The 52,972-nt window shown below is 71.4% G+C and carries 34 protein-coding genes and 1 pseudogene; 25 read left to right on the top strand and 10 right to left on the bottom strand.

Annotation, left to right across the window (positions count from 1 at the left end; genetic code table 11):
* From ACWGJO_RS23100 to ACWGJO_RS23075, 6 genes are all read right to left on the bottom strand, one after another.
* Positions 1-1,059, bottom strand: a 1,059-nt coding sequence (locus ACWGJO_RS23100; protein ID WP_452186401.1) for a beta-ketoacyl [acyl carrier protein] synthase domain-containing protein, incomplete at its 3' end; no start/stop codon positions are given.
* Positions 1,056-5,672, bottom strand: a complete 4,617-nt coding sequence (locus ACWGJO_RS23095) for an SDR family NAD(P)-dependent oxidoreductase (protein ID WP_452186399.1) — start codon at positions 5,670-5,672, stop codon at positions 1,056-1,058. The genes ACWGJO_RS23095 and ACWGJO_RS23100, both read right to left, overlap by 4 nt.
* Positions 5,665-8,205 carry a non-ribosomal peptide synthetase gene (locus ACWGJO_RS23090; protein WP_452186397.1) on the bottom strand — a complete coding sequence of 847 codons (2,541 nt, stop codon included), beginning with the start codon at positions 8,203-8,205 and terminating at the stop codon, positions 5,665-5,667. Before ACWGJO_RS23090 ends, ACWGJO_RS23095 begins: the two co-directional genes overlap by 8 nt.
* Positions 8,206-8,270: 65 nt before the next feature.
* A complete protein-coding gene (locus ACWGJO_RS23085) occupies positions 8,271-8,834 on the bottom strand; it encodes a class I SAM-dependent methyltransferase (protein ID WP_452186395.1) in 564 nt (187 codons plus the stop codon).
* Positions 8,835-9,142: 308 nt separating this feature from the next.
* Positions 9,143-11,134 carry a carbamoyltransferase C-terminal domain-containing protein gene (locus ACWGJO_RS23080; RefSeq protein ID WP_452186393.1) on the bottom strand — a complete coding sequence of 664 codons (1,992 nt, stop codon included), beginning with the start codon at positions 11,132-11,134 and terminating at the stop codon, positions 9,143-9,145.
* Positions 11,135-11,516: 382 nt separating this feature from the next.
* Positions 11,517-11,756, bottom strand: a complete 240-nt coding sequence (locus tag ACWGJO_RS23075; protein ID WP_452186391.1) for an acyl carrier protein — start codon at positions 11,754-11,756, stop codon at positions 11,517-11,519.
* Between the two features lie 290 nt (positions 11,757-12,046).
* On the opposite strand from ACWGJO_RS23075, the gene ACWGJO_RS23070 reads away from it, so the two are divergent.
* The 19 genes and pseudogenes from ACWGJO_RS23070 to ACWGJO_RS22980 all read left to right on the top strand — a co-directional run.
* Positions 12,047-12,970: a TauD/TfdA dioxygenase family protein gene (locus ACWGJO_RS23070; protein WP_452186405.1), complete on the top strand. Its 924-nt coding sequence runs from the start codon at positions 12,047-12,049 to the stop codon at positions 12,968-12,970.
* A gap of 274 nt (positions 12,971-13,244) precedes the next feature.
* Positions 13,245-14,321 (top strand): threonine synthase, encoded by a 1,077-nt coding sequence (locus ACWGJO_RS23065; protein ID WP_452186389.1) that lies wholly within the window; start codon positions 13,245-13,247, stop codon positions 14,319-14,321.
* Between the two features lie 75 nt (positions 14,322-14,396).
* On the top strand, positions 14,397-15,539 hold the full coding sequence (locus ACWGJO_RS23060) for an acyl-CoA dehydrogenase family protein (protein WP_452186387.1): 1,143 nt from the start codon (positions 14,397-14,399) through the stop codon (positions 15,537-15,539).
* Positions 15,540-15,559: 20 nt separating this feature from the next.
* Positions 15,560-16,825: a condensation domain-containing protein gene (locus ACWGJO_RS23055; RefSeq protein WP_452186385.1), complete on the top strand. Its 1,266-nt coding sequence runs from the start codon at positions 15,560-15,562 to the stop codon at positions 16,823-16,825.
* 210 nt (positions 16,826-17,035) lie between these two features.
* Positions 17,036-18,772: an ABC transporter transmembrane domain-containing protein gene (locus ACWGJO_RS23050; protein WP_452186383.1), complete on the top strand. Its 1,737-nt coding sequence runs from the start codon at positions 17,036-17,038 to the stop codon at positions 18,770-18,772.
* Positions 18,769-20,526, top strand: a complete 1,758-nt coding sequence (locus ACWGJO_RS23045; RefSeq protein WP_452186381.1) for an ABC transporter ATP-binding protein — start codon at positions 18,769-18,771, stop codon at positions 20,524-20,526. Before ACWGJO_RS23050 ends, ACWGJO_RS23045 begins: the two co-directional genes overlap by 4 nt.
* A 49-nt stretch (positions 20,527-20,575) precedes the next feature.
* Positions 20,576-21,349, top strand: coding sequence for a thioesterase II family protein (locus ACWGJO_RS23040; protein ID WP_452186379.1), 774 nt, complete (start codon positions 20,576-20,578; stop codon positions 21,347-21,349).
* Between the two features lie 32 nt (positions 21,350-21,381).
* Positions 21,382-23,049 carry a non-ribosomal peptide synthetase gene (locus ACWGJO_RS23035; protein WP_452186377.1) on the top strand — a complete coding sequence of 556 codons (1,668 nt, stop codon included), beginning with the start codon at positions 21,382-21,384 and terminating at the stop codon, positions 23,047-23,049.
* Entirely contained in the window at positions 23,046-23,741 is a 696-nt protein-coding gene (locus ACWGJO_RS23030; protein ID WP_452186375.1) for a thioesterase II family protein, read from the top strand. The genes ACWGJO_RS23035 and ACWGJO_RS23030 overlap by 4 nt, the downstream gene beginning before the upstream one ends.
* Before the next feature lie 88 nt (positions 23,742-23,829).
* Positions 23,830-25,020 (top strand): cytochrome P450, encoded by a 1,191-nt coding sequence (locus tag ACWGJO_RS23025; RefSeq protein WP_452186373.1) that lies wholly within the window; start codon positions 23,830-23,832, stop codon positions 25,018-25,020.
* A gap of 34 nt (positions 25,021-25,054) precedes the next feature.
* Positions 25,055-25,237 carry a hypothetical protein gene (locus tag ACWGJO_RS23020; protein ID WP_452186371.1) on the top strand — a complete coding sequence of 61 codons (183 nt, stop codon included), beginning with the start codon at positions 25,055-25,057 and terminating at the stop codon, positions 25,235-25,237.
* Positions 25,237-26,943 carry a non-ribosomal peptide synthetase gene (locus ACWGJO_RS23015; protein ID WP_452186369.1) on the top strand — a complete coding sequence of 569 codons (1,707 nt, stop codon included), beginning with the start codon at positions 25,237-25,239 and terminating at the stop codon, positions 26,941-26,943. The genes ACWGJO_RS23020 and ACWGJO_RS23015 overlap by 1 nt, the downstream gene beginning before the upstream one ends.
* The gene (locus ACWGJO_RS23010; RefSeq protein ID WP_452186367.1) at positions 26,943-27,671 is read left to right on the top strand and encodes a hypothetical protein; all 729 of its coding nucleotides are present in this window, start codon (positions 26,943-26,945) and stop codon (positions 27,669-27,671) included. Before ACWGJO_RS23015 ends, ACWGJO_RS23010 begins: the two co-directional genes overlap by 1 nt.
* A gap of 76 nt (positions 27,672-27,747) precedes the next feature.
* Positions 27,748-28,413, top strand: coding sequence for a 4'-phosphopantetheinyl transferase family protein (locus ACWGJO_RS23005; RefSeq protein WP_452186365.1), 666 nt, complete (start codon positions 27,748-27,750; stop codon positions 28,411-28,413).
* 58 nt (positions 28,414-28,471) lie between these two features.
* The gene (locus tag ACWGJO_RS23000) at positions 28,472-29,860 is read left to right on the top strand and encodes a condensation domain-containing protein (protein WP_452186363.1); all 1,389 of its coding nucleotides are present in this window, start codon (positions 28,472-28,474) and stop codon (positions 29,858-29,860) included.
* Between the two features lie 36 nt (positions 29,861-29,896).
* Complete coding sequence (locus ACWGJO_RS22995) at positions 29,897-30,112, top strand: MbtH family protein (RefSeq protein ID WP_053690741.1); 216 nt, start codon at positions 29,897-29,899, stop codon at positions 30,110-30,112.
* Complete coding sequence (locus ACWGJO_RS22990; RefSeq protein WP_452186361.1) at positions 30,109-30,861, top strand: thioesterase II family protein; 753 nt, start codon at positions 30,109-30,111, stop codon at positions 30,859-30,861. The genes ACWGJO_RS22995 and ACWGJO_RS22990 overlap by 4 nt, the downstream gene beginning before the upstream one ends.
* A gap of 57 nt (positions 30,862-30,918) precedes the next feature.
* Positions 30,919-34,356: a non-ribosomal peptide synthetase gene (locus ACWGJO_RS22985; RefSeq protein ID WP_452186359.1), complete on the top strand. Its 3,438-nt coding sequence runs from the start codon at positions 30,919-30,921 to the stop codon at positions 34,354-34,356.
* A 177-nt stretch (positions 34,357-34,533) separates the two neighbouring features.
* Positions 34,534-37,194: pseudogene (locus ACWGJO_RS22980) on the top strand (amino acid adenylation domain-containing protein); the annotation flags it as partial.
* A gap of 270 nt (positions 37,195-37,464) precedes the next feature.
* Here ACWGJO_RS22980 and ACWGJO_RS22975 read toward each other — a convergent pair.
* A complete protein-coding gene (locus tag ACWGJO_RS22975; RefSeq protein WP_452186357.1) occupies positions 37,465-38,781 on the bottom strand; it encodes a condensation domain-containing protein in 1,317 nt (438 codons plus the stop codon).
* Positions 38,778-39,983 carry a MalY/PatB family protein gene (locus ACWGJO_RS22970; RefSeq protein ID WP_452186355.1) on the bottom strand — a complete coding sequence of 402 codons (1,206 nt, stop codon included), beginning with the start codon at positions 39,981-39,983 and terminating at the stop codon, positions 38,778-38,780. Before ACWGJO_RS22970 ends, ACWGJO_RS22975 begins: the two co-directional genes overlap by 4 nt.
* 582 nt (positions 39,984-40,565) lie before the next feature.
* Between ACWGJO_RS22970 and ACWGJO_RS22965 the strand changes: the two genes are divergently transcribed.
* From ACWGJO_RS22965 to ACWGJO_RS22955, 3 genes are all read left to right on the top strand, one after another.
* Positions 40,566-42,905 (top strand): non-ribosomal peptide synthetase, encoded by a 2,340-nt coding sequence (locus tag ACWGJO_RS22965; RefSeq protein ID WP_452186353.1) that lies wholly within the window; start codon positions 40,566-40,568, stop codon positions 42,903-42,905.
* A gap of 644 nt (positions 42,906-43,549) precedes the next feature.
* Entirely contained in the window at positions 43,550-45,502 is a 1,953-nt protein-coding gene (locus ACWGJO_RS22960) for a B12-binding domain-containing radical SAM protein (RefSeq protein WP_452186351.1), read from the top strand.
* Positions 45,503-45,852: 350 nt separating this feature from the next.
* Positions 45,853-46,776 (top strand): GNAT family N-acetyltransferase, encoded by a 924-nt coding sequence (locus ACWGJO_RS22955; RefSeq protein WP_452186349.1) that lies wholly within the window; start codon positions 45,853-45,855, stop codon positions 46,774-46,776.
* Positions 46,777-47,312: 536 nt separating this feature from the next.
* Here ACWGJO_RS22955 and ACWGJO_RS22950 read toward each other — a convergent pair.
* Complete coding sequence (locus ACWGJO_RS22950; protein WP_452186403.1) at positions 47,313-47,585, bottom strand: hypothetical protein; 273 nt, start codon at positions 47,583-47,585, stop codon at positions 47,313-47,315.
* An 814-nt stretch (positions 47,586-48,399) separates the two neighbouring features.
* Here ACWGJO_RS22950 and ACWGJO_RS22945 point away from each other — a divergent pair.
* The 3 genes from ACWGJO_RS22945 (at position 48,400) to ACWGJO_RS22935 (ending at position 51,075) form a co-directional block, all read left to right on the top strand.
* Positions 48,400-49,167 (top strand): hypothetical protein, encoded by a 768-nt coding sequence (locus ACWGJO_RS22945; protein ID WP_452186347.1) that lies wholly within the window; start codon positions 48,400-48,402, stop codon positions 49,165-49,167.
* Between the two features lie 202 nt (positions 49,168-49,369).
* On the top strand, positions 49,370-49,498 hold the full coding sequence (locus ACWGJO_RS22940) for a hypothetical protein (protein WP_452186345.1): 129 nt from the start codon (positions 49,370-49,372) through the stop codon (positions 49,496-49,498).
* Positions 49,499-50,235: 737 nt separating this feature from the next.
* Positions 50,236-51,075 (top strand): hypothetical protein, encoded by an 840-nt coding sequence (locus tag ACWGJO_RS22935; RefSeq protein ID WP_452186343.1) that lies wholly within the window; start codon positions 50,236-50,238, stop codon positions 51,073-51,075.
* Positions 51,076-51,357: 282 nt separating this feature from the next.
* Here the strand turns inward: ACWGJO_RS22935 and ACWGJO_RS22930 are convergent, their stop codons facing one another.
* On the bottom strand, positions 51,358-52,419 hold the full coding sequence (locus ACWGJO_RS22930; RefSeq protein ID WP_452186341.1) for a DUF2776 family protein: 1,062 nt from the start codon (positions 52,417-52,419) through the stop codon (positions 51,358-51,360).
* Between the last annotated feature and the right edge of the window lie 553 nt (positions 52,420-52,972).

Below are 52,972 nucleotides of genomic sequence, written 5' to 3'. Positions count from 1 at the left end.
GGCGGCGTCGAGGTGGCCGATGTTGCCCTTGACCGAGCCGAGGGCCCAGGACCCGGTGTCGCCGAACGCCCGTGACAACGCCTGCACCTCGATCGGGTCGCCCAGCGAGGTGCCCGTGCCGTGCGCCTCGACGTAGTCGATGTCCGTGGGTGCGAGGCCCGCGCCGGCGAGCGCGGCGGAGATGACCGCGGCCTGGCCGGTGACGCTCGGGGCGGTGAAACCGACCTTCACCGCGCCGTCGTTGTTGATCGCCGAGCCCCTGATCACGGCGTGGACGGTGTCGCCGTCGGCCAGCGCGTCCTCCAACCGCTTCAGCGCCACCAGACCGACACCCGTCCCGAAGACCGTGCCCCGGGCGTCCGCGTCGAACGGGCGGACGTGCCCGTCGGGGGACACGAAGGACCCGTCCTGGTGCAGGTAGCCGGTGCCCGGGTTCGGGTCGACGTGGACGCCACCCGCCAGGGCGAGGTCGCACTCCCCGGCGAGCAGGCTCCGGCAGGCGGTGTGGGCGGCGACCAGCGCGGTCGAGCAGGCGGCGCGCAGCGAGACCGCGGGGCCCTTCAGGTCCAGCTTGTACGACACCCGGGAGGCCAGGAAGGCGAGTTCGTTGGCCACCAGGATCTGGGTCCGGCCCAGGGTGTCCACGATCTGCTGGTGCGAGTAGACGTGCTGGACGTAGCGGTTGGCCCCCGCGCCGCCGAAGACACCGGTTCTGCCCTCGTACCGGGCGGCGTCGTAGCCGGCATGCTCCAGCGCCTCCCAGGCCGTCTCCAGGAAGAGCCGGTGCTGCGGGTCCATCACCTCGGCCTCGCGGGCGGTGTACCCGAAGAACTCCGCGTCGAACAGGTCGCTGCCGGCGAAGGCGGGCGCGGCCTTGACGTAGTTCGGCTGTCCGAAGACTTCGGGCGGCACCCCGGCCGCCGTCAGCTCCTCGTCGGTCAGGGCGACGATCGACTCGACGCCGTCGCGCAGGTTCGACCAGTACTCGGTCAGGTCCTTCGCGCCGGGGAAGCGTCCCGCCATCCCGATGATCGCGACACCACCGCGCGCCGCCGTCACCGCGTCGCCCGGAGGTTGTCGACGAGCGCGCCGAGGGTGCGCACGGTGGGGCCCTCGTAGACGATGGTCAGCGGTACGGCCACCGCCAGCTCCTGACGCAGTCGATGGACAACCTGCAGGCCGAGCAGTGAACTGCCGCCCAGTTCGAAGAAGTTGTCCTGCACGCCGACACTCTCCAGGCCGAGCAGCTCCTGCCAGATCTCCGCCACCCGGTGTTCGGTCTCGCCGTTCGGGGCGACGAACGGGTTGCGCAGGTTGGGGCGCTCGTGCCGGGCGGCCGGGGCCGGCGCCTCGGCCACCGGGTCGGCCCACAGCTCGTGACGCAACGTCAGATCACCGGTGGAAGTGATGATCTGCGCCTGGGGCACCGCGTCGAGCAGGGCGTCGAACACCTGTCGGCCCTCGGCCGGGGCGAGTGCCAACTCGCGTACTGCCGCGCCGAGTTCGGAATTCGCCCGGTCCTCCTCGGAGAAGTGCCAGGCCTCCCAGTTGACGCTGGTCCAGGGCAGGGCCGCGCTGTGGTGCCGCTGGGCGAAGGCGTCGAGCGCGGCGTTCGCGGCGGCGTACGCACCGAAGCCGAGTCCGCCGAGCAGCGAGGCGATCGAGGAGCAGATGACGGCGAAGTCCACCTGCTGGTCGGCCAGCACCTCGTGCAGCACCTGCGTGCCGTAGAGCTTGGGGCCGAAGTGCCAGGAGGCCTCCTCCGCACCCAGGACCGCGACCTCCCGGTGGGCCGCCGTGCCGGTCGTGCCGGCGCAGTGCAGCACGCCGTCGATCGGGCCGAACTCCCGCAGGACGCGCTCCTTCAGGGAGAGCATGGCCGTGCGGTCGGAGACGTCCGTGGCGGTCACCAGTACCTCGGAGCCGAGCGCCTCGATCTCCTGGACGGCACGGATCGCGGACCGGACCGCTTCCGGGTGCTGCGGATCGGCCCAGCTCTCCCGGGGCGGCAGACCCGTCCGTCCGAGCAGCACCAGGCGCACCTTGGCCCGGTCGGCGAGGGCGCGGGCCATCAGCAGGCCGATCTTCCCGAGGCCGCCGGTGACCAGGTACACCCCGCCGGGGCGGACCGGGGACCCATCCCGCGGGCGCGGCGCGCCGGTCACGTACGTCGGCGCCCAGCGGTGCCGACCGCGCAGCGCGATGGTGCGCTCGGCGGGCGGGGCGGTGAGGTCGGCCAGCAGCTGGTCGACCAGCCGGGGTACGGCCTGCGGGCCTTCGGGGCGGAGGTCGAAGTGGACGCAGCTGAGCGAGGGGTACTCCTGCGGCAGCACCCGGCACAGGCCCTGGACGGTGGCCTTCGGCGGGCAGAGCGGCTCGTCCCCGAGGACGGCGTGCACCTCGGAGGACAGCACGTCCCAGCGCTGCCGCTGCGTCATCAGCTCGGCCTCGGTGGCCTGGACCCAGTGGACCAGGCTGTCGAAGGAGCGGTGCAGCAGGGCCCGGACGTCCTCGGGCGCCGTGGCCCGGTCGGCGTCGTCGCCGACGCTCCAGCAGTGCACCACCCGACCGGGCAGCGGCCCCTCGGCGCGCAGTGCCTCGGCGAGCCGGTCGAAGTGCTCCGGCCGGGCGGGGTCGAGGACGTACTCGCGCTCGCTCTTGCGGTGCCACTCGGCTCCCCGGGAGACCGTGCGCACGGTGGCGCCGAGACCTTCGAGGCGGTCGGCGAGGTGGTGGCCGACACCGGTCCCGTCCGCGAAGACGAGCCAGCGCTCGTCGGCCGGGCCGACCTCGGCGGGCCGCGGTGCGCCGGCCAGCCGCTGCCAGGACGGCGTGTAGAACCACTGGGGCAGGTCGCCGCGCCGCTGCTGGGCCGAGCCGCTGCCGGGCCGGGCGGTGCCGGGTTCGAGCCAGTAGGTGCGCCGCTCGAAGGGGTAGGTGGGGAGCGGGACCCGCCGGGCGCCGGCCGTGGCCGGGAAGGGGCGCTCCCGGCCGGCGAGCCAGAGGCGTCCGGCGGCCCGCAGGAGTGCGGTGCGGTCGCTCTGCCCGAGGAAGGCGCCGGGAAGGGACGGGAGGACGACCCGGTCGGTGCCGGCGGCGGCGGGGTGCTGGATGGCCCCGGGGGTCAGGGCCGGCGCGGGGCCGATCTCGACGATCGCGATGTCCGGGACGGACCACAGGGTGGCCAGGCCGTCCGCGAACCGCACGCTCTCCCGTACGTGCCGGGCCCAGTACTCGGGGCTGGTGGCCTCGTCGTCGGTGATCCAGGTGCCGGTCAGGTTGGAGACGAACGGCACGGCCGGGGCGTTCAGCCGGACCGAGCGGACCAGTTCGGCGTAGCGCTCGACGACCGGGTCCATCATCGGGGAGTGGAAGGCGAAGCGGGTGGTCAGCCGGCGGGTGGCGATGCCGGCGGCCAGCAGTTCGCCGGCCACCCGCTCGATGCCCTCGACGGTGCCGGAGAGCACGCAGGTCTGCGGGCCGTTGATCGCGGCGAGGCAGACCTCCGCGTCGGTGTACCGTGCGACGGCCTCCTCGGAGAGCGGCACGGCGAGCATCGCGCCCTCGCCCTGCTCCTCGATCAGCCGGGCGCGCTCCGCGACCAGGCGCAGGGCGTCGGGCAGCGAGAAGACCCCGGCCGCACAGGCCGCGACGTACTCGCCCAGGCTGTGACCGATCATCACCTCGGGCTCGACCCCCCGGGCGGCCCAGAGCTTGACCAGGGCGTACTCGAGGGCGAACACCGCGGGGTAGCCGAGGCGCGGCTGGTCCAGCGGGTGCTCGCTGCGCTCCGGCTGGAGCAGCAGCCTGCTGAAGTCGAAGGGCTGCCCGGGGGCGGCGTCCGCGGACTCGTCGACGGTGAACACGAGTTCGCGGATGTCCGTGCCGAGCAGCGGCTCCAGCAGTCCGGCGCACTCGTCCATCGCTGCCCTGAACTCCGGTTCCTGAGCGTAGAGTTCGCGCGCCATGCCGGGGAACTGGGAGCCGAAGCCGGTGAACATGAAGGCCACCGGCCGGTGCGGGGCCTCGGGCGCGGTCGCGGTGAGCAGCCGACCGTCGTCGCGGGCGTCGAGCGCCGCCAGGGCCTCCTCGGTGCCGCCGGCCACCAGCATCCGTCGGTACGGGAACGCCCGGCGGCCCTGCTGGAGGGTGAACGCGACATCGGCCAGCGGGAGTTCGGGGTGCGCCCGGAGGTGGTCGTGCAGCTGGTCGGTGGCCGCCTCCAGGGCCTCCGGGCTCTTCGCGGAGAGCACCAGCAGCTGCTCGGCGCCGTCGGCCTGCCGGGATTCGCGCGGCAGCTCCGGGGCCTGTTCGAGGATGACGTGGGCGTTGGTGCCGCCGAGGCCGAAGGAGCTGACCCCGGCGCGGCGCGGGCCGTCGCCCTCGGGCCAGGGCAGCAGCTCGGTGTTGACGTAGAAAGGGCTGCCGGCCAGGTCGATCCGCGGGTTGGGCCGCTCGAAGTGCAGGGTGGGCGGCAGCTGCCCGTGCTCCACCGCCAGCACGGTCTTGATCAGGCCGGCGACCCCGGCGGCCGAGTCGAGGTGGCCGATGTTGGTCTTGGCGGAGCCGAGGGCGCACCTGCGCTCCCCGACCCCGGAGTAGGCCGAGGCGAGTGCGGAGAACTCGATCGGGTCGCCCAGGACGGTGGCCGTCCCGTGCAGCTCGATGTAGCCGATGCTCTCGGCCGGCACGTCCGCGTTCGCCAGCGCGGCGGAGATGACGGCGGACTGGGTGGCGGCGCCGGGCGCGCTGAAGCCGGCCCGGCGGGAGCCGTCGTTGTTCAGCGCGGAGCCCTTGATGACCGCGTGGATGTGGTCGTCGTCGGTGATCGCGTCCTTGAGGCGCTTGAGCACCACCATGCCGACGCCGTCGCCGCCCACCGTCCCCTGGGCGCGGGCGTCGAAGGTGCGGCAGTAGCCGTCCGGCGAGAAGATGCCGTCCGGGCGGTAGACGTAGCCCTTGCTCCTGGTCCCGTCGACGGCGACGCCGCCGGCCAGCGCGGTGTCGCACTGGTAGGCCAGCAGCGCCTGGCACGCCTCGACCACGGCGACCAGTGACGTGGAGCAGGCGGACTGGATGTTGAGGGCGGGGCCCTCCAGGCCGAGCTTGTAGGAGACCCGGCTGGCGAGGAAGTCCGGCCGGTTGCCGATCACCGTCTGCTTGTCGCCGAGGATCTGCGCGGCGCCGGGCTGGGAGGCGATGTTGAAGAGCAGGTAGGTGTTGTTGCCCGCGCCCGCGTAGACGCCGACCGGGCCGTCCTGCCGATCGGTGTCGTATCCGGAGCTCTCCAGGGCGGCCCAGGCGCATTCGAGCAGGACCCGGTGCTGCGGGTCCATGAGTTCGGCCTCGCGCGGGGAGTAGCCGAAGAAGGCGGCGTCGAACTTCTCGCTGTCCGCCAGCGGGTAGCCCGCGCCGACGAAGTTCGGGTCGGCCAGGGTGGCGGCGTCCACGCCCCGGGCGGCGAGCTCCTCGTCCTCGAAGCGGGTGACGGAGCAGACGCCCGCCTTGAGGTTGCTCCAGTACTCCTCGACCGTCCGGGCGCCGGGGAAGCGGCCGGCCATGCCGACGACGGCGATGTCCAGACTGTCGTCGAACTCGGAGAAGCCGTCGGCCTGTTCGGAGTCCAGCTCGGCGTCCACGGTGGGGTCGAGCTCGGGGGAGTACTCACTCATGGTGACCTCGCTTCGCTTGCAGCTGCTGCCGGCGGCGCTTCAGCAGGGCGTTCTGCTGGGCGCTCCTGCCGCGGGTGGCGGCCGGTGCCACCCCCTGCCTCTGCTGCGAGAGCAGCTCGGCCTGGGCCCGGACGGTGGTGTGCTGGAACAGGTCGAGCAGGTCGACCTCCCGGCCGGTCGTCGCCCGGAGCCGGTGGTGCAGCCCGACCATGAGCAGGGAGTGCCCGCCGATGTCGAAGAAGTTCTGGTCGGTGCCGACCGCCTCGGTGTGGAGGACCTCCTGCCACACCTGCGCCACCAGTCGCTCCAGTTCGTTCCGCGGGGGCAGCGGCGCGGTGGCGGGCTCGGCGGGCCGGGGCAGCCTGCCGCGGTCGACCTTGCCGTGCCCGGAGAGCGGCAGCCGGTCCAGCGTCACCATCGCCTGCGGCACCATGTGCGGGGAGAGCCGGTCCCGCAGGTGGCGCTCCAGCCCGGCGGTGCTGAACCCGGGGCCGTGCGGCTCGATGTAGGCGACCACCCGCCGGTCGCCGGGGACGTCCTCGCGGACGACGGCGATGGCGTGGCGCACCTCGGGGTGGCTCTTCAGGCCGGCCTCGATCTCGCCCAGGGCGACCCGGAAGCCGCGGACCTTGATCTGGTCGTCGCGCCGGCCGAGGAAGGCGATCGTCCCGTCGGCCAGGCGGCGGACGATGTCGCCGGTGCGGTAGAGGCGGGAGCCCGGCCCGCCGCCGAGGGTGTCCGGGACGAAGGCCGCCGCGGTGAGGTCCTCCCGGCGGTGGTAGCCGCGGGCGAGGTTGCCGCCGCCGATCAGCAGCTCTCCGACGACGCCGACGGGCGTGGGCCGGCCCGCCGCGTCCACCACGTGGGCCCGGGTGCCCGGGAGCGGAACGCCGATCGGCGCGGTCTCCCACTCCGCCTCCGGGTGGTCGGCCACGGCGAGGGTCAGCACACCGACGGTGGTCTCGGTCGGACCGTAGTGGTTGAAGACCCGGCAGTGCGGGACGAGGCGCTGGAGGGCGCGCAGCCAGCGCCAGTCGGAGGCCTCGCCGCCGATGACCAGCAGGCGGCGCGGCAGGAGCTCGGCGAAGCGCGGCGAGGTCTGGAGGGCCCGGAGGTGGGAGGGTGCGATCTTCAGGCAGTCGACCCCCCGGGTCTGCACCCAGTCGGCCAGCCTCTCCGCGTCCAGCGCGACGTCACGGGAGATCAGCTGGACCTCGCCGCCCGTGCACAGCGGCGGGGCGAAGGCCGTGACACTGGAGTCCACCGTCAGCGGCTGCACCATCGCGTAGCTGAGCGGCCCGTCGATGCCGAGCCGCCGGACGACGGCGCGGGTGTAGCCGACGAGCTGGCGGTGCTCGATCACCACGCCCTTGGGCTTGCCGGTGGAGCCGGAGGTGTAGAGCAGGTACGCGGCGTCCCCCGGGGCCGAGTGCCCGGCCGGCGGGTCCTCGTCCGGCCGGCCGGCCAGCACGGTCAGCCCGGCGTCGAGCTCGACCACCCGGTGTCCGGTGTCGAGCGGGGCCGTCGCCACCACGATCCGCACGGCCGCGTCGGCGAGGATGCCGTTGCGCCGCTCGGCCGGGTCGTTCAGGTCCACCGGTACGTACGCGCCACCGGCCTTGAGGATGCCGAGCACGGCCACCATCAGCCGTACGTCGCGATCGGCGCAGAGGCCCACCGTCACCTCGGGGCCGACACCGCTCTCCCGCAGCAGGTGGGCCAGCTGGTTGGCCCGGGAGTTGAGTTCCCGGTAGCTGAGGGCGGCGCCCTCGGAACGGACGGCGATCGCCCCGGGGGTGCGGGCGGCCTGCTCCTCGAAGAGCCGGTGGAAGCACCGGTCCGCCGGCTCGCCCGGGACGCCGTTCAGCGCCTCGATGACGCGCTCCTCCCCGGCGGTGAGCAGGGGCAGCTCGGCCACCGACCGGTCCGGATCGGCCGTCGCGCCTTCGAGCAGGCGCAGCAGGTGGTCCACCGCGCGGCGGGCGGTGGCCGGGTCGAGGACGTCGGTGGCGAACACCAGCTGACCGGTCAGTTCGCCGTCGACGTAGCAGAGTTGGAGATCCAGGTCGCAGGAGGTGGTCTCGGGCACGGGACGCGGTTCCGGCCGGAAGGAGAAACCCGGCCAGAGGTGGACGGCCGCGCCGGTGCGGACCTCTTCGGCCGCCGCCAGCGCGGCGCCCGCCCGCCGGACCAGGTCCCGGAAGCTCCCGCCGGCCTCGACGCGGACCGGCGTGGTCACCCCGGCGCCGTTGGTCACCCCGACCGCGAGCTCGGTCTGTCCGCCGTACCGGTGCAGCAGGGCCAGGTGGAGGGCGAAGGCCGCCGCCGGGAGCCCTCCTCCGCAGGCCTCACCCAGCTGCCGCAGGGCGGCGGTCGCCCCGGCGGGGACGACGAGGGGGACCGAGCCGGCCCGGTGGTCGCGCCGGGCCGGAGGCGTCCGGTCCAACGGGAGCTCCGGGGCGGCGGGCAGCTCGGCGGGGCGCCCTTCGGCATCGGGGCCGGGCACGGGAGGTGCGGGGTGGCGCAGTGTCATGAGGGTTGCCTCGAGGAGTCTGGGGGCAGGACGTACGTCACCCGTCTCGCCGGAACGGGCCACGGCTACGCGGATCGCTTGGTGCAGAGATAGACCTGGTTGCGGCGGTGGTCGGCGGGGACGTCGATGATCTCGACCGTCTCCGAGAGCGAGTGCAGCAGCGCCTCGAACGGGCCGGCGGCGTAGCGGTTGAGCCAGATGTAGCCGTCGGCCGTATCGCGCCGCAGCAGCACCTCGGTCTCCCGCGGCACCTGGAACATGCAGATCACCACGGTGCGGCGGGAGACCCGGAACAGTTCGCGGACGGCGGTCTCGTAGTACGGCAGGCTCTCCAGCACGTGCCGGCAGTTCACCACGTCGAACGAGCCTTCGGGGAAGGTGAGGTCGGTGACGCTCATCCGCTCCCACCGTGCCTCGGGGTGGAGCGCGCGGCAGTCGTCGATGGCGGCCTCGTTGATGTCGATGCCGGTGTAGTCGACCTCCAGGCCCGCCGTCAGCAGGTGGCGGTAGGTGACCCCGGAGATGACACCGCAGTCGAGCAGTTCGAACGGTTCCTCGCCGTGCAGTGCCGCGATCCGCTCGGTCACGACCGCGTGCGAGGGGTGTCCGGCCCGGGACTCCTCGCTCATGTGAGCCATGTCAGAGGTGTGCGCCCAGAGCGATCTCGTGTTCACTGCGTTGATCCTCCGTACTGCTGGAGCGGAGCCGGTCATGACGGCACGGCCGTCCGGACGGTGGCTGTCGGGAAAGTGCCGGGCGGGCGCGGGACGCCGCCGGACCAGGGCCGTCGGGCGGTGGACGGTCCGGAGGGCCGTTCCAGGGCTTCCGCGGGCGCGGCACCCGGTTCCCCGTCACCCTCCGGACCGGGAGAACCCTGGGAGCCGGCGGTGCGCGCGTGACATCCGTCCCGTCCCGGCGCACGGGAACTGATGTCACATCAGAAAGCCGCACCTTCCTGGGACTCGGTGTCGAAGACGGCGTCCGGGCCGAACATCCGGGCGTGCTTCGCCGCGGCGAGGGCCAGCGTGCCGCTCGCGTCGCGGGCGCTCGCGACCTCGGCCAGTTGGTTGACCACGGCGGGCTTCGCCAACGTCTGATCGCGCAGCTCGGGGGAGCGGGACATCAGGACCATGGCCGCGGTGGTGTAGCCCGACTCGGCCCAGGACTCCCAGATCGCGTCGCGGTCCTGCTCCTGGCCCGCGAAGAGCTCCTCGCGACGATCGTGCCGACGCGTGGGAACCGGGCTCCGGCCGGCGGCCTCCGTGCGCAACCGGACGCGGCGGCCCGCGATGTAGGCGACGGCAGCGCCCTTGCGGATGGCGAAGTTCAGGGCCTGGGCCGCCGTGTCCACCACCGGCTCACCCTTGTCGTTCAGGGAGGTGTTGCACACCATCGGCACCCCCGTGGCTTGCCGGAACGCTTCGATCGCCCGGTGGAGCAGGGGGTTGGTCTCGGCGGACAGGGTCTGACGCCGGGCCGAATCGTCGAGATGGAGGACGGCCGGGACCAGGCGGCGCTTGGACTCGGTCACGTACGCCGTCTCGAGCATGTAGGGCGAGGGCCAGGGGTCCTCGAACCACTCGCCGCTGTACTCCTCCAGGACGATCGGGGCCACGGGGCGCCACCACTGTCGGCTCTTCCAGTCGTTCAGCAGCTCCTTCGACCGGGGTGAGCGGGGATCGGCGAGGATGCTCCGGTGGCCCAGTGCGCGCGGACCGATCTCGGCCGCTCCGTCCGCCCACACCAGCGGTCCGGTGGAGAGATCCTCGACGAACCGGGCCTCGGTGAATTCCTCGACGTCCTCGATGAAGTCGTCGAAGTGCTGCAGCGCGCTCTCGACGTCGGTGAGCTCGGAGCCGTGGTAGGCGGACGTGAGCCGGAAACCACCGCCCGGGAGCAGTCCCTCGCCGAGCAGGCCGAGGAGGCCGATCCCGAGGGACTGGCCGGAGTCGTTCGCGCTCGGCGGAGTGAGCAGGCCCTTGAATCCGTAGCGGCGCAGGAGGAAGGAGTTGGTCGGACAGTTGAGGGCGAAGCCCCCGCTCAGGGAGAGGTACGCCTGGCGCGGGTCCACCCCTGCCGACTCGAGCAGCCGGTCGACGTTGCGCACCATGACGAGCTCGCAGGCCGTCTGGACGATCTTCATGACCGCGGACTGCAGGTGCTCCTGGTGGGTGAAGCGGCTGTCCGGCTCCATGGACGGCAACTGGGACTCGGCCGCACGAATCACGGCCTGGACGAAGGGAAGTGTGTCGACCAGCGGTACTCGTCGGCCTCCGAACAGCTCCAGCTCCCGCACCGCGGCCTCGGTGTCGAAGGCGATTTCGGTGGGGCAGGCCGACGCCAGGGCCATCAGGGTGCCCGGCTCCCTGCCGAACTCCGATGACGCGGCGTCATAAATCGGGGCCGGGGATTCGACCGGAGCGAAGTCGACGTCGCCCTTGGCCGACACGCAGCCGGTGTACCAGTACTTCTTGCCCGTCCGGTCGAGGCCGAAGTCGGGCCGGCCGTCCAGGGCCAGTCCGATGATGGTCTCGCTGCGGAACACCTCGGAGTCGAGGAGCAGTCCGCTGTAGAGGTGGGCGAGGCTGTGGACCGGGAAGTCCTCGGTGCCCGCCGGCAGCTTGATGTCGGCGTGGTGCGGCAGGCCGGGCGTGCCCCAGGACAGGCTCACGTCCTCCGGGGAGAGCCCCTCGGCCGCGAGCAGTTCGGACAGCACCTTGTTGTAGCGGTCGACGGTGAAGAGCGGCCAGAAGTGGTGCTTCTGTCCGCTGACGCGCTCGAGCTCCCAGACTCTGACGAGTTCGACCCGCGAGTCGTGACTGCGCCAGAGCGCGATGTTCTGGTCATGGCGCGGTGCGATGACGGACAAGCCGCCGGGCGGGGAGATGTAGCTCGACAGGAAGTACTTCGCGGCTGGGTACGCGGTCACGATGTCTCTTTCGACGGTCGGACAGTGGCTGCTGGCTCTTCGGGCCGGACGGTCCTGGAAACGGCCCGCGTAGGCGGTCGCGAGGCTGCCAGGGCCGGCTCGGCCGGGCGTCGGTGTCCACCGGCGACGTCAGGTGCGACAGGCCGTCCCGGTCGGGTGCGATCGGGCCTCGAGCCGGAGCTCCGGCGGCGGCCTGCACGGGGACTTCGACCTTCGGCGAGGCCTCGAGCCGGAGCTCCGGCGGCGGCCTGCACGGGGACTTCGACCTTCGGCGAGGCCTCGGGACGGGGACGGCGGGGACAGGCTCCGACCCCGCGTCCTCATGTGTGTGCGCCGGCCCCGGGGCGAGCGACGGGATCGCTCGGGTCCGTCCGTGGCGGGACTACTTCGAAGCGGGGACCCGCTCCTCGACGAGCTGGACCAGTTCACCGACGTTGGCCACGGTGAACATGTCGACGACGTCCAGATCGACGTCGAACGTGCTCTGGATCGAGACCATCAGGCGGAGCAGCGACACGGAGGTGGCTCCGAGGTCGTCGAAAGTGCTGTCCAGCGCGACTTCAAGGGGGGCGAATACTTCGGAAATCACCGACATCAAGTCGTCGGACTGTGCGTTCGACATTTTGTGTTCCCAGATCTCTTGCATTCGAGGCCTATCCAGGTATTTGACCCTATGGTGTTGCTGAGACATCGTCAAGTCTCTTTTTTTGCTTGGGAGATGGTTGATGTCCAGATTGTGCAGCGTTGGGTCAGGTGGGCGAGATTGGTGTGAAACGGGCGTAGTGAAGCAACAGCTTGTCGAGTCGGCGCGCTTTCCCTGGTCGAAGGCTCGACAGGACGTGGGTGCCCTGGGGTAGGGTGGCCGACGTTTGATCGCACAGGCACACACCGCTGGGGGATCTGGTGTCAGAAATGACTTTTCGGCCTCTCACGCCTATCACTGGCGCGGAGGTGGAAGGCGTCGATCTCGCGGCGGAGCTGTCGCCGGCCGTAGTGGCCCGCCTTCGCGAGGCCCTGGTGCGTCACAAAGTTCTCGTTTTCCGGAATCAGCCGATGAGTGACGCGCAACAGGTTGAACTCACCAATGCTCTGGGTGGTGCCACTGCGGCACATCCCATCGTGAACGGTCTGAGAGAAGCCCCCGCCGTGTTGCGGACCGCACTGTCGGAGGAGCGACGGGCGCTGGTCGAGGCCGAGGCCGGCCTCAGTCATCCGCTGAAGGGAACGACACCGCGGCGCCTGCGGACCGAGTGGCATGTCGACAGCACCTTCGTGGTCAATCCGAACGCCATCACCATTCTGCGCGGTGTCGAGATTCCACCGGTCGGCGGCGACACTCTCTTCGCCGATCTGGAAGCGCTCTACGAAGGGTTGTCGTCTTCCCTCCGCGGGTACGTCGACACCTTGCAGGCGATCCACTCCCGACACGTCCCGACGGCGGCGCCCCGCTTCGACGGCAAGCCGGCCGGCCCCTTCGCGGCCGTGCACCCGCTGGTGCGGGTGCACCCCGAGACCGGTGCGCGCAGCCTGCTCGTCAGCGCCGTCTTCCTCCAGGCCATCCGCGGTCTCAAGCCCCGCGAGAGCGCGGCCCTGCTGGACTTCCTTCTCGACGAGCTCGCCGGGCGGGACGAGATCCACGCCCGGGTCCGCTGGGAGCGGGACACCCTCGTCATGTGGGACAACCGCGCCGTGGCCCATGCCGGTCCGGTGGACGGCCTGATGTTCCAGGAGGAGCGGATCGTGCACCGCACCACCGTCGTCGGCGACGTGCCCCGCGGGCCCGACGGCTTCGTGTCGCGCGCCCTCATGGGAGGCCGGTGCGAAGCGCTGGCCTGAGAGGCCGCGCCGTGACGCCACGGCGATCAGGTGGTCCATGCAGGTCAACTCGGTCATATGTAGATGTACTGGCATCGTGGCTCCGGCACAGATTCGGGCCAGTCGGTCCATTCTCCGGTAACTTCTGTGGGGGAAAAGCAAAATGCCGGTCGTCGACCACTGTGCAATAGCCGAAGCGCCACCCAGGTACCGCCTGTTATGCGTCGACTGCGGCTGGGAATCCGATCCGGAGTTCCGGCTCCGATGTCCCCGGTGTTCGGGTGCGCTCGATCCCATGATGAACCTGGAGAACGTCACCGAGCGCGACGGCGACCGGCCTGAGCTGACCTACCTGGACTTCCTTCCGGTCGAATCCGAGCACTTACTCGACGCCGGCATCAGTGTGCGGACCCCCTGCCGTCCGGCCTCACGTCTCGGAGCGGTCATCGGTCTGCCCCGCCTCTGGGTGAAGGACGAGTCCCAGCAGCCGACCGGGACCACCAAGGACCGGCTGGCCTCCGTGGTCCTGGCCGTGTTCCGGCAGTTCGGGATCAAGGAGTTCGTCGCCTCCAGCACCGGGAACAGCTCCACCGCCCTGGCCCGCGCCGTGCGGAGGGACCACTCGATGCGGGCACACTTCTTCTGCGGCCGTGACTTCACCGGCGACCACGACATCGAGACCGGCGACCGGGTGTCCCTCACCGTGGTGGACGGCAACTACGCACAAGCCACCCGGGCGGCCCAGGAGTTCGCAGCTCGCAAGGGGCTGGTCTGGGAGGGCGGGTTCTTCAACTGGGCCCGTCGCGAGGGCCTGAAGCTCACCTACCTGGAAGCTTTCGACGCCATGGACGACAAGCCCGACGTCGTCGTCCAGGCCATCAGCAGCGGCATGGGGATGATGGCCGCACGCAAGGGCGTGGCAGAGTACCTCGCCTGCGGCCGGCTCACCTCCTCGCCCCGCTTCGTGATGGTCCAGCAGGACACCTGCGCGCCGATGGCCGTGGCCTGGCGGGAGGGACGGGCCGAGCTCACCGAGGACGACGTCATCGAGCACCCGACAGGTCTGGCCCGGGCCATCCTGCTCGGCGACGGCCGGGCCACCTATCCCTACATGCGGGACATCGCCACCGAGAGCGGTGGCTCCATCGTCTCGGTGAGCCAGGACGAACTGGTCCAAGCCCGTACGATGCTCCGCGAGCTGGAGGGGCTGGACGTCTGCCACTCCTCGGCCGCGACCATCGCCGCGCTGCGCAACGAGGCCGCGGCCCGGCGGATCACCCCGGACCAGGTCGTCCTGGTCAACCTGACCGGCCGTGAGCGGTACACCGCCGCCGACGCCGGACCGGCCCTCGCCGCCGCCACGGCCGGCTGAGCCTCCCCTCTCCGAGCCGGATGCCACCGCTCCCACCGGAGTGATGTGCCCGCCCTCACGTTCGCAAGGAATTCGTTGATACTCAGTCACCTCACCCCGCAGCAGGCCGAGCGCCACGCCGAGTTCCGTGCCTTCGCCGACCGTGTCCTGGTCCCGCGGGCGGACCGCTGCGACCGCGAGCAAGCGGTCTCCCGGGAGACCGTCGCCGACCTGGCCGCGCAGGGCTACCTCGGCGCGCCCGTCCCGAAGGAGTTCGGCGGCCTCGGCATGGACTGGGTCGAATACGGACTGCTCACCGAGGAACTGGGCCGAGGCTGCCAGTCGGTCCGCAACCTCGTGGCCGTGGAGGACATGGTCGCCCACTCGATCCACAAGTGGGGAACGCAGGAGCAGAAGCAGCGGTGGCTTCCCCGGATCACCTCGGGCCGAACGCTGGCGGCCTTCGCCCTGACCGAGCCGGACGTCGGCAGTGACGCCGCCGCCGTCGGGACCACGGCGACGGCCGACGGCGCCGATGTCGTCCTGCGCGGCACCAAGAAGTGGATCAGCTTCGCGCAGATCGCGGACCTCTTCCTGGTCTTCGCCGCGTTCGACGGGCAGCACACCGCCTTCCTGGTGGAGCGGGACACTCCCGGCCTGTCGGTGGAACCGATCGATGGCCTGCTCGGCCTGCGCGGCTCGATGCTCGGCCGGATCACCTTCGACGACTGCCGGATCCCGGCCGCCAACCTGGTCGGGCGTCCCGGCCTCGGCCTCACCTTCGTCGCCTCCAGCGCCCTCGACCTCGGCCGCTACAGCACCGCCTGGGGCTCGGTCGGTCTGGCTCAGGCCTGCCTGGAGGCCTCGACGGAGTACGCCGGCCGCCGCACCCAGTACGGCACCGAGATCCGCAACCACCAGCTGGTCCAGCAGCTGCTGGCCGACATGCTCACCGACACCGTCACGGCCCGGCTGCTCTGCTACCACGCCGGGGTGAGCAAGGAGCGCGGGGAGACGGAGTCCGTCAACCACACCCTGCTGGCGAAGTACCGGACCTCGACGATCGCCGTCAAGGCGGCCGCCGACGCGGTGCAGATCCACGGTGCCCAGGGCATCGGGGCGGAGGCTTCCGTTCAGCGTCACTACCGGGACGCCAAGGTGATGGAGATCATCGAGGGCACGACGCAGATCCAGCAGACCATGCTCGGTCAGTTCGCCGTCCGGGCGGCCCGGCTGTGAGCGAGCTCCGGACGGGGGCGGTGACATACGGTCAGCTGTCGGTCCTGCGTTCGCTGGAGACGCACGGCCCCGACCATCGGGCGGTCGCCAATCTGGTCAGTGCCTGGGAGGTGCCGTTCGGTCTCGGCGCGGCCCAAGTCATGGATGCTTGGCTCCAGTTGGTGGAGAAACACGATTCGCTGCGGACCACCTACGACCTGAGCGGCCCGACGCCGGCCCAGACGGTCCACCCGTACCGCCCGTCCCGGGTGGCTGCGCTGGAGCTGGCCGAGGACAGCTTCGCGGCGGCCCTGCGGCTGGGTGCCGAGGCGGCCGTCGAGCCGATCGACATCGAGACCGAGTTGCCGTGGCGCGCGTTCGTCACCACTCACCGGGGGGATGCGCTCCACCTGGTCACCGTGATCCACCACGTGGCGGCCGACAACGGTGCGCTGCGGGTGCTGGAGGAGCAATTCGGTGTCCTCCTGGAGGGCGGGGCGCTCGGGCCGGTGGTGCAGCCGCTGGAAATGGCGCGGGAGCAGCAGGAGGAACCGGGCACCCGCAGCGTCCGGCACTGGACCGAGGCCTGGAGCCGGCTCGTCCCGACGGACCGGGATCCGGAGGACGCCACCGAGCGACGCCGGGCGTCGCTCTACAGCCTGGAGGGACTGACCGCCGCGCGGGAGCTCTCCGACCGGCTGAAGATCTCGGTCCAGTCGGTGGTGCTCGGCGTCGGCGCGCTCGCGCTGTCCCGGCTCAAGCGCACCGAGCGGATGACCTTCGCGCTGATGGCCGCCAACCGGCTCACCACCCGGTGGGTGCCGCTGGTCGGCTCGCTCAACCAGTTCGCCCCGGTGACCGTCACGGTCGACGAGGAGGCCCACCCGCTGGAGTATCTGCGGGCCTGCTACGTCCAGTCCATGGCGGCGTACATGAACGGCTGCTACGACGTCGACGCACTGAAGGAGAGTCTCCGGGAGGCCGGCCTGCCGGAGACGGACCCCACCGCCTTCGCCAAGCACTACAACTTCCTCGGCGATGTGGGCGCCGAGCCGGCCGCCGGGTCCTCCCTGCGCACCGGGATCGAGTGGCGTCCGTCCACCCAGCGGTCAGGGCCGAACTTCCACCTGGCAGTGGCCACGGGGAAGGGAGTCCTCATCGGAGTGGGCGCGAGCCGCGATTATCTCGAAGGAAATCTCCCAGCCGTTCTCGCGGCGTCGATCGAGGCTGGTCTGATCAATATGTCCAAGGGGTTCGAGAACTCCCTGGCGGAAGTTTCACTGGATAATACTTGGCGAATTTTCTGAAGGCAGAGGAATGCGGGGAGAAACGCTTCTTCTCCCCGCACTTCGGCATCCCTGGGCCTGGTCGAGCCAGTTCTAGAAGCCTGCGCAGATTCCCCGAAGCTGCTTCTTCATCATGACCACCTCCCGTCCGTGGTGACTATAGCCACAGGCGGTCGGGAGGTGGAAGGAATATCTGGATACGGCCCAGGAAAGATGGTTAGGATTTCACTCATGACGGATTCGTACGCCGATCCGGGAACCCCGGATCACCGAAGTGCCGCGCGTTACCTGTGGTGGCTGACCATGAGTCAGCGCCGGCGGGTGACGGGCGGTGCGGTGATCGGCACCCTCTGGATGGTCGGCCTCCTGCTGCCGCCGTACCTCATGCAGCGTGCGATCGACGACGGGCTCCAGCAGGGGAAGACCGGCGTCCTGGTCGGCTGGGTGGCCGCACTGGTCGGCGCCGCGCTGCTCAACGCATGGCTCGGCATCATGCGCCACCGCATCATGACGCGGGTCCGGATGGACGCCACCTTCCGGACCATCAAGGTCGTGGTCGCGCACTCCACCCGGCTGGGTGCCGAACTGCCCCGCAAGGTGACGGCCGGCGAGGTGGCCAGCATCGGCGTGGGCGACGTCGCGCAGATGAGCCAGACGCTGACGATCACCGGCCCGGGCGTCGGCGCCGTCGTGGCGTACATCGTGGCGGCCGCGCTGCTGCTGTCGGTCTCCGTCACGCTCGCCCTCGTGGTCCTGCTGGGGGTGCCGTTGCTCGCGGTCGTGGTCGGACCGCTGCTGGAACGCCTCCAGGGCGCGGAGTCCAAGTACCGCGCGCAGCAGGGGGCGCTGACCGCCCGGCTCGGGGACATCGTAGGCGGCATGCGCGTACTCAACGGCATCGGCGGCAAGGAGATGCTGGCCGGCCGCTACCTGCGCGGATCGCAGGACCTGCAGGCCGAGGGCTACCGGGTCGGCGCCGTCACCAGCTGGATCCAAGCGCTCTCGGTCGGCCTGCCCGCCCTCTTCCTCGCGCTGGTGACCTGGCTGGCCGCCCGGATGGCAGCCGAGGGCACCATCACGATCGGCACGCTGGTCGCCGTCTACGGCTACGTCGCCGTCCTGGTGGTACCGGTCTCCAACTTCATCGAGGGCGGATACGACCTCACCAGGGGTCTGGTCGCCGCTCGACGGGTCGTCCGGATGCTCGACCTGAAGCCCGCCTTCGAAGACGCCGCAACACTGCGGCCGGCCCATGACGAGCCATCGGCACTGCACGACGCCGACACCGGTGTGGAACTGGCCCCGGGCCGGCTGACCGCGATCGTGAGCGCCCGCCCAGCCGATTCCGCGGCCGTGGTCGACCGGCTCGGCCGGTACAGCGCATCCGCCGCGACCTGGGGCGGCGTGCCGCTCGCCGAGATCGCCCTGGCCGAGATCCGCAGGCGGATCGTGGTGGCGGACAACGACGCCGACTTCTTCTCCGGCACGCTGCGCACCGTGGTCGACGGCCGGTCCGAGCACACCGGCCCGTCCATCGCCCAGGCCGTCCGAGATGCCGCGGCGGAGGACATCGTGCAGGCACTGCCCGATGGCCTGGACACCATGATCCAGGCCCAGGGCAGCAACCTCTCCGGCGGTCAGCGCCAGCGGCTGCGGCTGGTCCGTGTCCTGCTGGCGGACCCGGAGGTGCTCCTGCTGGTCGAGCCCACCTCCGCCGTGGACGCCCACACCGAGGCCGCCATGGCCGCCGGGCTGCGCCGGGCGCGCACCGGGCGCACCACCGCCCTCACCTCGACCTCCCCCGTCCTCCTGGAGCAGGCCGACACCGTCTGCTACCTCGTCGACGGCCGTCTGGCGGCGGCCGGCCCGCACCAGGAACTGCTCGCGACAGAGCCCGGCTACCGCGCGCTGGTGGCTCGCGGCGAAACCGCCACCGAGTCCACGCCCGCCGAGGAGGCCGTCCGATGACTGCTCAGACCGAGACCGACCCCGGACGGCTCCCGATCGCCGGTCCCGCCGAGGTCCGCCGGGCCGCCGTGCGCCTGATGAGGCAGGACGGCCGTGCCGTCGCCGCGATGCTGACCCTCAACGGACTGGCCGCGGCCGCCGGTCTGGGCGGCCCCTGGCTGCTGGGCCGGATCATCGACGACGTCCGGGGCGGCGCCGGCACCGGACACGTCGACCGACTCGCCCTCGGCATCCTCTGCTTCGCGCTCGCGCAGCTGCTCCTCGGCCGCTTCGCCCGCTACGCCGCCCACCGCTTCGGCGAGCGGACCCTGGCGCGGATCCGAGAGCGGTTCGTCGACCGCTCCCTCGCCCTGCCCGCCTCGGTGGCCGAACGCGCCGGCGTCGGTGACCTGCTGACGCGCGGCACCGCCGACGTCGCCACCGTCGGCTCCACCCTGCGCGACGCCGGGCCGGAGGTCTCCGTGGCGCTCGTCCAGGTCCTCCTGATCCTGGTCGCCATGCTCGCGGTCAACCCGCTGCTCGGCATCTGCGGGCTGCTCTGCCTCTCCGGGATCTGGTTCGCCACCCGCTGGTACCTGCGCCGCGCACACACGGGTTACCTCGCCGAAGGCGCCGCCAACTCCGCGCTGATCGAGATCCTCACCTCCACCGCGACGGGGGCCCGCACCGTCGAGGCCCTGGGCCTCCAGGACCGCCGCATCGCCGCCACGGCCGAGGCGGTCGAGCACTGCCGGGCCACCCGTACCTACACCCTCAGCCTGCGCACCGTGCTCTTTCCCGTGGTCGAGTTCTCGTACATCGCCCCGGTCGCCGGCATCCTGCTGCTCGGCGCCGCCCTGCGCGACACCGGCGCGGTCACCACCGGCGCGGTGGTCGCCTGCGCCCTCTACTTCTGGAAGCTCTCCGAGCCGCTGGACAAGATCCTGCTCTGGCTCGACCAACTCCAGCGCAGCAACGCCTCCTTCGCCCGGGTCGAGGGCATCGGCCAGATGGACGCCCCGGCCGTGACCGGCGGCGTCCGGCCCGAGGACGACCGGATCGACGTGGTCGACGTCCGGTACGCCTACCAGGGTGAGCGGGACGTCCTGCACGGCGTCGACCTCACCGTCCGTCCGGGCGAGCGGCTGGCGATCGTCGGCCCGTCCGGAGCCGGCAAGTCCACTCTGGGCCGGCTGCTGGCCGGGGCGGAGACGCCCCGCACCGGACGGGTGACAGTGGGGAAGGTGCCCGTCGCCGAGCTCGACCCGGCTCAGCTGCGCCGACATGTCGTCCTGGTCTCCCAGGAGCATCACGTCTTCCTCGGCACCGTCCGGGACAACCTCCTGATCGCCGCGCCCGCCGCGACCGACCAGGACCTGCACGCGGTGCTGGCCGCCGTCGACATCGACTGGGTGGACGAGCTGCCGGACGGGCTGGACACCGAACTCGGTGCCGGCGGGCTCCGTCCGAACGCCCAGCAGGCCCAGCAACTCGCCCTGGCCCGGGTGGTCCTGGCCGATCCGCACACGCTGATCCTGGACGAGGCCACCTCCCTGCTCGACCCGACCACGGCCCGGCACACCGAGCGCTCGCTGGCGGCCGTGCTCAAGGAACGCACCGTGATCGCCATCGCCCACCGCCTGCACACCGCCCACGACGCGGACCGGATCGCGGTCATGGACGGCGGCCGGGTGACCGAATTGGGCAGTCACGACGAGCTGTTGGCGGCCGGCGGCGGGTACGCCGCGCTGTGGAAGTCCTGGCACGGCGCCTGAGCGCGGCCCAGCCCTCCCGACCCCTCCCCACCCGTAGGAGCGGAACCCCATGCACTCGGCACCACCACAGACCGCCCAGAGCTGGGTCCGACCGATTCCCGGCCGGACCGGGCCCGGCGCCCTCCGGCTCTTCTGCTTCCCGTACGCCGGGGCAGGCGCCTCGGTCTTCCGGGGGTGGGGCGCCGGACTCCCGGAAGGAGTGGAGGCATACGCCGTGCAGCTGCCGGGTCGGGAGGACCGGTTCTTCGACCGGCCGATCGCGGACCTGGAAGAGCTGCTGGACGTCCTTCTCCCCGCCCTGCTCCCGTACCTGGACCGGCCGTTCGCCTTCTTCGGGCACAGCATGGGCGCCATCGTCAGCTGGGAGCTCGCCCGCAGGCTGCAGCGAGAGCAGGGGCTGGAACCGGTCCGGATCACGGTGTCCGGCTGCCGGGCGCTACCGGCCCACGAATCCAGGAAGCCGAGTGAACTCGACCTCTCCGACGAGGAGCTGATCAACGAGCTCCGCCGTCTCAACGGCACGCCGGAGGTGTTGCTGCAGAACCCGGACTTCGCCGCCTTCATCCTGCCGACCTTCCGGGCCGACCTCTCGCTGTTCGCCGGCTACGTCTACCGGCCGGGCGAGCCGCTCACCTGCCCCGTCTCGGCCTTCGGCGGCGACGCGGACCCCAGGGTCGCCGAGGAGCACCTCCAGGGCTGGGCCGAGCTGACCACCGGCCGGACCGAGGTGGAGGTCTTCCCCGGCGGCCACCTCTTCCTCAACGACGAGCGGGAGGCCGTGCTCCGGAGCGTGTCCCGGGCGCTCCCGGCCGTCGGCCACTGACCAGTACTTCTTTTCGAACCCAGGGGGCTCGCGTGGAGACAGTGTGGAATGTCGTCCAGGCTCAGGCGGAGCGGACGCCCGAGGCCGTGGCCGCGCGGACGGCACGCACCTACACCTACCGTGACGTCGCCGCGCTGGCCGCAGACCTCGGCGAGCGGACAGCGGCGAAGGTCCGGCCGGGCTCCGTCGTGGCGCTCGACGCGTCCAGCCGGTTCAGCGGGGCCGTCGGCATCCTCGCCGCGAACGCCGCGGGCTGCGCCGTGCTGCCGCTCGACCGGCAGAGCCCGCCGGCCAGGCGGGCCCGGGTCCTCGACGACGCCCGCCCCGCCCTGCTGCTGCGCGAGCTGGCCGAGGGCGAGTTCGCCCTGGAGGAGAACGGACTGTCGTCGCCGCCGAGGGAACCGGACCTGGGCGAGATCGCCTACATCCTGTACACCTCCGGCTCGACCGGGCAGCCCAAGGGCGTGATGGTGGGCCACGAGGCCCTGATCGACCGCCTCGCCGGCCTGGCCGAGCGGCCGGGGCTGGCGGCCGGCGAGAGCGTGCTGGCGATGGCCGCGCTGTCCTTCGACATCTCGCTGGTGGAGCTGCTCCTTCCGCTGACCGTGGGGGCCTCCTTCACGGTGGTCCCGGAGGAGACCAGGGCGGATCCGCTCGCCTTCGCGGAGCTGGTGGCGGGGGCCGCGCCGGACGTCGTCCAGGCCACCCCCAGCTTCTGGCGGATGCTCACGGCCTCCGCCTGGAAGGGTGCGCCCGGCAGCCGGCTGTGGACCGGCGGAGAGACGCTCACCCCGAGCCTCGCCCGGGAGCTGCTGCCGCGGTGCGGTGAACTCTGGAACGTGTACGGCCCGACCGAGGGAGTCCTCTGGTCCACGGCGGCGCGGGTGGACTGCGCCGAGCGGATCTCGCTCGGCGAGCCGGTGGCCGGGGTGGGCCTCCTCACCGACGAGAGCGGTGAACTCCTGCTCTACGGGGAGGGGCTGGCGCACGGCTACCTCAACCGGGAGGAGCTGACGGCCGAGCGTTTCCTGCACAGCGACACCCCCGACGGCCGCCGCCGCGTCTACCGCACCGGGGACCGGGTCGCACGGGGGCCGGACGGCGCACTGGTGTTCCTCGGCCGCCTGGACAGCCAGGTCAAGCTGCGCGGACACCGGATCGAGCTGGGCGAGGTGGAGGCCGTCCTGGAGGAGCACCCGGAGGTCTCGCAGGCCGTCGTGCTGGTCCAGGACGCCGACCGGCCCGACACCGCGGCGCTGGTGGCCTTCGTGGTACAGCGCGCCGAGGCGGACCTCCAGGGCTGGTTGAAGGACCGGCTGCCGCCGAGCCACCACCCCGCCAGGATCACTGCCCTGTCCGCGCTGCCCCGCACCACCACGGGAAAGGTGGACCGGATCGGGCTGGCGGCCGGCCCGGCCGCCGGCGACCGGGCGGTGCAGGCCGCCGAAACGCCCGCCGCGGCGCCCCCGGGGGACGTCCGGGCACTCGTGGCCGAGGCGTGGCGGCAGACGCTCGCCGCGGACTCCGTCGACGAGGACACCAACTTCTTCGACGCCGGCGGGAATTCGGTCCTCCTGACGGTGCTCCAGAAGCGGCTCACCGACGGCCTCGACATCCGGGTGCCGATCAAGGAGATCTTCCGGAACCCGACCGTCGCCTCGCTGACCGACCACATCCTCCGTACGGAGACGCCCGAGTGAACCTCTACTGCATTCCTTACGCCGGGTGCTCGGCACGCGTCTACGACCCGTGGCAGCGGCACCTGCCGGACCGCGTCACCGTCGTGCCGCTGGAGCTCCCCGGCCGGGGCTCACGCTGCGTGGAAGAGCCGATCGACGAGCTGGCAGCCCTGCTCGCGGACCTGTACCAGCAGCTCGACCCGACCTCGCCGTACGTGCTGTTCGGCCACAGCTACGGAGCTGTGATCGCCTTCGAGCTGACCAAGTTGCTCCGCTCCAAGGGCGCTCCGCAGCCGTCGGCGCTGCTGGTCTCGGCCAGCCGCGCACCCCGGCTGCCGGCCGCCGACGCGGACAGCCACCGACTCTCCGACGCCGAACTCATCGAGCGACTGGCCGCGTTGGGCGGAACTCCGAAGGAGCTGCTGGAGAACGAGGAGCTGATGGACATCTACCTCCCCGTCATCCGCGCCGACTACCGGATCATCGGCGACTACGGCACCGGCACCCCGGGCACGGTCGGCTGCCCGGTGGTGGCGTTCTACGGGGACACCGACGACGAGGCGGACCGGTCCTCGGTCGAGGCGTGGGCGGACTACACGGACGGTCCCTTCCGAGTCGAGGAAATCCGCGGCGACCACTTCTTCCTGCACTCCGCCGAGCGTGAGCTCGTGGCCGCCGTCGAGGCGGTCTGTACGAAGGGGGAGCCGTGCTGAGTCCGGCCGCCGCACCGGTGACCCCCGGCCAGTTGTCGGTCGCCCCGCCGCGCCGGGTCGACCAGAACCCGGAGAGTACCAAGTGACCGTGACACAGGCCCCACGCTGCCCCTACCGCGACGACGACCGTCCGGCGGCCGACCCCTGCGCGGACTACCTCCCGCTGCGGGAGGAGGAGCCGGTCTGCTGGGACGAGGACCTGGAGGTGTGGATCGTCTCCGGGTTCCGCGAGACGACGGCCCTGCTGCGGCACCCCGCTCTGTCGGCTGCCTGGCCGCAGCGGGGCACCACCACCCTGCACCGGGAGGGAGAGGGCGGGGGACGGGCCGCAGAGGTCGTGCGCAGGTGGTTCATGTTCAACGACGACCCCGAGCACGCGGCGGCCCGCCGGGTCGTCGCGCCGCTCTTCGCGGCCGACCGGCTCGCCGCGATGCGTCCCGTCGTCGAAGAGCTCGTCGACGAGCTCCTGGCGGGGCGGACGGACGGGCTGGAGGTGATGGCGGAACTCGCCGTCCCGCTCTCCAGCCGGGTCATCTGCCGGATCCTGGGCCTGCCCGGGGAGGTCGCGCCCCGGCTGCACGACTGGGCGCCCGACATCGCGGCGCTGCTGCTGGCGGACTACCTGCCGGAGGTCAGGACCAGGGGTCATCGCGCCCTGCGGGAAATCGCGGACGTGGTGGACGAGGCCCTGCGCTCGGAGGTCCGCGAGGGCACCGGGCTCTGGCTGCTGCGCGACGCCCGCCAGAGGGGCGTCATCGAGGCCGCCGACGTCTGGGCCACGGCGAGCCTGCTGATCTACGCCGGGTACGAGACCACCTCGACCTTCATCGGCAAGGCCGTTCGGGCCGCGCTGCACGCCGATGCCTGGGCCGACCTGCGGAGCGGTGAACCGGGCCCGGCGGTCGACGAGCTGCTCCGTTTCGACACCTCGGTCCAGCAGGTGGCCCGGGTGGCCACCGCGCCCGTGGAGGCGGCCGGCCACCTGATCGCGGAGGGGGATCTCGTCCTGCTGATGCTCGGCGTGGCCAACCGCGACCCGGCCGTCTTCGCCGACCCGGACCTCCTGGACTACGACCGCGAGATCAGGCGGCACCTCACCTTCGGCTTCGGCGCGCACTACTGCCTGGGGGCGGGGCTGGCGCGGATGGAGTCCGAGATCGTACTGGAGCGCCTCGCCGGCAAGTGGGCGGATCTCGCCCTCGACGGGCCGCCGGTGACGAGGCAGCACTTCGGCGTCACCCTCCTGGAACGCCTGGCCGTGCGCGGCACGGCCTCCTGACGGCCGACCGCACATCCCTGAAAGGAGAGTTGGGATGACACGAGTGACGAGCGGCTCCCCGGAGTCGGCGGACAGCCTCATCGGTGGGGAGCGGGTGTCGCAGCACCACCTCTGCCAGTTCCTCACCCACCAGGATCACCGGGGCGACAGGGACGTGGTGGAACGCGCCGCCCGGGCGGACCGGGAACTGCTTGCCGGGGACAGGAGTGGTCTGTGATGCAGGGCATCGTGAACGAACCGACGGCGGTCCGGATGCTCGGCGCGATCGTCGACGCGCATCCGGACGCGGTTGCGGTCGAGTGCGGCGAGCAGAAGCTCACCTACCGCCAGTTCTGGGACGCGGCCGCCGCGGTGGCCGGACGCATACGGCAGGCCGAGGGCCACCGGAGCGGTTGCCTCGTCGGCCTGCTCTTCGAGCGCGGCATCGAGGGCATCGTGGCGCAGCTCGGAAGCTGGCTCGCGGGTGCCGCGTACCTGCCGCTCGACCCGGCACTGCCGGACGGCCGGGTCGAGGCGATCCTGCACGACGCCAGGCCGGTGGCCGTGCTCGCGCAGGAGGGGCTCGCCGGACGGGTGCCCGCGGGTGTTCCGGTACTCGACAGCACCGGGACGGCCCCGGCGCCGGTGCCGCCGGCCCCGCTGGCCTACGTCATCTACACCTCCGGTTCGACCGGTACGCCCAAGGGCGTCGAGGTCGGCCACGCGGGCCTGGCGAACCTGGTGTCCTGGCACCGGGAGACCTACGGCACCCGGCCCGGGGTGCGGGTCGCGGCCTTCGCCGGGCTGGGGTTCGACGCCACGGTCTGGGAGGTCTGGGCGGCCCTCGCGAGCGGGGCGACGCTGGTGCTGCCGACCGAGCGGCTGATCGTCGACAGCGCGGTGATCGCCGGGTTCATCGAGCGGAGCGCCATCACGCACTGCTTCCTGAGCACCCCGCTCGCCGAGCAACTGTTCGCCCTCCCGGCCCCGCCCGTCGGCCTGGCCGTCCTGCTGACCGGCGGGGACCGTCTTCGGGTGAGCCCGCCGGCCGGCTTCCCCGCCGCGGTCTTCAACCACTACGGGCCGACCGAGGCCACCGTGGTGACCACCGCCAGCGCGGACCTGCGCCGCCGCCCCACCGAGGGCGCGCCGGTGATCGGACGCCCCATCGCCGGCGCGAAGGTCCGGCTGGTGGATGCCGACGGGGCCGAGGTCGCCGAGCCCGGTGTGCCCGGGGAACTGCTGATCGGAGGCGATGTCCTGGCCTTCGGCTACCGGGGCGACCCGGAGCTCACCGGCCGCAGGTTCGTCGCCGACCAGGACGGGAACCGCTGGTACTCCTCCGGCGACCTCTGCCGCTGGACGGCCGACGGCGAGCTGGAGTTCGTCGAGCGGCGGGACGCCCAGGTCAGCATCCGCGGTCACCGGGTGGAGCCGGCCGAGGTCGAGCAGGAGATCCTGGCCGTTCCCGGAGTGGACCAGGCGGCCGTCGTCCACGTGCCGGACCAGGACGGCGGATCGCTGCGCGCCTTCTTCTGCGGCGAGGCCGAGCCGGGCGACATCCGCGCCGCACTGACCGGTCGGCTGCCCGCGTACATGCTCCCCAGCGGGCTGCACCGGCTCGTCGCGATGCCGCTGACACCCAACGGCAAGATCGACCGGAAGGCCCTGCCGGACACTCCGGTCGCAGCCGCGGCCGAGCCCTCCCCCCTCGGCGCCACCGAGGCGCGGATCGCCGAGATCTGGTCCGAGCTGACCGGGAACCTCCCCGGCTCCGGGGACAGCTTCTTCGAGATCGGTGGGCACTCGCTGATCGCCGCCCGGGCGGTGTCCCGGACGCGTGAGCAGTTCGGCATCAAGATCGGGCTGCAGGCCATCTTCAACCATCCGGTCCTCGCGGACTTCTCCGCCGAGGTCGACGAAGCCGTCAGGAGTGCGGAGTGATGCAGGACCAACGGCCCCTCGTGATACTGGAGTTCGGGAACGAGGTGCCCCGGAGGACCTTCGGCGCCATCCTGCCCGACGGTTGGCAGGAGCGGACCCTCAGGATCGACCCGTTGCACTACCCCGGCCTCGCCGACGGAGTCGTCGGGACGGCCGAGCAGGCCGCCCACTGGGCCGAGCGGATCACCGCCGCCGGGCCGCTCCCGGTCGCGGTGCTGGCCTACTGCTCGGCCGTCGGCCTGGCCTCGGCGCTGGTGGAGGCGCTGCCCGGGCCGGACGTCCCGCTCATCGTGCTCGACCCGGCACCGGCCGATCCCACGGCGCCTCAGGAACTGCTGGACGACCTCGCCCTGGCCATGGACGAGTCCGCCGAGGTGCCCTCGATCGCCGGCCTGCCGTCCGGTGACGCGCTCACCCTGGCCGGCTCCTTCCTGCTCTCGGTGATCACCGGCTGCTCGCCCGGGCTCGACGAGGAGATCCTGGTCGAACTGACCGAGGGGCAGCGGGCCTGGCTCAGCTTCACCCTGACCGCGGCGGTGCCCCCGCAGGCCCCGCCGGCTCCCACCCACGTCCTGCTGAGCGAGGCGCTCGACTGGCCGGGCTCCGGGGCGGTGCACCGGGTCGACGTGACGGCGGAGCAGCTGTTCCACGCGCCCGCTGTGAAGGACCTGCTCACCAACCTGCTGGCCACCGGGGAGAAGGAGGAGCCGTGCAGCCCGCCCGCGTAGAGCGTGACGCCGTCGACGTACCCGCCCCGGGAGCGGTGGACGCCGTGATGGCCGAACTCGACGGGGCCGCCTCGTGATGACCCTCCTGCCGCCCGGCGTGGAGGTCGAGGAGGCGTACGGTGATCTGCCCGACGTCCCGCTGCAGCCGGGGGAGGCCGAGGCGGTCGCCCGGTCACCGGTCGCCAGGCGCCGCGAGTTCGCCACCGTCAGGCACTGCGCCCGAACCGCCCTCGGCCGGCTCGGCATCCCCCCGGCCCCGATACTCCGGGGCGCGGCGGGGGCACCGCGGTGGCCGCGCGGCGTGGTCGGCAGCATGACCCACTGCTCGGGCTACCGGGCGGCCGTGGTCGCCCGGGCCGGGGCATACCACTCCCTCGGCATCGACGCGGAGGTCCACCAGCCGCTGCCCGACGGGGGCCTGCGCCTGATCACGTCGCAAGCCGAACGGCGCCACCTCGCGGAACTCCTCCGCCGGGACGCGGAGGTGCACTGGGGCATGCTGCTCTTCGCCGTCAAGGAGAGCGTCTACAAGGCGTGGTACCCCCTGGGCGGCACCGTGCTCGACTTCGCCGACGCCGAAGTCGTCCTCGACCCGGAGAACGGGACCTTCACCGCCCGGCTGTTGGCTTCGGAGGCGACGGCCGACGGGGCCGGCCCGGTCTTCTTCGAGGGGCGGTGGCGGGTGGCGGACGGGCTGGTCCAGGCCGCGAGCGCCGTTCCGGGTCGGCCGTGCACTTCCTGAACCGGTCGCGTCGGTCCCGGCATTTCGTAAACCATTGATCTGAGGATTGGCTGGCCAAGTGGAAGACCCCGAGGATTTCGAGGGTGACAGGGCCTGGTTCGAACTGTGGAACGGCCAAAGGGGGTTGTGGCTCCAGCATCAGCTGGACGAGGGCCGGGAGGAATCCAACCTTCCGTACTGGCAGCACGTGTACGAGGCGGTGGACATCGTCGCCGTGCGCCGTGCCGCGGCCTTCCTGATGGACCGGCACCAAGCGCTGCGGCTGTCCTTCCGGGACACTCCGGAGGGTCCGCGCCAGCGTGTCCTGCCCGAGTTCGACCTGGACGTACCGCTCGTCGACCTGACCGGCGAGGCCGATCCGACGGCCGAACTGAATCGGCGCGTCCGGGCCGAGAACGCGACCCCCTTCGACGAACTCGCCACCCCGCCGGTGCGGCTCAAGGTGTTCAAGCTGGCCGCCGACCACCACTGCCTCCACGTGAACGTGCACCACATCATCGCGGACGGCACCAGCATGGGCATCCTCATACGCGAACTGCTGCTCTGCTACCGAGCCTTCGCCGCGGGTGGACAGCCGCAGCTGCCCCCGCTCCCGACGACCTACGACGCCTTCGTACGGGGTCGGCGGGAGTGGCTGGCGAGCGACCAGAGCAAGGCCATGGAGGTGTACTGGCTCGACCAGCTGGCCGCCCCGCTGCCGCGGCTGCGCATCGGGGACTACGACGCGCCCGCCGACGCGGTGGTGAACGAGACGCTGGAGTTCGACGTCGAGGCCGACACGGCCGCAGGGCTGGCGGCACTGGTCAAGAAGCTGCGCGTCACGCCGCACATCCTGTTGCTCAGCGTCTACGCGGTCGCGTTGCGAGACATCAGCGCCGACGACGACATCGTGGTCTGCGTCCCGTTCTCCGGCCGGGACACCAAGGAGTCGAACGGCATGTTCGGCAGTTTCGTCAACCCGCTCTCCGTCCGGGTGCGGATGTCGGGCGAGGACCCCTTCGAGGAGGTCGTGCGCCGGACCAGGGCCGTGAGCATCGGCGCCTACGCGCACAGCCGTTATCCGTTCACCCTGCTGCTCGAGAAGCTCGATGCGGAATCCCGACCCGGCCGGAACCCGGTCTTCTCGACCTCCTTCCAGTTCGCGGACTTCCTGCCCCCGGCCCGGCAGACCTCGCAGCTCGACCTCTGCCTGTTCGGCAAGCCGGACGGCGACCGGCTCGGTCTGCGGCTCAACTACAACTCCCGACGGCTGGCGAAGTCCGAGGCCGAGGAGGTCCGGTCGGCCTTTCTGGCTGTCCTGCGGACGGTCGTCGAGGACGTGACGGTCCCGCTGGCCGCCCTGGCGGAGCCGCTGGCGCGGGCCAGGCGGGCGGCGCGGACCGTACCCGCCGGCCGTCGCCGGCTGGGGGCCCTGCGAGCCTCCCGGCCCGGGACGCCGAACGCCTGAGCCGGTATCGCGCCATCTCACCGAAAGGAAGGGCCCATGGACGGACAGCGTGACGACGACGGCTATGTCGTGGTGATCAACTCCGAGGAGCAGTACTCCATCTGGCCGCAGGGCCGCGAGCTGCCCGCCGGCTGGCGGGAGACGGGCGAGCGGGGCTCGAAGGAGGCCTGTCTCGCGCACGTCGACGAGGTGTGGACGGACATGCGTCCGCTGACCCTGCGCCGGGAGATGGCGGGCGGGACCGGCCGATGAGGGTGACGGTCAGGCCGCTCGCCGAGCGGCCACAGGCGGCCACGCGGCTGTTCTGCTTCCCGTACGCCGGCGGCGGTGCCTCGGTGTTCCGCGACTGGGCCGCCGCCCTGCCCGCCGACATCGAGCCGTGGTCGGTACAACTTCCGGGCAGAGAAGACCAGTTGGGCGCCCCACTGTTCGACCGGATGGGCGCGGTGCTCAACGTCCTGGTGCCCTCGGTCATCCAGCACCTGGACCGTCCGTTCGCCTTCTTCGGGCACAGCATGGGCGCCCTGGTGGCCTGGAGCCTCACCCGCACCCTGCAGCGGATGGAGATCGGCTCACCCACCCGGCTGTTCGTCTCGGGGTGCGTACCGCCCCAAGCCCGGGAGGAGACCGCGTACCACGCCGGTCCGGAGAAGGAGCTGATCGGGAAACTGCGCTCCTGGTCCGCGACACCGGAAGCGGTTCTGGCGGACCCGGAACTGATGCGCCTGATGCTCCCGGTGATCCGGGCCGACCTCGCGGTGATCGAGACCTACCGGTTCACCGGCGGGCCGCTGCTGACCTGCCCGGTCACGGCGTTCGGCGGGACCGAGGACGATCCCGCGGGCATCGCGGCGATGCCGCGCTGGGGCGAGCTCACAGCCGGCGGCTTCGACCTGCGGATGTTTCCCGGCGGCCACTTCTTCCTGCACTCCGCCCGTCCGGCCGTGCTCGCCGAGATCGCCGGGCGGCTCGCCGCGGTGCCCCGGCAGAACGTTCACTGACCCCGAAGCCCTTCGAAACAACCCATCCTCTCGATCGACGGATTTAGGTGGAACGACATGTCGCAGCGGTCCGTGATGGACGTCGTCTCGGATGTGTGGACGGCTGTCCTGCACACCGAGATATCCGGTCCTGACGCCAACTTCTTCGCGTTGGGCGGAAACTCACTGAAAGGCGCCAGGGCGATCAGCCGGCTGCGCGAGGAACTGGGCATCCGGATTCCGCTCAGCGTGCTCTTCGACGCACAGACCCTCGCCGAGCTGACCGCGGCCATCGAGGCGATGCGGGAGACGGAGCCCGGGGCGGAACAGACCATCGAGCCGTTCGACGGGCGCTCGGGCGAGGTCTTCCACGCGCCCACCTCGTTCACCCAGCAGCGGCTGTGGGTCGACGAGCACATCCAGGGTCCGAGCTCCCGCTACAACATCCCGATGGCGCACGAGCTCGTGGGCCCGCTCGACATCACGGCCCTGGGGCAGGCCGTCCAGGCGCTGGTCGACCGGCACGAGGTCTTCCGTACCACCATCGAGGCGGTCGACGGCATCCCCGAGCAGGTGATTCAGGCCGAGGCCGCATTGCCGCTGACCGTGGCCGACCTCCGGGACGAGCCGGAGGAGAAGCAGGAGCAGGTCCTGGCCGACCTGCTCCTCGACTCCGCCCAGCGGCCGTTCGACGTGGAGCGGGGGCCGCTGCTCCGGGTCGAGCTGTACCGGCTGGACGAGGACTGGCACGTCCTGCTCATCAACCTGCACCACATCATCACCGACGTGTACTCCTTCGAACTCGCCATGGCCGAGCTGCTGGAGCTCTACGCCGCCGCCGCCGACGGCGGGATCCCGGCGGCCGTGAAGCCGCCGGTGCAGTACGCCGACTACGCCGCCTGGCAGCGGCGCACGGTCACCGGGACCACGCTCGAACGCCAACTGGACCACTGGAAGGACCGACTGCGCGGCCCGCTCCCCGTGCTGGACCTTCCGACCGACCTGCCGCCCCGGGAGACCGGCACGAGCCAGGGGGCGTCGGTGGACATCGAGCTGCCCCGAGCGGTGTCGCGCAGGATCCGCGAGCTGTCCAGGGAGCACAACGCCACTCCGTTCATGACCATGTTCACGCTGCTCAACGTGCTGCTCAGCCGGTACAGCGGCCAGACGGACATCGTGGTCGGCATCCCCAGCGCCAACCGTGATCTGCCGGAGCTCGAGTCCATGCTCGGGTGCTTCCTCAACACCCTCGCCGTGCGCAGCGACCTGTCCGGCGACCCGACGCTGGCCGAGCTGCTCGGCCGGGTCCGGGGCAGGGTCCTGGAGGCCTTCGCCCACCAGGACGTCCCCTACGAGCGGGTGGTCAACGCGGTCTCGACCGACCGTTCCTCCCGGCAGGGGCCGTTCCGGGTCATGCTGGCGTACCAGCACGCGGTCCCGGCGCCGGAGCTGGCCGGGATCACCGTCAACGACGTCGAGTTGGGCCTGAACCTGAAGGCGGTCAAGTTCGACCTGGTGTTCCGGGTCGTCGAGACCGAATTCACCTACCGCCTCGCGGTCGACTACAACACCGACCTGTTCCTCGAGGACAAGGCCTGGCGCATCCTCGACCACCTGGCCGTGCTCGCGGCCGACGCGGTGGCCGCTCCCGCCAAGCGCCTCTCCGAGCTCACCATCCTTCCCGAGGAGGAGCGTCGTCAGCTCGAGGAGTGGTCCACCGCCCGCTGCGGTCCTTACCCCACGGACCTCTTCCTGCACCGGCTGTTCGAGGCGCAGGCGCTCAGGACCCCGGGCGCGGACGCGGTGGAGAGCGGCGACGAGCGGGTCAGCTACCACGAACTCGACCGCAGAGCATCCCGGTTGGCCGACGAGTTGACGGTGCGCGGCATCGGCACCGACGATCTGGTCGGCCTGTGCGCGGACCCGTCGGTGGACCTCATCGTCGGCATCCTCGGCATCCTGAAGTCCGGTGCCGCCTACGTGCCGATCGATCCGCTCGCCCCCGTCGACCGGATGTCGTACGCCGTCGCGGACAGCGGGATGAAGATCCTGGTCACCACCCCGGAACTGCGGGACCAGCTGCCGACGGCCGTCCTGGAGAGCGTGGACGTGGTGAGCACCGCGCAGGACGGCGCGCAGGACGGCGCGCAGGACGGCCCGCAGGTCGGCGTCCCGGGGTCCGCGCTGCACCCCTCGCAGCTGGTGTACCTGATGTACACGTCCGGGACCACCGGCCGGCCCAAGGGCGTCGGCCTGCCGCACACCGCGATCACCCCGTGGATCCAGTGGGCCCAGGACATCCGTCCGATCGGGCCCGGCACCCGGGTGGTGCACAACCTCTCCTACCACTTCGACTGGTCTGTCGAGCAGATGTTCCACGCACTGACCGCAGGCGCCTGCCTGGTCATGCTGCCCCGCGAGGTCAAGGCCGACGGCCGGGCCACCGCCCGGTTCATCAACGAGCAGTCGATCCACATGCTGTACCTGACGCCGACCCAGATGCGCGGCATCACCGACGCCGGCCTCGACATGCCGACCCTGCGGCACGTGTCCATGGGCGGCGAGAACCTGGACGCCGACCTGGTGGCGCGGACCCGTGCGGTCGTCTCCGCCGGGTGCGAGATCTGGAACGAGTACGGGCCGACGGAGACCGCGGGCGCGGCCCTGGTCGGCCGGATGGGCGACGAGCCGCTGGAGCGCAGCTCCATGCCGCTGGGTGAGCTGATCGCCAACGCCTCCTGCGCGGTGGTCGACCGCTGGGGGAACCCGCAGCCCATCGGCGTGCCCGGCGAGCTCTGGATCGGCGGTGACGGCGTCGCTCGCGGCTACCGCAACCAGCCCGCCCTGACCGCCGACCGGTTCGCCCCGGACCCGGCCCGGTCCGACCGACGCCTCTACCGCACGGGCGACCTGGTGCGCCGCCTGCCCAACGGGGAGATGGAGTTCCTGGGCCGGGTCGACAACCAGGTCAAGATCCGCGGCGTGCGGGTCGAGCTGGAGGAGATCGAATCGGTGCTGCGCGGTCACCCGGAGGTGGCGAACGCCGTGATGGTCCTGGAGCCCGACCAGCGGCTGGTCGCCCACGTGGTCAGGACACCGGGCAGCGGGCTCGACGAGGCCGCGCTCCGTGCCCACCTCGCCCCGAAGCTGCCCATCGTCATGCAGCCGGCCGTCTTCATGTGGCTCGAGGCCATGCCGCTCTCCCCGACCGGCAAGGTGGACCGCCAGCGGCTGCCCCGACCCGAGCCGGTTCCCGTGCTTCCGACGGCCGTGACACCGCCGAGCACGCAGACGGAGCGCACCGTCGCGGCGGCCTGGGCGGAGGTGCTCGGGTTCGCCGAGGTGGACGTGCGGGCCAACTTCTTCGAGGCCGGCGGGGACTCGTTCTCCCTGCTGGCGGTCGTCAGCCGACTGCGGGCCGAGCTCGAGCTGGACATCCCGGTGCGCGCCCTGGTCGACGCGCCGACCGTCGAGACGCTGGCCGCGCACATCGAGGCACTGCGCCGGGCGGCCTGACATCCGTACTTCCGAGCCGTGGCGGTCGCGGAACGGCGAGAGCCGAGTCCCCGGCGAGCCATACGCCCCTGCGCCTCCGCCGCGGGGCGACGAATCCTTCTCGGCCTCGTCGGTGCCTGTCCCGGTCCGGCGGTCAGTTCGACAACGATGGGAAGTGACGTCATGAGCGACACCGCGGCTCACGACATGGCGGCAGAGACGCTGCCCGAGCTGTTCGCGGCCCAGGTGGCCCGCACCCCCGACGCCGTCGCGCTCGTCGGCGCCGATGCATCCCTCACGTACGCCGAGCTGGATGCCAGGGCCGGCCGACTGGCGCGGTCGCTCATGGCCAAGGGGGCGGGGCCCGAAACGGTCGTGGCGGTCGCGGTGCCGCGATCCGTGGAACTGCTGGTCGCCCTCTACGCGGTGCACAGGGCCGGGGCCGCGTACCTTCCGGTCGATCCGCTGCTGCCCGCCGAGCGTGTACGGGAGATGACCGAGGACGCACGGCCCGTGCTGATGCTCGACAGCGAGGACGTCCGGCGGATGTCGGAGGAGGGCGCGCCCGGGGCGGACGAGACCGGGTGGCCCTCGCCGCACCCGTCGAGCACCGCCTACGTCATCTTCACCTCGGGATCCACCGGCCGGCCCAAGGGGGTGGCCGTGTCCCACGAGGCCATCGTCAACCGCCTGCGCTGGATGCAGGCGGAGTATCCGCTGGGCCACGACGACCACGTCCTGCAGAAGACCCCCGCCGGATTCGACGTCTCCGTGTGGGAGTTCTTCTGGCCGCTGTGCGTCGGCGCGCGCCTCGTCCTGGCCGGGCCGGACGAGCACCGGGACCCCAACCGGATCGCCGAGTTGATCCGGGCGGAGCGGATCACGACCGTGCATTTCGTCCCGTCCATGCTGCGTCACTTCCTCGAAGGGCCGACGGCGGCCCGATGTGATTCGCTGCGCCGGGTGTTCGCGAGCGGCGAGGCGCTCTCGGCCGATCTGCGGTCACGGTTCTTCCGCCTCCTGGACGCCGAACTGCACAACCTCTACGGGCCCACCGAGGCCGCGGTGGACGTGTCCCACTGGCGCTGCGGCCCCGGCGACCCACCCGGCCCGGTGCCGATCGGGGCCCCGGTGCGGAACACCCGGCTGTACGTTCTGGACGAGCAGCTGAACCAGGCCGCGCCCGGTGCGGTCGGCGAGCTCTACATCTCGGGTGTCCAGCTGGCCCGGGGGTACGTCAACCGGCCGGGGCTGACGGCAGAGCGATTCGTCCCCGATCCCTACGGCCCCGAAGGCAGCCGGATGTACCGAACCGGGGATCTCGCCCGGCGGGACCCCGACGGGGTCCTGCACTACCTGGGCCGCGACGACCACCAGGTCAAGGTGGGAGGCGTGCGCATCGAACTCGGCGAGATCGAAGCGACGTTGGCCCGGCACACCGCGGTCGCCGACGCGGTGGTGGCCGCGAGGCCCGACGAGGCCGGCGGGACGCGGCTGACCGCCTACCTCGTACCCGACCCCGTCGAGGCCGCCGCGCTGCGGAACCTGTGCCGCCTCGAAGAAGCCGGGCTCCTCGACCGGAAGGACCTGCAGACGCTACCGAACGGCATGGCCGTCGTCGCGCCCAACCGGTCGGAGGCGGACTTCCTGTACCGCGAGATCTTCGAAGAGGGCGAGTACCTGCGGCACGGGATCACGCTGCCCGACACCGGGGCCTGCGTCTTCGACGTGGGCGCGCACATCGGGTTCTTCTCGCTCGCGGTGGCCCGCTCCCGTCCCGGCAGCGTGGTCCATGCGTTCGAGCCGATTCCGCAGCTGTTCCGCATGCTCGAACTCAACACCCGGCTGCACGGAGTCGACGCCAGGCTGTTCCCGTGCGGCCTCGCCGAAGAGGCGGGTACGGCGTCGTTCACCTACTATCCGCAACTTTCGATAATGTCGGGGCGATTCGGTGACATCGCCGAGGAGCGCGGTGTCCTGGAGGCCTTCGTCCGCAACGAGCAGCCGATGCGCGAAGCCCTTCCGCACAGCGGTGCGGCGGATCTCGACAGTCTGCTCACGGAGCGGCTGCAACACACCGACGTGACCTGCGAGCTGCGCACGCTGTCGGACGTCATCGACGAGACCGGTGTGGAACGGATCGACCTGCTCAAGATCGATGCGGAGAAGAGCGAACACGCGGTGCTTCTGGGGCTTCGTGAGGAGCACTGGAACCTGGTCCGCCAGCTGGTCGTCGAAGCGCACAACACCCCGGGCCGGATCGACTGGATCCGGGGCCAACTGGAGGGGCGGGGGTACCGGGTCACCGTCGATGGGCCGGCGATGCTCGCGGAGACCGGTCTGGTCACCTTCTACGCGGTCCGCGGCGGGCAGCCGGCCCCCGGTGGCGGGGACAGTGCCGCACCGGCGCACCGCGGGTCGGGTTGGTCGTCCCCGGATCTGTATGTCGAGGACGTGCGGCGAGAAGCGGAGCTCCGGCTCCCGCCGCAGATGGTTCCGGACCACTTCGTGATCGTCGACGCGCTTCCCCTGACGGCCAACGGCAAGCTCGACCGGGCGGCACTGCCCGCGCCCCGGCACCGACCGACCGGGAGACCGGCCGCTCCGCGCGACACGACCGAGGCGCTGCTCCGCTCCCTGTTCGCCGACGTGCTTGCCGCACCCGACATGGGGATCCATGACGACTTCTTCCGCCTGGGCGGCAACTCGTTCGACGCGATCCGCCTGGTGGCCCGGATCCGTGAGGCGCTGGGTGTCGGAGTGACCGTCCCCGGCCTGTTCAAGGCCCCGACCGTGGCCGCCTTCGCCGAACTGCTGGCCCATGGACCCGACGGAGCCCCGTTCCCGCTCGACGCATGACCCTTGCGCTTCGGCCGACACGGCAACCGAGGGGCCGGGCCGCCGGGCCGAGGGACTCCGAACACGTCCGCCGGGCCGTTGGATCCGTCGCGGTCCCCTTCGGGACCAGCGGCGATCCCGGCAACGCCCAGGCCGGCGGACAGTCCTGCCCCTGCTGAACCGCCCCTCCCGTCCGGGCACCCGGACGGGAGCGGCTCGCGGCACGGCGGACCCCTGGAAGCTGCCGGGGACGGTGGACCCCGGCTCCCTGACCGGCGTACGGCAGGCACATCAACGCGGCGGTCGTGCGGGAGCTTCCGAGGAGAAAGAGCGAGGCGCGGCCGACGTCGTGGCCGGCGGGGCGATTTCGGCGAGTCGGCTGCCGAAGGCGCGCAGCAGATCAGGGAGCCGTTGCGGCCAGGAACCGGTCAGCGGCGCCTGGACGACGCATTTCAGGGTCCCGTCGGGCAGTTCGCACACCTGGAGCTGAACCTCGGCGACCGCGCCGACCGGCGGCACCGGAACGGTGTGCATCCTCACCGGACCGGCCGAATGCTCGACGCGCCGCCAGTTCTCGAAGGCGAACAGCACCTGGTAGACGGGCATCCGACCACCGGGGACCGTCTGCACGGCCCGGACGATTTCGTAACGGGGCAGCGCGGAGCCCAGGATGCTCTCCCGCACGGCAGCCCAGACCCGCTCGACCACCCCGGGTGCGGACAGCTCGGGCATCCGCACCGGCAGGATGTCGATCAGGCAACCGAGCTCGTCCGCCTGCCCGGCCGAGCGGGTGGCCACCGGTGTGCCGACGCAGAAGTCGGAGCCGCCGGTGATCTCGGCCAGAGCCCGGCCGTACGCGGCCAGCAGCACCGCGAACGGTGAGCAGGCGCTGCGCCTGGCCTGGTCGCGCACCGCCTGCCAGGTGCTGGGCGGACAGGTGGTTCGGAGCTCGGCCGACCCACCTGCAGCGAGCTCGTGCTGGTTCGGCGCCGGGCTGCCGTCCGGGGTGGGCAGGTCGGCCGCCCCGGTCAGCAGGGCCCGCCAGTGTGCGGTGAGTTCGGCGTGCCGCGCCGGCGTGAGTTCTGCGGGCTCCGCTCGTTCCAGCACGGGCAGATCGGTCGCGACGCCGTCGACGGCCCGTGCGTAGGCGCACGCCAGATCGGCGGCGAACACCTCCTGGGAGAGGCCGTCGAAAGCGATGTGATGGACCGCCAGGAAGACGGTGGCGCCCTGTGCGTCCGGGGCGACCGCGGCCCTGTAGACGCGGCCCGCGGCGAGATCGAAGGTGTCGGCGCTCAGCAGGGTGGCGGCAGCCTCCTCGAAGCCGGTGCCGGGCCCGAGGCGCAGCAGCGGCTCCGCGACCGGCTCCGCGAGGACCTTGCGGACCACCTGCTCGTGCTCGAAGACGAAGGCGGTGCGCAGCGCCTCCTGGCGGCGCGCCACGGCCGACAGCGCTGCGTCGAGGGCGGGGAGATCGAGCGGGCCGTGGACGCGGACCTGGGCGAGGATCCAGCCGGCGCGGCTCGCCGGGTCGATCTGGTCACCGAGCCAGAGCTGCATCTCCAGGGCGGAGGCCGGCTGAACCCGCACCGTCGCGTGGTCAGTCACAGGAAAGCTCCTTGTCCGTGCCGTCGCAACGCGGCGCTCATGCGTTCCAGGGTCTCTTCCAGGACCTGCGGGGACGTGCCGAAATTGAGCCGTACGAATCCATCGCCGCCGGCTCCGAAGGCCGGACCGGAGAAGAGGAGCACCTTGGCCTCGTCGCGGAAGAAGGGCATGGGGTCCGGACCGATCCCCAGCTGCCGGCAGTCGAGCCAGGCAAGGAAAGTGGCCTCCGGAGTCCGACATCGGATCCTCTCCGGGAGCCGCTCGGCCAGCAGCCGCCGGTTCCGGTCCAAGATGGCCAGCACGTCGTCCAGCCAGGCATCGCCCGAGGTCCAGGCGGCCTTCAGGGCCTCGACCGCGAGCACTCCCACTTGGCCGAAAAGCAGCCCGCGCCGGGCGTCGACGGCATCCCGTACGGCCTGCGGTCCTATGTGTGCCAGCGCGCAGCGGATCCCGGCGAGGTTGAATGCCTTGCTCCCCGAGGTGAGGGTGACCGTGCGGGCAGCGATTTCCGGGCTGAGCGAGGCGAAGGGAATGTGCCGGTGCGGGGCATGGGTCAGATCCGCGTGCACCTCGTCGGAGATCACCAACAGGTCGAACCTGAGCACGAGTTCCGCGAGTGACTCCAGCTCGTCACGGCGGAACACCCGGCCGGTGGGGTTGTGGGGGTTGACGAGGAAGAGCACACGGCAGCGCCCCGAGCCCTCGTCCGCCGCGGTCCGCTCCATGAGCGCGGGATCGAACTCCCACCCGCCCTCGCCCTCCTGGAGCGGAACGGTCAGCGCCCTGCGGCCGATCCTCTCGATGACATCGACGAACGGCGGGCAAGCGGGGGTGTGCAGAAGTACCGCATCGCCGGGGTCGGTGGCGACCTGGAGCGTCGCGAGCATCGCCTGGTTGATGTCCGTGAACAGCCGGACGTGCGCGGGATCGGGCCTGTGGCCGTACCGGTGCCGCGTCCGCTCGGCGAACACCTCGCCGAGCGGGCCGCCGCGGCTCTCGTCGAACCATGGGGGGTAGCCGAGATCGCCGTCGGCGCGGCGCAGCAGGGCCTGGCGTATCGCGGGTGCGGTCGGAAAGTCCATGTCCGCGACCCAGGAGGCCAGCATGCCGTCGCCCGCGGTGGCCCACTTCTCCCCGTCCCGCTGTGACAGGCGGCTCAGTTCGAGGGAGTCGAGAGCAGTTGACGAAGTGTCGGCCTTCATAGTCCTGTTCCGTGTTGGTTCGATGGCACAGCGTTGTGCGGACCAATGCCGGTGCGGTGCCGCACGACGGAGAGGAGGCCGGTACGGAAAGCCTGCGACAGGAAACCGATCGCCCGGCAGACCCCCTGCGGGCCCCCCGGCCCTCCAGTCGCATCCCCATAACCCTGTTGGGCCACACGGGAGTTCCCCGAGAACTTCATGGTTGCCCAATGACGGGAGCACACAAGGTTATACGGCAGCCTTCGGCCGCGAACGTGTGACGTCGGCCACATTGCGGCGTTCGCAACCCGCCGATACTGTCGCCAACAGCGCCTTCCTCAGCCCGGATTGGACGCTGAGGCTGGTCGCTCGCAAAGCTTGGAGCCTCCTGGCCCGGCAGTCGGTGCGCACATGCGCCCATCCGATATTCACAGTCGAATTACATCTGCGATGTCGAGAATCTGTGACAGGAGACAGGAATTGCCCTCCCATGCTGCCCAAATCCCTGCGGACCGGCCGCGTGGCGTCGACGCACCCCGTTGCACGGGGGTAGTACGCCGAGACATTCCCGGCCTTTACGCCGGCGCCGTCAGGGATGTGGCGGTGTCCTGTGCGACCGCCCCGGAGAGTGTGCTGCTCGCCGGCTTCGCCGCGCTGCTGTACCGGTATTCCGGCCAGAACCAGGTCGAGTTCCACGTGCGCCGCGAAGGAGGTGAGGACTCGCTGCTCCGCTGCTCCGTCACCGGGGAGAGCACGCTCCGCGGACTGACCGGTGCGGCCGGTACCGCGGCGGCCCCCGGGAAGGAGCCCGCGCGCATCGGCGTACGTTTCGGTGCGGATCGGGCCGGCGAGGGCGATCGGCCGTACGAGGTCGAGCTCGTGCTGCCCGCGGCCGGGGCGGCGTCCCGGTCGGCCGCTCTCCACTTCGACGAGCGACTCTTCGAAACGGCGACCGGCGAGCAGCTGCTCGCCCACTTCCAGAACCTGCTCGAGGACGGCGCGAACCGTCCGGACCAGGCGCTGGCGGATCTCGTGCTTCTCACCGGGCCCGAGGTGCACCGGATCCTCGTGGAATGGAACGACACCGCTGTCCGGCTGCCCCGCGAGGAAAGCTGTCTGCACGAGGCGTTCGAGGAGCGGGCTGCGCGGTCCCCCGAGGCCGTCGCCGTGATCCAAGGAGCGACCCGGCTGACGTTCCAGGAGATCAACGCCGCGGCGAACCGGCTGGCACATCATCTGAGGGACCTGGGCGTCGGCCCCGACGACCGCGTCGGCCTCTACCTCGAGCACTCGCCCGATCTGCTGATCTCGATGCTCGCGGTACTCAAGGCCGGCGGGGCCTATGTGCCACTCGACCCCGGCTATCCGCAGGCCAGGGTGTCCACCATGATCACCGGTGCTTCCTGCGTGGCTCTGATCAGCCACAGCAAGCTCGCTGCCGCTCTGACCGGGGAGGACTCCGTACGGCAGGAAATCCTGCTGTTATTGGACCGCGAGACCGCCGCCCTGTCCGCTCGGCCCGACCACGATCCGAAGGCCCAGGCCGGGCCGGACAACCTCTGCTACGTGATCCACACGTCCGGTTCCACCGGAAAGCCGAAGCCGATCGCGCTGCGCCACCGGGGCGTGACGAACAACATCGAGGATCTCAACTCCCGCTTCGCCGTGGGCATCGGCGACAGTGTCCTCGGCCTGTCATCCCCGAGTTTCGACATGTCGGTCTACGAATTCCTCGGGATGACGGCGGCAGGCGGCACTCTCGTCCTTCCCGCGCCGGGCCGGGCCAAGGATCCGGCGCACTGGGCCGAACTGGCGGCGGACCACGGCGTCACGGTGTGGAACACCGCACCGGCGCTGCTGGAACTGGTACTCGATCATGTCGAGCGCGGCGGGGGTGGCGGGCCCTCGCCGGTGAACGCACTGCGGCTGATCATGGTCGCCGGGGACTGGATCCCGCTGAAGCTGCCCGGACGCGCCCGCGGAGCCGCGCCCGATGCCAGGTTCATCTCCCTCGGGGGGGCCACCGAGGCCTCGATCTATTCGACGATATTCGAGGTCGAGGCCACCGACCCCACCTGGAGGAGCATTCCGTACGGGCGCCCGATGGCCAATCAGCGCACCTACATCCTGGACGAGTCACTTCAACCCGTTCCGCCGGGTGTAACAGGCGAGTTGTACCTCGCCGGCGTCGGCCTCGCGCTCGGCTACTTGGACCAGCCCGCCTTCACCGCCGAGCGGTTCATCGAGTGGACGTACGGCACAGTGGCCGACGAGCGGCTGTATCGCACCGGCGACCTGGCGAGGTTCGGTGCCGACGGACTGATCGAACTGATCGGCCGGACCGACCTTCAGGTGAAGATTCACGGGCTGCGGGTGGAGCTGACCGAGATCGAGTCCGTACTCCGCGACCATCCTCAGGTCAAAGAAGCGGCGGTGACCGCACAGCCCGATGCCGTCGGCGTTCCGGTCCTGGTCGGATATGCCGTGCCGCGCGACGGCGAAGTCCTGGACCCGGAGGACATCCGCAGGACCCTCGCGGCCAGCCTCCCGGCGCACATGGTTCCCGGCACTGTGCTCGTGCTGCCGGCCATGCCGCTGAGTCCCAACGGGAAGCTGGACCGCAAGTCGCTTCCCACGGCCCCCTCACCGCACGAGGAGCGCCGTGGCGGCACCGTGCCCGTGGGTGCCGAGCCCAGCGGTCCGTGGGAGAAGCGGATCGCCGCGGCATGGCAGGACGTTCTGGGTGTCGATGCGATCCGGCGTGACGACGACTTCTTCGCCCTGGGCGGCGACTCGATGACGGCCATGCGCAGTATGGCGCAGGTGCCCGAGCTGACGTTGGTGGCTCTGCACCGCCATCCGACGCTGCAGAGCCTGGCCGCGTATCTTCAGGCCACGGCCGCTCCGCCCGGGGCGGGGAACGCCGATGCCTGCTCGGTCTGACAGACCGAGCAGGAACCGCGGCACACCGGCGGTGGCCGGCCGTGCCGGCCGGATGCCCGGGCGTCCGTCGCGCGGGTACCGGCCCGCGAAGTCCTCGTCGCACCACAGCCCGTCCCGCCGGTCTCCCACCCACATCGCCGTCGTGCCGCCCGGGTCGCTCGCCCGCGGCCGCCTGGGCCGGCCGGCGCGGTGAGGATCTGCCGGTAGGCGGGGTGGTCCGGGTGCGTCGAGTTCGCCGAGCCGCCGGCTGAGTTCTTCGATGCGGGCCCGGAACCGCATGGCTCGGTCGGCCGGTTCGCGTTTCGCGGAAAACCCCGGTCGAAGCCCTTGGCCGGCGCGCGTACGTGAATGACCGAGGAGTGATGCGGACATGAAATCTGAAGACACGACCCAGTAAGGTCGAGTAAGATCACGGGTGAGTTCGAGGTCGTACCGGGTGGGCCCTCGATCGAAGAGCTGCTGGACCGCCACAAGAAAAATGCGGCCAGGCTTTGAGAATGTCCCAATCTGTGACGGATCGGGATGTGTGTTTTTCGGGAGAACAGAAGGACGGAAATGTCCATCGATGGCCCGCCGGAGTAATTGCGTCATCGATGTCCGTGTTCGGGGACAAGATCCTGGAAGAACCAGAATCCGGAGGACCGATGGCCACGCACGCTATTCAGAAGATAGATTCGGGGCGCGGCGGCATTCAGATGCACCGCCCGGGGGAAGGGTCCGATCCGGACGCGTTCCGGGAACGGCGGCTGACGCGCAGGCGCCGGCTGTTGGATGACCTGGCGAGTGCGAGAACGGACACCCGCTATTTCCCTGTGCTGTCGGTACTGGCGCCCGTCATGACCCAATCCGAGGGTGAAATCACCTATCCGGGCGACCCGATGTGTCTCTACACGGCGCTGAGCGCTGCCGTGCACCGTGCTGTGGCGGACGCCGGCCCGCTGGAGGACGCCGTGCACTACAGCGACCTCGCGCCCGAGTGGACCCGGTTCCCGTCCAAGGAGTACCGGCTCTGCGCCAGTGACGACGGATACCGGGCCTACGGCACGTCACCCAACACCGACCAGACGGTGTTCGACCCCCGGGTCTGGGACGACGCGGCGCGCACGAGATGGCTGCGGCTGCTGCGCGAGGTCCAGCCCAGGGTCGTGCTCATCAGCTCCGTGTCACCCGCGCACCGCTACGCGCTCGAAATCGCGAGGCTGGTCAAGCACGAGGTCCCGGATGCCTTCGTCGTACTCGGAGGCCGTCATGTGGACGAGACCGTCACCTGCACCCCCGACGGCCAGGCCCTCGTGTGCGAACCCAGCAGCACGGTGAGAGTCATTCAGGAGGGCAAGGCTCCCCGAGTGGTCGACGCCGTCGTCGGCGGCGAGGCCTACTTCGCCGTGGACCTGCTCATGCGGGCCCTCGCCCTTGCCACCGATCTCGACCGGCGCTGGGTGGACCGTGACCAGGTCCTGGCGTGCCTGCAGGGGCTGCTCGCCGAAGAGGGTCCCGTGCCGGGCACGTCGGTCGTCGTCCTGGCGGCGGGGGAGACCTTCGACGCCGTTCCGCTCCGTGGCCGAACGCTCGACCTCGCGTCCTTACCCTCGCCGTACGAGGCATTCGCGATCCGATCCCGATTCCCCATCTTCACCCGCCCCGGGACGGGGGAGGTGATGCGCACCGCGCACTTCATGGTGTCCAACGCCTGTCCGTACCGATGTAATTTCTGCTCCGAGTCGTCGCAACTCGGCACCGGGCTCAAGCGGTTCAAGGACGATGCGACAGGTGCGGCCGCGGAGCGGGTCTGTGAATACGTCAGCTACGGTGCCGAGTCGCTCTTCTTCGACGACTCCGTCTTCTGGAGCGGCCGGTACCGGGACATCGAGAACTTCTGCGAGGAGCTCAGCCGGATCCGCCGGGACGAGAGCGGTTCACTCGAGCCGCGTTACCGCAGATTCGTTCGCGAGGAAGACGACGTCCAGCGGCTGCGCGGCCTCCAGTGGGGTGCCCAGCTGACCGTCGACACCCTCGTCGCGCTGCATTCGGCCGAAGAGTCGTCAAAAATCCTGCGAAAGATGAAGGATGCCGGATGCAGCTACATCTACATCGGCATCGAGAGCATGTCGACGCAAGTCATGAACAACATTCACAAGAATATCCGCCGGGACGAACGGAAGCCCTGGAGGGAAAAGGTCAGGGAAGCTGCGGCCCTCGTCAAGGCGCAGGACCTGCAGCTGGGAACTTCCGTTCTTTTCGGCCTCGACGGTGAGACGCGGGACAGTATCGACGAGACCATCCATGAAGTGGGCCGTCTCATCGACGACAAGCTGATCGATCTGGCCAGCCCGAACATACTCACCTACCACCCCGCGACACCGGTCACGCGCCAGCACGGCATGCAGGACCAACTCGACTACCACTCCCCGCGCATCGACAACCGAAAGCCCTATATTTATTTCGAGGAAGCTTTTCCCGGTGTCGTCTCCGTCCTCCTCACCGAGGACGACATCTGGCACATTCACAGGGAGACCGAGAAGCGCTGGGGCGGGGCCCGCAACGATGCCGCCGCAGTTCCTGTCGACAGTCCCCAGCAGGTCCACGCCGGACCATGACGACACCTGAAGGTGTCCAGAGGCTCCGGACATGGCTCACGGGACCTGCCCACCCGGAGTGAGGTTTGGGGGTGGTGGGTGGTCGGGGTGGGGGTTTGTGCTGGGGGTGTCCGGGGTTCGGTGAGTTTGATCTTTGGTGCCGAGGGTTTCGCTGTGCGCTACCTAGGGCGTGCAGGTGGACGCCCACAGCGCGGGCGGGCCTTCGCGGGCCAGGCCGCCGGGCTGGCCCGTCTTGCGGAGGCTGCGCTCCCCGGCGGCCTCCGAACGGGGTCCTGCAATTCCCTCAGCAGATGCAATGTCACACGTGATATGAATGCGCCGAACTCGTCCGCCTGGCCGGAAGGTGACGCATGATCCGCCCGCTCCGCACTCCCGCCGACTACCCAGCGCTGGCCCGGCTCCTCGCCGTCACCACCGACGCCCTCGCCGGCGAGGACGCCGCACTCCCCAGCACCGACGCGCTCACCGCCGGCCCCGACGGCAGGCTCATCGGCCATGGCCGGATCCGCCTGCTCGCCGAGGACCGGGCCGGCCGGGCCGTCGGTTACGCCACCGCCTGGCGCGCTCCCTGGACCCCGCCCGGCGACATCGCCTCGTACATCACGGCCGATTCCCCCGACCTCCACCTCGCCCTGGTCGACGCGCTCGCCGGCTGGGCCCGCACCGTCGGTGCCGCCCGTCTGCTCAGCGAACTCCCCGACAGCGGACTCCACCTCCTCCCATCCCTCCTCGACCGCGGCCACACCGTGGACGCCCACATCCGCTCGGCCACCACCGCTCTTCACCCCTCTGCCGGCCCGCTCCCCGCCGCCCCGCCCGGCGTCCGACTCACCACGCTCGCCACCACCACCGCCCCCGACCCCGTCCGACAGCTCCACGCCCTCTACCTGGCCACCCTTCCCGACAATCCCGGCCACGCCGACGCGCTCCCCGACTACGACCAGTGGCACACCGAGACCCTCACCGGTGCGGCCCACCGCCCCGACTGGATCCACCTTGCCGAACACCAGGACCGCCTGGTCGCCGTCACCGCCGCCCACGCCACCCCCGACCCCCGCACGTGCCACCTCACCTACACCGCAGTCGCCCGCCCCTGGCGCCACCGCGGCCTCGCCCGCACCCTCAAACTCCACGCCCACCACCACCTCGCCCAGGCCGGCCTGCGCACCGCCCGCACCGAGGTCGCCGCCGCCAACACCGCGATGACCACCCTCAACACCACCCTCGGCTACGCCTGGCACCCCGGCCACCACCGCCTGGTCCTGCCACTCTGACCCCCACCCGGGACGGCGACGCGACACCCCCACCTCGCGACGCCGGCCGGGCCCAAAGACCAGCCCCACCGAACCCAGCCCCCACCCCCGGCCCGGGATACGGCGTAGGCCGGCTCACGGTGCGGCCGGCCGACTGGCGGGGCGTGTCCTCCCAACTGGGCTGTATTCCAGAGGTCGGTCCGCCTGTCTCCCAACAAGGCTCGCGGCCTTGAAGCATTGCCGGTGGCAGGGCAAGGAGTGCCGTGGCGTGGCCGGGCCGGCCAGCCGAGGCTTCAGTCAGTGGTGCTGGATCCACCAGACAGTGAGGGAGACGAGCGAGGAGCCTGCCGAGTAGGCAGCTCCGCGCAGGACTTCGCTGCGAAGGCGCGCGCTTCCGGTGAGGGCGGTTGGCCAGGGCGTTGCCGCTACTCGCCGCCGGGGTGAGCTGCAACTGCGCGCGCCCCGGTCGGGGCGGGTGAGGCTCAGGACGACCAACCCGCTGGCGAAGACGGAGGCGGAGAGGAAGACGAGCGACAGGACAATAAAGAGCTGCATGGTTACCCCCTTGAGGTATGTCTGACGAGGGCTCCAATGAGCTCGCCGATCCGCTGCCTCTGGGCGAGGACCTTCTTCTGGGGCCGGCCAAGTTCGGCCTCGGCGTTCAGCGCGCGTTCGCGCCAGGTCGCCTCGATCTGGTCGTGCTGCTGCTGGGCCTGGCGGTCGTGGCGGCTGCGGCTTTCGGTGACCGCGTTCGCCACGAGCGCGCGGGCCTCGGTGTTCTCGTAGAGGAACGTGGCGGACACGCCGGCGCGCTGGGCGATGCCACGGATCGTGGGCCGGCCGCGTTCGCGGCGGAGCTGGCCGATCGCGGTGGCGACCTGGGACAGCTTCCGCTACGTCTGGCCGCGGCGGGCGGCGATGGCGGCCGCGGTGCTCGCTGCTGGAGCTGACCGAGAAGGCCGGCCCCGACCGGCTGGAGTGCCCGCGGTGGAGCGGGACCGCGCCGAGAGGGACTTGGGCCCGCTGGTGCTGCCCGCCCCGACCAAACGGGAGCTGATGGCCGCGCTGGTCTCCGCCCCGGATGACCCGTGGTGGGAGACGCGGGTGCACCCACCACAGACCGTCCCGGTACCCGGGCGGCACAGCCACCCCGCGGCGCCGGCGGATCACCGTGCCCATCCAGGCGATCAGCGGCCCGCCGAAGTCGACCGCCACCAGCGGCCCCAACCATTCCCGTCCCACCCGCTCGCCGAGTCGCCGACAGAACGCCCCGTCCGCCGGCAGCGCCCGAGGCCGCCCGGCCCCGCTGTCCTGCCACACCAGCTCGGCCATCACCGGATCCAGCAGCGCGGCGGCGACCTCCACCACCTCCGGGAAGACCGCCGTATCCCGAACCAGCGCCCGCCACCGCCAGCGGTGGGAGCGGGTCTGTGCTCGGCATGGGCGGTGGCTGCTGGACGCGGACGCGGACCAGGCGCTGGAGTGCCTGGACTTGCGCGGCCTGCCCGAGGTCATCGAGGCGCAGCACCCGACGCCGTTCCGCTCCACCTGGCGTCCCTGCAGGTCACAGCCCCACCTGCTGCCAACTCAGATGAGACGGACGGGACTCCTGTGCCATTGGCCCTGCGGCTATGCTCCCAGCGCATGAACGCCGCATCGTCCGAGCCCTCCGCGCCGCTCCAGCAGCCTGGAACCACCGAAGCGCCGGCGGACGACGATGCGTTTGCAACTGACCTGCCCGATCCCGAAACCGTGATTCGCGAGACTGACTGGGCGAGCCTGGAGTGCGGATTCGGAGACCCGCACTGGGTGTCGGCCGGCCTGCAGGACGTGCTGCACCTGGACCCGGCCGTCCGGCGGGAGGCGCAACGGGGCCTGCGCGGCGCCTTGCACGCCGAGGGTGGGCAGGCACTGCCCACCACTGCGCCGGCGGCCACGTACCTGGCTGGCCTGCTCGCTGATCCCCGGACCATCGAGGCGCTTGACCTCCCTGACCCGGACACCCCCGGTCGGTCGATGCGCGCGACCCTCCTCGATTTGCTCGGCCACTACTTCCTCTCCGCCAACAACCAGGCCGGTGTCTTGCTCGGGCATGGTCCGAACGAGACGGCCCTCCGATTCCTGCGGCCTGCCGTCCATCGGGTTGTCGCCCCGCTGCTCGACGATGAGGACCATTCGGTCCGCCATGCCTCCGTCTTCACGGCCGTCTCCCTGGTTGAGGATCCTCAGCTGGCACGGCACCGTGCAGAGCTTGCCGACCACGCCCGGCGTCTGTTGGAGGAGAGCGACCGATCCGATCATCGGGACGTCGCCCTCGACGGCCTGCGGACGTGGGGGCATGACACTGATGGCCTCGAAACCGAGGCGGACCGCGAGCGGCGGCTGCAACTCGCCATCGAACCGCCGTTCTGAGCCGTCGCAGGACGACAAGGCGTCCGGACGGGAGGCGGGCCCCACGGCAACGTCGGCGTTGCGTCCGTGCTGGTCGTGTTGGGGTTCGATCTCCGACGACGCGGTTGACCGTCTGGCAGCCGCGCTGCGCGCTCGCACCGGCGTCGAGGCTCCCGAACTGCTGGCCATGGCAGTTCTTGAAGGTCAGGGTCAGTGTGGACCGGTGCACTGGTCCGCCACTGCCGGCGGCAGCCGGGTCAACGACGGAGGCCTCTCCTTCCGCAACCCCGGCAACGCCTTCGCCCTGCCGCCCACCCGCCTGGCACGCGTGGCCGCCGCACTGAGCACCTGATCAGCCCGCTGAGATGAGACTTCACCCTCCAACCTCCAGGGGAGGGCGGGACGGCGAAGCATGCTGCGGGCCACGGCGGACCGGGAGCGCTACGCCCCGGCGCGTCGTCCGGTGCCCACGGCCCGTCGAGGTGGTGGACGAGTTCGGGCAGGTGCCCGTCCGGGGCGTTGCCGATGGTGATGGTGCGGGGCATCGCGAGGGCGATTGCGCCTACCGCGTTCAGGGCGAGGCCCTCGTCCTGGGTTGGGCCGTGTTCGTGGACCAGTGCCAGTCCGCTGAGGATGATGACGAGGTCCTCGTCCTCACCACCTTCCTCGTCGTCCTCGGGGTCCAGGTCCCGGCCGCAGGCCAGCACGGCAGCCGCGACCCGCGCCCGGTGCGGCGCGTCGACGCGCGCAGTCTGCGTCTCCGCCTGCGGGCCCTGCCGCGCGCGGGCGGCCGCGAAGGCGGCTCGTTCGGCGGCGAAGACCGACACCGCAGCCGGACGACCGTCGGCTTCTCCGTTCCCGCTGCCGCCGCGCTGCCGCCGCCGTTCCGGACCGTCGGTTTCTGGGTTCTCGTGTCGGGCTTCCGGGCCGGGCCGCCGCCACCCCGGGCCCCGTCGTTCCTGCCCGCCGGGCGGGGCGGATGGGTGCCCGAGCAGGGTCAAATCCCGTACCGCATAGCGCACTTGTCGCTTGCCCGGCGGCCCTTGCGGGCCACAGACTGGAGCTGGTCCGACAGGGAGAGGGGACCTCATGTGGCTGGTCCTGGTGCTTCTGCCGGGGGCGGGGACGGTGATGGCCGTGGCTGCCGTGCGCTGCTACGGCGCGTTGCGGAAGCTGCGCCGGGCCGAACGGCTCGCGGCCGGGCGGGCGTTCGACCTGGAATCGATCGAACTCGCCTTCCTGGCCGGGAAAGTGGGAGATCTGACCGTGGCGCAGATGTACGAGGGCGGCCGGCTGGTCGCCGCCCGCTCCGGTGACGTCATGCTGACCACGCCCGCCGCGGCTGGTACCGGTGCGGCGACCGGGGACGGTGCCGGAGACGGGTTCGAGGCGGTGGTCGTGCGCTCGCTCAGGTCCGCGCGTACCGGCGATCTCAAGACGCTGTTCAGGGCGGTGGACCGGTCTCCGGAGGCGAAGGCCCTGCGCGCACGGCTCGCGGCGCGGGGCCTGGCCGACGACGAGGAACTGGTCGAACGCTTGTGGCGGGTGAACCGGCGGACGCCGGCGCTGGGCGGCGCGGCGGTCGCCATGTCTTTGGCCACCGTGGCATGGACGAGCCCGCACCGAGGGCTCTGGCCCGTCCCGCTGGCGGTCTTCCTGCTGTCTCTCGTGGCCGTTCTGTGGATTAACCGCGTGTCGTGTCCGTCGTTGCGCACCGCCACCGGGCCGGGAGAACGGGTACTGGAGGCCGCCCAGGCGGCCGAACCCCGCCGGCACGGGACGGCTGCCGTGGCCCTGTGGGGACTGAGCGCCCTGCACGCCGACCACGACCTGCGCACCTGCGACGCGGCCTCCGGTGCCCGGAGCCTGGAGGCCGCGATGCGGGAGCGCCTCCATGAGTGCTCGGGCGGTCATGGCTGCGGCGAGTGAGGCCGTCGGTGTCGCGGCGGGCGGTGGGTAGTACCGCGGTGTTGCCGGCGGCCAGTGCGGTGGTGTGCCGGTAGAGCGTGTCGCGGGCCGTTCTCGACAGCAGGTCGCGTACCAGCGGTGTCGAGGCGGCGGCGACGAGTTCGGCCTCGGCGGCCGTGAACGCCTCGTCGTCCCGGCGCGGCCCGGGACCGGTGTGCGGACCGGAGGGGTCCGGTGCGGTACCGGCCTCGGCGGGGGTCTGCTTCTCGTTCCGGCTCGGCCGGGGGCGGGTGTGGGGGCCGGTCAGTTCCGGTCGGCGACGCCGGCCTCCAGGACGGAGACCACGGCGAACAGCGAGAAGCAGACGGCGCCGAGGCCGACCAGGACCCGGGCCGCGACCATCACGTCCGGGTCGGCCGACTCGAACAGGAACGCCGACATGAACAGGCACAGCAGTGTGGTGCCGACCGGGACCAGCGGGGCGCGGCCGGCCGGCGGCGCGGCACGGCGCCAGCCGATGGCGAGCAGCAGCACCGCGCTCAGCACTGTCCAGCACAGCAGACCCAGCCCGATCTGCACGTACCCGGTGGCCAGTTGACCGGGCCGGGGGTCCAGGGCGACGACGACCAAGCCCCCGGTGATGTCCATGGCACCGAGCACGGCGGCCGGGACGAGCCACCAGACCCGCTCCCGCCGGGTGTACGTGTTCCGGATCTGCCGCAGCAGGGTGATCACCAGCCCGATCAGGGCGGTGCAGACGATCGCCTGGTCGACCACCACGTGCCCGGCCGTGAAGCGCCCGTCCGAGTCCCCGCCGCCCCCGTTGGCCAGCATGACGATCGCCCACGCCCAGGCGGCGGCGGCCGCAAGGACGGGGACCGCCACCAGCGCCCGGGCCGCGGACCGGCCGAACGGCGCGGGCGAGCGCGGCGGGGAACCCTCCGGCAGGACGGCGTTCTGCCCGATCAGCGTGAAGCGGGTGGCGACCGCGGCCACCGACGAGACGCACACGCAGACCAGGCCGATGCCGAGGACCACGCTGCCGGCCACGAAGTCGGCCACCGGCCGGTGGCTCTCCGCCAGCAGGCCCAGCCCGTAGCCGACGGCGGCCCCGGCGACCGCGAAGCCGAACGCCGGGTAGCCGATCCGGTCCAAGGCGCCGAAACGGCCGATCAGTTGCCGCACGACGGTCGCCGCGACGGCGAACAGGCAGAGACAGACGGCGGCCAGGAAGACCAGCGTCAGGCCCGCGACCCGGGCGCTCGGCCCGGTGGAGTGCGCGAGGACGTAGCCGCCGAGCGCGGCCGACACCGCGCCCATGAGCAGCGGAATCGCCCGGAGCAGCACGCTCATTCCGTGGTTCACCAGGTCTCCTCGTTCCCTCGCGCCCGCCGGTTCCGGGCGGCAGCCAGTGTTCAGCCCGCCGGGTCTCCGGCCGGGACCCCGGCGGCGGGTGTCCACGGATTTCGTCCGATCGGCTCACGGCGACACCCGCCGTGCGGGGCCCCGGCGGTGGCCTGCGATGCTGTCGGCGGACACGGCGTGTGAGTGGGTGGGGTGGTGTCAGCTGGATGGTCAGCAGCGTGCTGATCGAGGGGAAAGGGCCACTGGACTCGGTTTTTGTTTGAAGACGCCACGGACCTTGGCTGTCATGAGGTGACCAATCTGCTGTCACATCCCGCTGATTGGACCAAGCACACCAGGACCGTGGCTGACACAAGGACGCTCGTCCCTGTGCGGCCGGCCGTGGTGGGGGAGTGGGCTGGTACCCATGACCGCTGCGCCTTTGCCCGTGCCGCCCGGCCGCAGGCCCCCCGGCGGTCCGGCGGCGCCCGCCCGCCAGCCGCCGCCCCGCGGCCGGCCTGCGGGACCCACGCACGGGAGCGGCAACCCGTAGAGCCCGGCCCGGGAGCGTGCG

The sequence above is a fragment of the Kitasatospora sp. NPDC054795 genome (genome assembly GCF_053611565.1).
This window is presented reverse-complemented; position numbering and strand designations above follow the sequence as displayed.

Bases quoted from the DNA above. Each gene is read 5' to 3' on its own strand.
- ACWGJO_RS23095 (WP_452186399.1), bottom strand. From the start codon at position 5,672: ATGAGTGAGTACTCCCCCGAGCTCGACCCCACCGTGGACGCCGAGCTG.
- ACWGJO_RS23090 (WP_452186397.1), bottom strand. From the start codon at position 8,205: ATGACACTGCGCCACCCCGCACCTCCCGTGCCCGGCCCCGATGCCGAA.
- ACWGJO_RS23085 (WP_452186395.1), bottom strand. From the start codon at position 8,834: ATGAGCGAGGAGTCCCGGGCCGGACACCCCTCGCACGCGGTCGTGACC.
- ACWGJO_RS23075 (WP_452186391.1), bottom strand. From the start codon at position 11,756: ATGTCGAACGCACAGTCCGACGACTTGATGTCGGTGATTTCCGAAGTA.
- ACWGJO_RS23070 (WP_452186405.1), top strand. From the start codon at position 12,047: ATGACTTTTCGGCCTCTCACGCCTATCACTGGCGCGGAGGTGGAAGGC.
- ACWGJO_RS23065 (WP_452186389.1), top strand. From the start codon at position 13,245: ATGATGAACCTGGAGAACGTCACCGAGCGCGACGGCGACCGGCCTGAG.
- ACWGJO_RS23050 (WP_452186383.1), top strand. From the start codon at position 17,036: ATGACGGATTCGTACGCCGATCCGGGAACCCCGGATCACCGAAGTGCC.
- ACWGJO_RS23045 (WP_452186381.1), top strand. From the start codon at position 18,769: ATGACTGCTCAGACCGAGACCGACCCCGGACGGCTCCCGATCGCCGGT.
- ACWGJO_RS23040 (WP_452186379.1), top strand. From the start codon at position 20,576: ATGCACTCGGCACCACCACAGACCGCCCAGAGCTGGGTCCGACCGATT.
- ACWGJO_RS23020 (WP_452186371.1), top strand. From the start codon at position 25,055: ATGACACGAGTGACGAGCGGCTCCCCGGAGTCGGCGGACAGCCTCATC.
- ACWGJO_RS23015 (WP_452186369.1), top strand. From the start codon at position 25,237: ATGCAGGGCATCGTGAACGAACCGACGGCGGTCCGGATGCTCGGCGCG.
- ACWGJO_RS23010 (WP_452186367.1), top strand. From the start codon at position 26,943: ATGCAGGACCAACGGCCCCTCGTGATACTGGAGTTCGGGAACGAGGTG.
- ACWGJO_RS23005 (WP_452186365.1), top strand. From the start codon at position 27,748: ATGACCCTCCTGCCGCCCGGCGTGGAGGTCGAGGAGGCGTACGGTGAT.
- ACWGJO_RS22995 (WP_053690741.1), top strand. From the start codon at position 29,897: ATGGACGGACAGCGTGACGACGACGGCTATGTCGTGGTGATCAACTCC.
- ACWGJO_RS22990 (WP_452186361.1), top strand. From the start codon at position 30,109: ATGAGGGTGACGGTCAGGCCGCTCGCCGAGCGGCCACAGGCGGCCACG.
- ACWGJO_RS22985 (WP_452186359.1), top strand. From the start codon at position 30,919: ATGTCGCAGCGGTCCGTGATGGACGTCGTCTCGGATGTGTGGACGGCT.
- ACWGJO_RS22970 (WP_452186355.1), bottom strand. From the start codon at position 39,983: ATGAAGGCCGACACTTCGTCAACTGCTCTCGACTCCCTCGAACTGAGC.
- ACWGJO_RS22960 (WP_452186351.1), top strand. From the start codon at position 43,550: ATGGCCACGCACGCTATTCAGAAGATAGATTCGGGGCGCGGCGGCATT.
- ACWGJO_RS22955 (WP_452186349.1), top strand. From the start codon at position 45,853: ATGATCCGCCCGCTCCGCACTCCCGCCGACTACCCAGCGCTGGCCCGG.
- ACWGJO_RS22945 (WP_452186347.1), top strand. From the start codon at position 48,400: ATGAACGCCGCATCGTCCGAGCCCTCCGCGCCGCTCCAGCAGCCTGGA.
- ACWGJO_RS22935 (WP_452186343.1), top strand. From the start codon at position 50,236: ATGTGGCTGGTCCTGGTGCTTCTGCCGGGGGCGGGGACGGTGATGGCC.